52 protein-coding genes, 1 pseudogene and 1 riboswitch (2 of these 54 cut by a window edge) are annotated in these 56,707 nt (G+C 72.0%); of the genes and pseudogenes, 14 read left to right on the top strand and 39 right to left on the bottom strand.

Annotated elements, in window-relative coordinates; all coding sequences use genetic code 11:
- The 3 genes in view from AB0927_RS07265 to AB0927_RS07255 are tightly spaced (at most 38 nt apart) and all read left to right on the top strand, a layout consistent with a single transcriptional unit that may run on beyond the window.
- A protein-coding gene (locus AB0927_RS07265; protein WP_366666543.1) for an extracellular solute-binding protein crosses the window boundary here: on the top strand, positions 1 to 937 show its 3' portion. 380 nt of this gene lie to the left of the window's left edge; only the last 937 of its 1,317 coding nucleotides appear in the window; the start codon falls outside the window, past its left edge; the stop codon is at positions 935 to 937.
- The gene (locus AB0927_RS07260; RefSeq protein WP_366666542.1) at positions 931 to 1,887 is read left to right on the top strand and encodes a sugar ABC transporter permease; all 957 of its coding nucleotides are present in this window, start codon (positions 931 to 933) and stop codon (positions 1,885 to 1,887) included. Before AB0927_RS07265 ends, AB0927_RS07260 begins: the two co-directional genes overlap by 7 nt.
- Before the next feature lie 38 nt (positions 1,888 to 1,925).
- The gene (locus AB0927_RS07255) at positions 1,926 to 2,753 is read left to right on the top strand and encodes a carbohydrate ABC transporter permease (RefSeq protein WP_366666541.1); all 828 of its coding nucleotides are present in this window, start codon (positions 1,926 to 1,928) and stop codon (positions 2,751 to 2,753) included.
- Between the two features lie 10 nt (positions 2,754 to 2,763).
- Here the strand turns inward: AB0927_RS07255 and AB0927_RS07250 are convergent, their stop codons facing one another.
- On the bottom strand, positions 2,764 to 4,203 hold the full coding sequence (locus AB0927_RS07250) for an MFS transporter (RefSeq protein WP_366666540.1): 1,440 nt from the start codon (positions 4,201 to 4,203) through the stop codon (positions 2,764 to 2,766).
- Positions 4,204 to 4,407: 204 nt separating this feature from the next.
- Here AB0927_RS07250 and AB0927_RS07245 point away from each other — a divergent pair, with 204 nt between their 5' ends.
- Positions 4,408 to 5,310, top strand: a complete 903-nt coding sequence (locus AB0927_RS07245) for a helix-turn-helix transcriptional regulator (protein WP_366666539.1) — start codon at positions 4,408 to 4,410, stop codon at positions 5,308 to 5,310.
- Positions 5,311 to 5,433: 123 nt separating this feature from the next.
- Here the strand turns inward: AB0927_RS07245 and AB0927_RS07240 are convergent, their stop codons facing one another.
- Positions 5,434 to 6,873 carry a gamma-aminobutyraldehyde dehydrogenase gene (locus AB0927_RS07240; RefSeq protein ID WP_366666538.1) on the bottom strand — a complete coding sequence of 480 codons (1,440 nt, stop codon included), beginning with the start codon at positions 6,871 to 6,873 and terminating at the stop codon, positions 5,434 to 5,436.
- 206 nt (positions 6,874 to 7,079) lie between these two features.
- Here AB0927_RS07240 and AB0927_RS07235 point away from each other — a divergent pair, with 206 nt between their 5' ends.
- From AB0927_RS07235 to AB0927_RS07215, 5 genes are all read left to right on the top strand, one after another.
- Positions 7,080 to 7,598 carry an Lrp/AsnC family transcriptional regulator gene (locus AB0927_RS07235; protein WP_366666537.1) on the top strand — a complete coding sequence of 173 codons (519 nt, stop codon included), beginning with the start codon at positions 7,080 to 7,082 and terminating at the stop codon, positions 7,596 to 7,598.
- The gene (locus tag AB0927_RS07230; RefSeq protein ID WP_366666536.1) at positions 7,583 to 8,965 is read left to right on the top strand and encodes an aspartate aminotransferase family protein; all 1,383 of its coding nucleotides are present in this window, start codon (positions 7,583 to 7,585) and stop codon (positions 8,963 to 8,965) included. The genes AB0927_RS07235 and AB0927_RS07230 overlap by 16 nt, the downstream gene beginning before the upstream one ends.
- Before the next feature lie 190 nt (positions 8,966 to 9,155).
- Positions 9,156 to 9,896, top strand: coding sequence for an ATP-binding cassette domain-containing protein (locus AB0927_RS07225; RefSeq protein WP_366666535.1), 741 nt, complete (start codon positions 9,156 to 9,158; stop codon positions 9,894 to 9,896).
- Positions 9,878 to 11,164, top strand: a complete 1,287-nt coding sequence (locus AB0927_RS07220) for a hypothetical protein (protein WP_366666534.1) — start codon at positions 9,878 to 9,880, stop codon at positions 11,162 to 11,164. Before AB0927_RS07225 ends, AB0927_RS07220 begins: the two co-directional genes overlap by 19 nt.
- Before the next feature lie 126 nt (positions 11,165 to 11,290).
- Positions 11,291 to 11,695 (top strand): VOC family protein, encoded by a 405-nt coding sequence (locus tag AB0927_RS07215; protein WP_366666533.1) that lies wholly within the window; start codon positions 11,291 to 11,293, stop codon positions 11,693 to 11,695.
- Positions 11,696 to 11,774: 79 nt separating this feature from the next.
- Here AB0927_RS07215 and AB0927_RS07210 read toward each other — a convergent pair whose 3' ends face one another.
- From AB0927_RS07210 to AB0927_RS07180, 7 genes are all read right to left on the bottom strand, one after another.
- Positions 11,775 to 12,572, bottom strand: a complete 798-nt coding sequence (locus tag AB0927_RS07210) for a maleylpyruvate isomerase family mycothiol-dependent enzyme (RefSeq protein ID WP_366666532.1) — start codon at positions 12,570 to 12,572, stop codon at positions 11,775 to 11,777.
- Positions 12,573 to 12,596: 24 nt separating this feature from the next.
- Positions 12,597 to 13,613, bottom strand: a complete 1,017-nt coding sequence (locus tag AB0927_RS07205; protein WP_366666531.1) for an ABC transporter ATP-binding protein — start codon at positions 13,611 to 13,613, stop codon at positions 12,597 to 12,599.
- Positions 13,613 to 15,214, bottom strand: coding sequence for an iron ABC transporter permease (locus tag AB0927_RS07200; RefSeq protein WP_366666625.1), 1,602 nt, complete (start codon positions 15,212 to 15,214; stop codon positions 13,613 to 13,615). Before AB0927_RS07200 ends, AB0927_RS07205 begins: the two co-directional genes overlap by 1 nt.
- Positions 15,215 to 15,261: 47 nt before the next feature.
- On the bottom strand, positions 15,262 to 16,332 hold the full coding sequence (locus AB0927_RS07195; RefSeq protein WP_366666530.1) for a thiamine ABC transporter substrate-binding protein: 1,071 nt from the start codon (positions 16,330 to 16,332) through the stop codon (positions 15,262 to 15,264).
- 70 nt (positions 16,333 to 16,402) lie between these two features.
- Positions 16,403 to 16,509, bottom strand: a riboswitch (TPP riboswitch).
- 20 nt (positions 16,510 to 16,529) lie between these two features.
- On the bottom strand, positions 16,530 to 17,636 hold the full coding sequence (rlmN, locus tag AB0927_RS07190; protein WP_366666529.1) for a 23S rRNA (adenine(2503)-C(2))-methyltransferase RlmN: 1,107 nt from the start codon (positions 17,634 to 17,636) through the stop codon (positions 16,530 to 16,532).
- 100 nt (positions 17,637 to 17,736) lie between these two features.
- Positions 17,737 to 18,510: a VOC family protein gene (locus AB0927_RS07185; protein WP_366666528.1), complete on the bottom strand. Its 774-nt coding sequence runs from the start codon at positions 18,508 to 18,510 to the stop codon at positions 17,737 to 17,739.
- A gap of 77 nt (positions 18,511 to 18,587) precedes the next feature.
- Positions 18,588 to 19,589: a peptidoglycan-binding domain-containing protein gene (locus AB0927_RS07180; RefSeq protein ID WP_366666527.1), complete on the bottom strand. Its 1,002-nt coding sequence runs from the start codon at positions 19,587 to 19,589 to the stop codon at positions 18,588 to 18,590.
- A 233-nt stretch (positions 19,590 to 19,822) separates the two neighbouring features.
- On the opposite strand from AB0927_RS07180, the gene AB0927_RS07175 reads away from it, so the two are divergent.
- Positions 19,823 to 20,446, top strand: coding sequence for a L,D-transpeptidase family protein (locus AB0927_RS07175; RefSeq protein WP_366666526.1), 624 nt, complete (start codon positions 19,823 to 19,825; stop codon positions 20,444 to 20,446).
- Between the two features lie 105 nt (positions 20,447 to 20,551).
- Here the strand turns inward: AB0927_RS07175 and AB0927_RS07170 are convergent, their stop codons facing one another.
- From AB0927_RS07170 to rpsB, 5 genes are all read right to left on the bottom strand, one after another.
- Positions 20,552 to 21,772, bottom strand: a complete 1,221-nt coding sequence (locus AB0927_RS07170; RefSeq protein ID WP_366666624.1) for a phosphatidate cytidylyltransferase — start codon at positions 21,770 to 21,772, stop codon at positions 20,552 to 20,554.
- Between the two features lie 140 nt (positions 21,773 to 21,912).
- A complete protein-coding gene (frr, locus tag AB0927_RS07165; RefSeq protein ID WP_366666525.1) occupies positions 21,913 to 22,470 on the bottom strand; it encodes a ribosome recycling factor in 558 nt (185 codons plus the stop codon).
- 183 nt (positions 22,471 to 22,653) lie between these two features.
- Entirely contained in the window at positions 22,654 to 23,412 is a 759-nt protein-coding gene (gene pyrH, locus AB0927_RS07160; protein ID WP_366666524.1) for a UMP kinase, read from the bottom strand.
- Between the two features lie 204 nt (positions 23,413 to 23,616).
- Positions 23,617 to 24,453, bottom strand: coding sequence for a translation elongation factor Ts (gene tsf / locus AB0927_RS07155; protein WP_366666523.1), 837 nt, complete (start codon positions 24,451 to 24,453; stop codon positions 23,617 to 23,619).
- A 159-nt stretch (positions 24,454 to 24,612) separates the two neighbouring features.
- Positions 24,613 to 25,533 carry a 30S ribosomal protein S2 gene (gene rpsB / locus AB0927_RS07150; protein WP_366666522.1) on the bottom strand — a complete coding sequence of 307 codons (921 nt, stop codon included), beginning with the start codon at positions 25,531 to 25,533 and terminating at the stop codon, positions 24,613 to 24,615.
- A gap of 347 nt (positions 25,534 to 25,880) precedes the next feature.
- On the opposite strand from rpsB, the pseudogene AB0927_RS07145 reads away from it, so the two are divergent.
- Positions 25,881 to 26,363 (top strand): annotated as a pseudogene (locus tag AB0927_RS07145) (M23 family metallopeptidase); the annotation flags it as partial.
- Between the two features lie 20 nt (positions 26,364 to 26,383).
- Here AB0927_RS07145 and AB0927_RS07140 read toward each other — a convergent pair.
- The 17 genes from AB0927_RS07140 to AB0927_RS07060 form a co-directional block, all read right to left on the bottom strand.
- Positions 26,384 to 26,938, bottom strand: a complete 555-nt coding sequence (locus AB0927_RS07140) for a helix-turn-helix domain-containing protein (protein ID WP_366666623.1) — start codon at positions 26,936 to 26,938, stop codon at positions 26,384 to 26,386.
- Positions 26,939 to 27,003: 65 nt separating this feature from the next.
- The gene (whiG, locus tag AB0927_RS07135) at positions 27,004 to 27,846 is read right to left on the bottom strand and encodes an RNA polymerase sigma factor WhiG (protein ID WP_366666521.1); all 843 of its coding nucleotides are present in this window, start codon (positions 27,844 to 27,846) and stop codon (positions 27,004 to 27,006) included.
- A 326-nt stretch (positions 27,847 to 28,172) separates the two neighbouring features.
- Positions 28,173 to 29,348 (bottom strand): DNA-processing protein DprA, encoded by a 1,176-nt coding sequence (dprA, locus tag AB0927_RS07130; protein ID WP_366666520.1) that lies wholly within the window; start codon positions 29,346 to 29,348, stop codon positions 28,173 to 28,175.
- Positions 29,349 to 29,359: 11 nt separating this feature from the next.
- Positions 29,360 to 30,985 (bottom strand): YifB family Mg chelatase-like AAA ATPase, encoded by a 1,626-nt coding sequence (locus tag AB0927_RS07125; RefSeq protein WP_366666519.1) that lies wholly within the window; start codon positions 30,983 to 30,985, stop codon positions 29,360 to 29,362.
- The gene (locus AB0927_RS07120) at positions 30,986 to 31,348 is read right to left on the bottom strand and encodes a YraN family protein (protein WP_366666518.1); all 363 of its coding nucleotides are present in this window, start codon (positions 31,346 to 31,348) and stop codon (positions 30,986 to 30,988) included.
- A 142-nt stretch (positions 31,349 to 31,490) separates the two neighbouring features.
- A complete protein-coding gene (locus AB0927_RS07115; RefSeq protein ID WP_003965949.1) occupies positions 31,491 to 31,799 on the bottom strand; it encodes a DUF2469 domain-containing protein in 309 nt (102 codons plus the stop codon).
- Positions 31,800 to 31,855: 56 nt separating this feature from the next.
- On the bottom strand, positions 31,856 to 32,347 hold the full coding sequence (locus tag AB0927_RS07110) for an NUDIX hydrolase (RefSeq protein WP_366666622.1): 492 nt from the start codon (positions 32,345 to 32,347) through the stop codon (positions 31,856 to 31,858).
- Positions 32,348 to 32,369: 22 nt separating this feature from the next.
- The gene (gene lepB, locus AB0927_RS07105) at positions 32,370 to 33,155 is read right to left on the bottom strand and encodes a signal peptidase I (RefSeq protein WP_366666517.1); all 786 of its coding nucleotides are present in this window, start codon (positions 33,153 to 33,155) and stop codon (positions 32,370 to 32,372) included.
- A gap of 114 nt (positions 33,156 to 33,269) precedes the next feature.
- Positions 33,270 to 34,271, bottom strand: a complete 1,002-nt coding sequence (gene lepB, locus AB0927_RS07100; protein WP_366666516.1) for a signal peptidase I — start codon at positions 34,269 to 34,271, stop codon at positions 33,270 to 33,272.
- Entirely contained in the window at positions 34,159 to 35,250 is a 1,092-nt protein-coding gene (gene lepB, locus AB0927_RS07095) for a signal peptidase I (RefSeq protein WP_366666514.1), read from the bottom strand. The genes lepB (AB0927_RS07100) and lepB (AB0927_RS07095) overlap by 113 nt, the downstream gene beginning before the upstream one ends.
- Complete coding sequence (gene lepB / locus AB0927_RS07090) at positions 35,243 to 35,941, bottom strand: signal peptidase I (RefSeq protein ID WP_366666513.1); 699 nt, start codon at positions 35,939 to 35,941, stop codon at positions 35,243 to 35,245. Before lepB (AB0927_RS07090) ends, lepB (AB0927_RS07095) begins: the two co-directional genes overlap by 8 nt.
- A gap of 45 nt (positions 35,942 to 35,986) precedes the next feature.
- Entirely contained in the window at positions 35,987 to 36,337 is a 351-nt protein-coding gene (gene rplS, locus AB0927_RS07085) for a 50S ribosomal protein L19 (RefSeq protein ID WP_285560267.1), read from the bottom strand.
- 135 nt (positions 36,338 to 36,472) lie between these two features.
- On the bottom strand, positions 36,473 to 37,306 hold the full coding sequence (trmD, locus tag AB0927_RS07080) for a tRNA (guanosine(37)-N1)-methyltransferase TrmD (RefSeq protein ID WP_366666512.1): 834 nt from the start codon (positions 37,304 to 37,306) through the stop codon (positions 36,473 to 36,475).
- Entirely contained in the window at positions 37,306 to 37,857 is a 552-nt protein-coding gene (gene rimM / locus AB0927_RS07075) for a ribosome maturation factor RimM (protein ID WP_366666511.1), read from the bottom strand. The genes trmD and rimM overlap by 1 nt, the downstream gene beginning before the upstream one ends.
- A 144-nt stretch (positions 37,858 to 38,001) precedes the next feature.
- The gene (locus tag AB0927_RS07070; RefSeq protein ID WP_029385578.1) at positions 38,002 to 38,241 is read right to left on the bottom strand and encodes an RNA-binding protein; all 240 of its coding nucleotides are present in this window, start codon (positions 38,239 to 38,241) and stop codon (positions 38,002 to 38,004) included.
- A gap of 5 nt (positions 38,242 to 38,246) precedes the next feature.
- Positions 38,247 to 38,666: a 30S ribosomal protein S16 gene (gene rpsP / locus AB0927_RS07065; RefSeq protein WP_366666510.1), complete on the bottom strand. Its 420-nt coding sequence runs from the start codon at positions 38,664 to 38,666 to the stop codon at positions 38,247 to 38,249.
- Between the two features lie 283 nt (positions 38,667 to 38,949).
- Positions 38,950 to 39,549, bottom strand: coding sequence for a hypothetical protein (locus AB0927_RS07060; protein WP_366666509.1), 600 nt, complete (start codon positions 39,547 to 39,549; stop codon positions 38,950 to 38,952).
- A gap of 526 nt (positions 39,550 to 40,075) precedes the next feature.
- Here AB0927_RS07060 and AB0927_RS07055 point away from each other — a divergent pair.
- A complete protein-coding gene (locus AB0927_RS07055; protein ID WP_366666508.1) occupies positions 40,076 to 40,918 on the top strand; it encodes an SAM-dependent methyltransferase in 843 nt (280 codons plus the stop codon).
- Between the two features lie 14 nt (positions 40,919 to 40,932).
- Here the strand turns inward: AB0927_RS07055 and ftsH are convergent, their stop codons facing one another.
- From ftsH to AB0927_RS07025, 6 genes are all read right to left on the bottom strand, one after another.
- Positions 40,933 to 42,876, bottom strand: coding sequence for an ATP-dependent zinc metalloprotease FtsH (gene ftsH, locus AB0927_RS07050; RefSeq protein WP_366666507.1), 1,944 nt, complete (start codon positions 42,874 to 42,876; stop codon positions 40,933 to 40,935).
- A 95-nt stretch (positions 42,877 to 42,971) separates the two neighbouring features.
- Positions 42,972 to 44,522, bottom strand: a complete 1,551-nt coding sequence (ffh, locus tag AB0927_RS07045) for a signal recognition particle protein (RefSeq protein ID WP_366666506.1) — start codon at positions 44,520 to 44,522, stop codon at positions 42,972 to 42,974.
- A gap of 97 nt (positions 44,523 to 44,619) precedes the next feature.
- Positions 44,620 to 47,079 carry a [protein-PII] uridylyltransferase gene (locus AB0927_RS07040; RefSeq protein ID WP_366666505.1) on the bottom strand — a complete coding sequence of 820 codons (2,460 nt, stop codon included), beginning with the start codon at positions 47,077 to 47,079 and terminating at the stop codon, positions 44,620 to 44,622.
- Positions 47,080 to 47,119: 40 nt separating this feature from the next.
- Positions 47,120 to 47,458, bottom strand: a complete 339-nt coding sequence (locus AB0927_RS07035) for a P-II family nitrogen regulator (RefSeq protein ID WP_366666504.1) — start codon at positions 47,456 to 47,458, stop codon at positions 47,120 to 47,122.
- Complete coding sequence (locus tag AB0927_RS07030) at positions 47,455 to 48,831, bottom strand: ammonium transporter (protein ID WP_366666503.1); 1,377 nt, start codon at positions 48,829 to 48,831, stop codon at positions 47,455 to 47,457. The genes AB0927_RS07035 and AB0927_RS07030 overlap by 4 nt, the downstream gene beginning before the upstream one ends.
- A gap of 271 nt (positions 48,832 to 49,102) precedes the next feature.
- Complete coding sequence (locus AB0927_RS07025) at positions 49,103 to 50,578, bottom strand: hypothetical protein (protein ID WP_366666502.1); 1,476 nt, start codon at positions 50,576 to 50,578, stop codon at positions 49,103 to 49,105.
- A gap of 493 nt (positions 50,579 to 51,071) precedes the next feature.
- Here AB0927_RS07025 and AB0927_RS07020 point away from each other — a divergent pair, with 493 nt between their 5' ends.
- A complete protein-coding gene (locus tag AB0927_RS07020; RefSeq protein ID WP_366666501.1) occupies positions 51,072 to 51,734 on the top strand; it encodes a bifunctional DNA primase/polymerase in 663 nt (220 codons plus the stop codon).
- 93 nt (positions 51,735 to 51,827) lie between these two features.
- Here AB0927_RS07020 and ftsY read toward each other — a convergent pair whose 3' ends face one another.
- Positions 51,828 to 53,033, bottom strand: coding sequence for a signal recognition particle-docking protein FtsY (gene ftsY, locus AB0927_RS07015; protein ID WP_366666500.1), 1,206 nt, complete (start codon positions 53,031 to 53,033; stop codon positions 51,828 to 51,830).
- A 171-nt stretch (positions 53,034 to 53,204) separates the two neighbouring features.
- Here ftsY and AB0927_RS07010 point away from each other — a divergent pair, with 171 nt between their 5' ends.
- Positions 53,205 to 54,650 carry a cytosine permease gene (locus tag AB0927_RS07010; RefSeq protein ID WP_366666499.1) on the top strand — a complete coding sequence of 482 codons (1,446 nt, stop codon included), beginning with the start codon at positions 53,205 to 53,207 and terminating at the stop codon, positions 54,648 to 54,650.
- A 1,216-nt stretch (positions 54,651 to 55,866) separates the two neighbouring features.
- Here AB0927_RS07010 and AB0927_RS07005 read toward each other — a convergent pair.
- Positions 55,867 to 56,707: the 3' portion of a sugar porter family MFS transporter gene (locus AB0927_RS07005; RefSeq protein WP_366666498.1), read on the bottom strand. The gene runs 578 nt beyond the window's last position; only the last 841 of its 1,419 coding nucleotides appear in the window; its start codon lies beyond the right edge, outside the window; its stop codon occupies positions 55,867 to 55,869.

Here is a 56,707-nt window from a genome sequence, read left to right as displayed (position 1 = left end):
CAGGCGCGGCTACAGCGCGGCCGCGGTCGGCGCGGCGTCCGCCGGGGGCCGGATCTACGGCTATCCCACCGAGGTGCAGACGTACGCCCTCTACTACAACGCACGGCTGCTGCGCGCCGCCGGGGTCGGCCGGCCACCGCGCACCTGGCCCGAGTTGGCGCGGGCGGCCGACCGCACCACACGCCGGGACCGGTACGGCAACACCCTGGTGCAGGGCTTCGGCCTCTCGGTGTACGACGACTCCACCACCGTCGGCCAGACACTGGCCCTGCTGAACGCGGCCGGGGGCACATTCGTCTCCGCGGACGGCGCGCGCACCGCGATCGACTCGCCGGCCGGGCGGGCGGTGTTCGAGCTGGAGCACCGCCTGGTCGCCCGGGGGGCGAGCGCGCCCGGCGTCAACGTCTACCAGGCGTTCCCCGCCGGGCAGGTGGCCATGGTGATCGGCGCCGGCTGGTGGACCGGGAGCCTGAAGCCGCTGATGGGCGCGGACTACCGGGACGTCGGCGTCGCCCCGGTGCCCGTCCCCGAAGCGGGCGACCGGCCCGCGACCCTCTCCACGGGCTTCCTGCTCGGGGTCAACGCGGCCAGCCGGCACCCGCGCGAGGCATGGGAGTTCCTGCGCTGGCTCAACGCGGAGAAGACGGGCGCGAAGGGCGTGACGCGCATGAGCGCCCTCCAGGTGTCGGTCGGCTCGCTCACCGGCCGGGCCGAGGACATGCGGGCGCTGCTCGGCCGGGGCGGGGATCCGAACCTGCGGCCGTTCCTGGACGCGCTGGCGTACGCGGTGCCGGAGCCGAACACGCCGGGCGCGCAGCAGGCGAAGACGCTGCTGCGCGCGAACATCGAGGCGCTGTGGACCGGTCAGCGGTCGGTCGAGGAGGCGCTGCGCACCACGCGCCGGCAGGTCGATCAGGAGGTGTCGCGCCTGTGGTGAACACGCTGGCGCCGGAGCGGACCGAACGTCCCGCGCCCCGCGAGGGTGCCCCGGGCAGCGTCCTCGCCGCGCGCGCCCGGCGCCGCCAGGCGCTCGTCGCCTACCTCTTCCTCGCGCCGGCCCTGCTGTTCTTCGCGGTCTTCCTCGTGCTGCCGCTCGCCTTCGCCCTGCTGCTGTCGATGTCGCGGTGGGCCGGGTTCGACCTCGGGGACATCCGTCCGGTGGGCCTGGACAACTTCACGGGGCTGTTCGCGCGGGGGTCGACGTTCGTGACGCCGGTCCTCACCAACACCGTGCTGTTCGCGCTGGGGACGGTGGTCATCGCGCTGGCGGGCTCGGTGCTCGTCGCCACCTGCGTCGACCGGCTGCGGTTCCAGGGGCTGTGGCGGACCCTGTACTTCCTGCCGATGGTCACGACCGTGGTCGCGGTCGGCAACGTGTGGAAGTACATGTACGAGCCGGGCGGCCTCGTCAACGGCGTCCTCAACGCCCTGGGACTCGGCTCGGTCGCCTTCCTCCAGGACCCGCACACGGCGCTGCCCGCGGTGGTGGTCGTCCAGGCGTGGGCCTCCGCGGGGTCGGCGATCCTCGTCCTCACGGCGGGGCTGAAGTCGATCCCGCGGTCGTACTACGAGGCCGCCGCGCTGGACGGTGCCGGGCCGGTCACGGTCTTCTTGAGGATCACGCTGCCGTTGCTGCGGCCGTCGCTGCTGTTCGTGTGCGTCACCCAGTTCCTCACCGGGCTCCAGTCGTTCGCGCTGATCACGGTGATGACCAAGGGCGGTCCCGGCGACGCCACGTCGGTGGCGGCGCTGGAGATGTACCGGCAGGCCTTCTCCTACGGCGACTGGGGCACGGCGAGCGCGGCGGCGTTCGTGCTGTTCGTGGTGGTGCTGCTGATCACGCTCACGCAACTGTGGGTGTTCCGGCGCCAGGGGGAGGCCGCGTGAGAGGCCGCCGAGGGCCGTGGGGGGCGTATCTCCTCGTCGTGACCGGTGCCGTGCTCATGGTGGTGCCGTTCCTCGACATGGTGGCGACGTCCCTCAAGGGGCCGGGAGAGTCCGGGAGGCTGCCGTACCGCTTCCTGCCGAAGGCGTTCGACTTCGGCAACTACCGTGCGGCGCTGCACCAGTTGGATCTGCCGCTGCTCTTCCGCAACAGCGTCACCGCGACGGCGCTGATCACCGGTTCGGTGCTGCTCACCTCGTCCCTGGCCGGTTACGCGCTCGCCAAACTCCGCTTCCCGGGCCGGGACCTGGTCTTCCGGCTGGTGCTGGCCACGATGATGTTCCCGCCGTTCCTCTTCTTCATCCCGCACTTCCTGATCCTGGTGCACTGGCCGCTGGCGGGCGGCAACGACCTGCTCGGGCGGGGCGGCGCGGGGCTGACCGTCAGCGTCGTGGCGCTCGCGATGCCGTTCCTCGTCAACGGCTTCGGGATCTTCCTCATGCGCCAGTTCATGCTCTCCATCCCGGACGAGGTCCTGGAGGCCGCCCGTCTCGACGGCGCGGGCGAGTTCACCCTCTGGTGGCGCATCGTCCTCCCCCAGACCGGACCGGTCCTCGTCACCCTCGCCGTGCTGACCTTCACGGACGCCTGGAACGAGTACATCTGGGCCCTGCTGATCTCCACCGCCGACCCGGACGTGATGACCCTGCCGGTGGGCATCCAGCTCCTCCAGGACCACGTCGACCCCACCCGCACCATGCCGGTCGTCATGGCCGCGCTGGTCCTGAGCATCCTCCCGGTCCTGCTCCTCTTCCTGCTGCTCCAGAAGCACTACATCCGGGGCGTCATGCTCAGCGGCCTCAAGTGAGGCCGGGGGACTACTCCTTGGCGGGGGCGCGCAGGAACACGGCGGCGACGAGGGCCGTCGCCAGGACCAGCCCGGCGTCGGCCGCGATCGCGGTACGGATGCCGTGCAGAACGCCGGGGACCGTCGTCGTCGCCATGGCGCCCGTCGCGATCGCGCTCATCACCGGTGTGCCCATCGTGATGCCGATCTGCTGGCTCATGGTGGCCAGGCCCGTGGCCATGCCCTGCTCGTGGTCGGGCAGACCGCTGGTGGCGGTGATCATGAAGGCGACGATGAGCAGCATGTTGCCGACGCCGCCGACGAAGGTGGCGGGCAGCAGCAGGGCGAGGCTGCGGGCGGTCGTGCCCAGGGCGAGCAGGCCCGCGGTGGCGGCGGCCTGGACGAGGGCGCCGGTGATCAGGGCGGCGCGGGTGCCGGTGCGGGCGATGACGCGGGGGGCGAGGGTGCCGCCGAGGACGGTGCCGAGGCCCAGGACGCCGAAGGACAGGCCCGCGGCCAGGGGGGAGAAGCCGAGGACCTTCTGGAGGTAGAGGGTCAGCAGGAAGACCAGGGAGGTCTCGGTGACGAAGGCGAGGACACCGGCGACGTTGCCCCAGGCGACGGCGCGCCGGCGCAGGACGGTGACCGGGACCAGCGGGGCCGGGGCCTTGCGTTCGATCAGGTAGAACGCGATCAGGAGCAGCAGGCCGGCGGCCAGCACGAGCAGGGCGGCGGGGTCGCCCCAGCCGTGCTCGCCGGCCCGGGTGAAGCCGAGGACGACGGCGAGCAGGCCGAGGGTGACCGCGAGCGCGCCGGGCAGGTCCAGCCGGGGGCGGACCGGGGGCCGGGACTCGGTCAGGACCATCGGGGCGATCACCAGGACGGCCGCGGCGACGGGCACGTTGACGAGGAACGCCCACCGCCAGGACAGCAGGTCGGTCAGCACTCCGCCGAGGACGGCGCCGGTGGTGAACCCGGCCGACATCAGCGCCCCGTTGAGCCCCAGCGCCCGCTGCCGCAGCGGCCCTTCGGGGAAGGAGGTGGTCAGCAGGGCGAGACCGGCCGGGGTGACCACCGCGGTGGCCAGGCCCTGGAAGACCCGGGCGGCGATGAGCACCTGCGGGCCGGTCGCGAGGCCCCCGGCCAGCGAGGCCAGGCCCAGCACGGCCAGACCGCCCAGGAACAGCCTGCGCCGCCCGAACAGGTCCGCGATCCGCCCGGCCAGCAGGGTGAACCCGGCCGCGCACAGCGCGAACGCGGTCGCGATCCACTGGAGGTTCGCCAGCGAGAACCCGAGCCCCCGCCCGATCACCGGCAGGGCCACGTTCAGGATCGAGAAGTCCACCGCCAGCATGAACTGCGCCACCAGCAGCACCACCAGCGTCAGCCGCGGCCGCGCCGACCGCCGCGGCCCCGGGGCGTCCGGCCCGGCCGGGACCGCCCTTCGCGTCACACCATCGACAACAGACATGGGATTCCCTCCGGGAGGCTTCGACAGCCGAGGCGGCTGCGACCGAGGGAATCCTGCGACCGGCGGCGGCACTTACCCAGGCCCCGGAACCGACACGTCACCCGTTGGGTGGTCACGACATGACCACCCAGTGCGGGAAGCAGCCCCGCGCCCCCGCCGTTGGACGAGGGGCACACGTCACCGGACTCACCGGAAGGGCCCCGCATGCCTGACTTCTCCGAGCTCAGCGACTTCCTGCGCAGCCGCCGGGCCGCCCTCACCCCCGAGGAGATCGGGCTCCCCCGGTTCGCGGAACGGCGCCGGGTGCCCGGTCTGCGGCGCGAGGAGGTGGCGTTCGCGGCCGGCCTCAGCGTCACCCACTACACCCGGCTCGAACAGGGCCGCACCCACCAGGTGTCCGACTCCGTGCTCGACGCGATCGCCCGCACGCTGCGCCTGACCCCGGACGAGCACAGCCACCTCATGGACCTCGCCCGGCCCGTGCGGTCCGGCCCCCGGCGCGACCGGAGCCCGCGGACGCCCGGCGCCGACCCCGGCATCCGTCAGCTCATCGACACCTTCACGGACACCCCGGCCCTGGTCCTGGACCGGCGCAACGACATCCTCGCCTGGAACGCCATGGGCCATCTCCTGCTGGCGACGCACCTGGACTTCGAGGCGCCCGAGCACCCCGCGCGCCGCCCGAACCTGACCCGGATGCTCTTCCTGGACGACCGCACCCGTGCCCTCTACCCGCGCTGGCGCGAGGAGGCCCACCTCGCGGTGGCGTCGCTGCGACTGGTCGCTGGCCGGCACCCGAACGACCAGCGGCTCGCCGAGCTGGTCGGCGAACTGACCATGAACAGCGAGGAGTTCGCCGAACGCTGGGCGCGCCACCCGGTGCGCACCTGCGTCGCCGGCACCAAGGAGCTGGACCATCCCCTCGTCGGCTCCCTGGAACTGTCCTTCCAGAGCCTGCTGGTCCCCGGCGCGGCCGACCAGCGCGTGATCGCCTACTCGGCCCGGGTCGGCACGAGTTCGGAGGCGGGGCTACGGCTCCTCGCCGCCGGCCGGCTCGGGGACCCGCGGCCGGGTGCCACCGCCGCGCGCGCCCCACGCGTTCCGTAGCGGTGAACTCGCGCCGCGCCGGTCGTCCGCCCGGAACGCCGCGGCCCCCTCGGGCCGGGAGCCGATCCCGGTCCGAGGGGGCCGCGCCACGCGTCACCGCCGGGGCCGCACCCCGGCGGAGCGTCAGGCGTCCAGGGACGTCATCACGTGCTTGATCCGCGTGTAGTCCTCGAAGCCGTACGCCGAGAGGTCCTTGCCGTAACCGGACTTCTTGAAGCCGCCGTGCGGCATCTCCGCGACCAGCGGGATGTGCGTGTTGATCCACACGCAGCCGAAGTCCATCTTCTTGGACATGCGCATCGCGCGCGCGTGGTCCTTGGTCCACACCGAGGAGGCCAGGGCGTACTCGACGCCGTTGGCGAACTCGACGGCCTGGTCCTCGTTGGTGAAGGACTGGACGGTGATGACCGGTCCGAAGACCTCCTTCTGGATGATCTCGTCGTCCTGCTTGACGCCGGAGACCACGGTCGGCGCGAAGAAGTAGCCCTTGTCGCCGACCCGCTTGCCGCCGGCCTCCACCCGCGCGTGGGCGGGCAGGCGCTCGATGAAGCCCTCGACCTGCTTGAGCTGGTTGGGGTTGTTCAGCGGGCCGTAGAGCACGTCCTCGTCGTCGGGCTGCCCGGTCTTCGTCTCCTCGGCGGCCTTGGCCAGCGCGGCCACGAACTCGTCGTGGATCGACTCGTGGACGAGGACGCGGCAGGCGGCCGTACAGTCCTGGCCGGCGTTGAAGAAGCCCGCCACCGAGATGTCCTCGACGGCCTTGGCGATGTCGGTGTCCTCGAAGACGACGACCGGCGCCTTGCCGCCCAGCTCCAGGTGGACCCGCTTGAGGTCCTTGGACGCGGACTCGGCGACGGACATGCCGGCCCGCACGGAGCCGGTGATGGAGGCCATCGCCGGGGTCTCGTGCTCGACCATCAGGCGGCCGGTGTCACGGTCGCCGCAGATGACGTTGAAGACGCCCTTGGGCAGCACCGAGCCGATGATCTCCGCGATCAGGACCGAGGAGGCGGGGGTGGTGTCGGAGGGCTTGAGGACGACCGTGTTGCCCGCGGCGAGCGCCGGGGCGAACTTCCACACGGCCATCATCATCGGGTAGTTCCACGGCGCGACCTGGGCGCAGACGCCGATCGGCTCGCGGCGGATGATCGAGGTCATCCCCTCCATGTACTCGCCGGCCGACCGGCCCTCCAGCATCCGCGCCGCACCGGCGAAGAAGCGGATCTGGTCGACCATCGGCGGGATCTCCTCGGAGCGGGTGAGCCCGGTGGGCTTGCCCGTGTTCTCCACCTCGGCCGCGATCAGCTCCTCGGCGCGCTCCTCGAACGCGTCCGCGATCTTCAGCAGGGCCCGCTGGCGCTCGGCCGGCGTGGTGTCGCGCCAGGCCGGGAAGGCGCGGGCGGCGGCCGCCATGGCCGCGTCCACGTCCGCCTGTCCGGACAGCGGCGCGGTCGCGTACGCCTCGCCCGTCGCGGGGTTGACCACGTCGGTGGTCCGTCCGTCGGCGGCGTCCCGGAACTCACCGTCGATGTAGTTGCGCAGACGACGCAGCTCGGTGCTCACTGCCGGCCTCCTGATCTGGTTCGAGGGTTCGAGCGGTTCCAGCCCGGACAGCCCGTACGGCTGTCCGATCACTGAGACAACCCACCCTAGTCGGCGCCCCCACGTTTTCAACACCCCTGGCGGCGCCGCTTCTGCGAAATCCGCAAGCTTTGATCCTCGAAACAACGAATTTCATCGATCGGGGCTTGCGAAACTGTCGATACCTCGTGCACAGTGAGCGCGTGGCCAGTCGAAGCGCAGACCAGAGGGACTCGTCCCGCGAGTCCAGGAACGGCACCCCCCAGTTGGACGCCGTCTCCCTCGCCATCATTCAGCAGCTCCAGGAGGACGGCCGCCGGCCGTACGCCGCGATCGGCAAGGCCGTCGGCCTGTCGGAGGCGGCCGTGCGCCAGCGCGTCCAGAAGCTGCTGGACCAGGGCGTGATGCAGATCGTCGCCGTCACGGACCCGCTCACCGTGGGCTTCCGCCGGCAGGCGATGGTCGGCATACACGTCGAGGGTGATGTCGAGTCGATCGCCGACGTGCTGACGGCCATGTCGGAAGTCGAGTACGTGGTGATGACCGCGGGCTCGTTCGACATCCTCGCCGAGATCGTCTGCGAGGACGACGACCACCTGCTGGACGTCATCAACAAACGCATCCGGGCGCTGCCCGGCGTGCGCTCCACCGAAAGCTTCGTATACATGAAGCTGAAGAAGCAGACCTACATGTGGGGAACCCGATAACCGTGACCCAGAAGGACCTCAGCCGCACCGCGTACGACCACCTGTGGATGCACTTCACCCGCATGTCCTCGTACGAGAACTCCCCCGTCCCGACGATCGTCCGGGGCGAGGGCACCTACGTCTACGACGACAAGGGCAAGCGCTACCTCGACGGTCTCGCGGGCCTGTTCGTGGTCCAGGCCGGGCACGGCCGCACCGAGCTTGCCGAGACCGCGTTCAAGCAGGCCCAGGAGCTGGCCTTCTTCCCGGTGTGGTCCTACGCCCACCCGAAGGCCGTCGAGCTCGCCGAGCGCCTCGCCGACTACGCCCCGGGCGACCTGAACAAGGTCTTCTTCACCACCGGCGGCGGCGAGGCGGTCGAGACCGCCTGGAAGCTGGCCAAGCAGTACTTCAAGCTGACCGGCAAGCCCACCAAGTACAAGGTCATCTCCCGCGCGGTCGCCTACCACGGCACCCCGCAGGGCGCGCTGTCCATCACCGGCCTGCCGGGCCTGAAGGCCCCCTTCGAGCCGCTGGTGCCGGGCGCGCACAAGGTGCCGAACACCAACATCTACCGCGCGCCGCTCTTCGGCGACGACCCGGAGGCCTTCGGTCGCTGGGCCGCCGACCAGATCGAGCAGGAGATCCTCTTCGAGGGCCCGGACACCGTCGCCGCGGTCTTCCTGGAGCCGGTGCAGAACGCCGGCGGCTGCTTCCCGCCGCCGCCCGGCTACTTCCAGCGCGTGCGCGAGATCTGCGACAAGTACGACGTGCTGCTCGTCTCGGACGAGGTCATCTGCGCCTTCGGCCGACTCGGCACGATGTTCGCGTGCGACAAGTTCGGCTACGTCCCGGACATGATCACCTGTGCCAAGGGCATGACCTCGGGCTACTCCCCGATCGGCGCCTGCATCATCTCCGACCGCCTGGCCGAGCCGTTCTACAAGGGCGACAACACCTTCCTGCACGGCTACACCTTCGGCGGCCACCCGGTCTCCGCGGCCGTGGGCCTCGCCAACCTCGACCTGTTCGAGCGCGAGAACCTCAACCAGCACGTGCTGGACAACGAGGGCAACTTCCTCCAGACGCTGCAGAAGCTGCACGACCTGCCGATCGTCGGCGACGTCCGCGGCAACGGCTTCTTCTACGGCATCGAGCTGGTGAAGGACAAGGCCACCAAGGAGTCCTTCAACGACGAGGAGACCGAGCGCGTCCTGTACGGCTTCCTCTCCAAGGCGCTGTTCGACAACGGCCTGTACTGCCGGGCCGACGACCGCGGCGACCCGGTCATCCAGCTCGCCCCGCCGCTGATCTCCAACCAGGAGACGTTCGACGAGATCGAGCAGATCCTGCGCGCCACCCTCACGGAGGCGTGGACCAAGCTGTAATCAGCTGACGGTGTGACCGCGACCGGCCCCGGAGCCGTCCGTTCGAGTGAGAACGGCGGCCCGGGGCCGTGTGCTGTCCGGCCACCGCGCGGCGGCTGCCTAGCGTGCCAGTGACCGATCGGCCCTGCCTTCGTTCCCCCGTATGGAGGAACGGGTACGGGAAAAACGGATCAGAACCGAGGTGTACGCCATGGAGGCTCCGCCGGACAACGACGTGCTCTGGGCACGGTCCCTGCACTTCACGCACCCCGACGGCTCCCCCGGACTCGCCGGGATCTCGCTCGCCGTACGGGAGGGCGAGATCCTCGCCGTCAGCGGCCCGCGCGGCAGTGGCAAAACGACCCTGCTGCGCTGCCTGTCCGGACTGGTGCCGGTGCGCGAGGGCGAGGTCTGGTTCAACAGCACCCCCCTGCACACCCTCGGCCCGGCGCACCGCGAGCGGCTGCGCCGCGACCGCTTCTGCTGGATCGGCCCCGAACCGGGCCTGGTGCCCGAGCTGAACGCCTGGGAGAACGCCGCGCTGCCGCTGATGCTGCGCGGCACCAGCCGCCGCCGGGCCAAGACCACCGCGCTGGAGTGGCTGGAGCGCCTGGACGTCGGGGAAGCGGCCCGCAAGCGCCCGCACCGGCTGCGCCGGTCCGAGTGCCAGCGCGTCTCGATCGCCCGCGCGCTGGCACCGGCGCCCACGGTGCTGTTCGCCGACGAGCCGACGGCCCCGCTGCACCGCGCCGACCGCGGCCAGGTGCTGCGCACCCTGACCAGCGCCGCCCGCTCGCACGGCATCACCGTGGTCCTCGCCACCTACGACCCGGAGACCGCCGCCCTCGCCGACCGCACGGTGAACCTGCTGGACGGCAGGCCGGTGCGGACCGTACACCTGCCGGAGATCCCCGACCCGGAAGGCCGGGCCGCGTGCTCGATCTCCGTCTGACCCGCGCCGCCCGGCCCGGTGTCCAGCTCCGCCGTCTGCTGGTGGCGGCGGCCTCGGCGGGCACCGGGTTCCTGCTGCTGTCCTGCCTCGGCTACGCCCTGAACCACCCGGAGACCGCGGGCGCGGGCGCGCTGCGGCTGGCCTGGTGCCTGGTGCCGGTCGCCGCGACGGCCTACTTCGCGGTCGCCGTCGCCCGCACCGACCCCGGTACCCGCCCCCGCCCCGGCCTCTCCGCGCTCGGCCTCGGCCCGGCCCGGATGATGGCCATCTCGGCCCTGGGCACGCTCCTGTCGACCGCGTTGGGCTCCCTCGTCGCCCTGTTCCTCTTCCTGCACCTGCGCGGCGATCCCCGGGGGATGCCGTTCGACGGCGCGGCGGCGCCCTTCCTGGCCGCCGGCGAGCCCCTTCCGCCGGCGGCGGCGCTGACCCTGCTGGCAGTCGTGCCCGGAGTGGCCACGGCCGCGGTGGCCCTGGTGCTGCGGCCGAGGGAGCCGCGGCCGACGGCACGGGCGCGGCGCGGGTACCCGCCGTTCGTTCGCCGGCCCGCGGGCGCTCCCGCCGGCGGGGCGCCGGGGGAAGGCGATCCGCGAGCGCCGGACGGCACGACCGGCCCGGACCCCACGGCACCGGCCGCGGACCCGTTCGGCGGCGGCAAGGGGCCCGGCGACGCCCCCGCCGGCCTGCCCTGGGCCGTGGCCCTCGTCGCCGCCGGTCTCACCGCCCAGACCTACGCGGGCCGCACGCCCCCGACGCCCGCCCCCACCTTCACCACCCTGCCCGCCGACGCCGGCCTCTTCCTGCTCGGCTGGCTCCTCACCGCCGTCGGCCTCGTCCTCGCCGCCCCCGGCCTGACCCACCTGTGCGGCCGCCTGCTCCAGTGCGCCCGCCCCGGCGCGCTGCGCCTCCTCGCGGGCCGGGGCCTGATGGCGGAGGCCACCAGGATCGGCCGCCCGCTCGGCGTCCTGTGCGCGGTCACCGCCGCCGGCTACGCCCTGACCACCCTGTACGACGCCCCCGCCCGCGCCTTCGGCCCGCTGAGCACCCTCGGCGCGCTGGTCGTCGCCGGCTGCGCCTTCGCCACTTTGCTGACCGTGGCCGTCGAGACCCGCCAGTGCCGCGCCGAGACCACCGCCGCGCTGCTCCGCCTGGGCGCCCCCTCGGCGGTGCTGCGCGGCGCCGCCGCCCTGCGCGCGCTCGCCCTGCTGGCCTTCTTCACGCCGCTCACCCTGGCGATCGCCGCCCTGGCGGCCTTTCCGCTGGCCCGCTGAGGGCCCGCGCCGAGGATCCGCGCTGAAGGTCCGCGGAAGAAATCCCCGGCCCACCGATGAGTTCCGCCGGGCACGGGTGTCCACCCCCGTGAAACGAGCAACAGTACGAACCGGGAGACGCACACCGTGTACCAGCAGATGATCTTCGTGAACCTGCCCGTGACCGACCTCGACGCCTCGAAGAAGTTCTTCACGGCGCTGGGCTACCCGATCAACCCCCAGTTCTCGAACGACGACGCCGCCTCCGTGGTGATCAGCGACACCATCGTCGCGATGCTGCTCACCAGGCCGTTCTACGCGGCCTTCACCAAGAAGGAGATCGCCGACGCGACGACGACCAGCGAGGTGCTGGTGTGTCTCAGCGCGGAGAGCCGCGAGAAGGTCGACGAGCTGGTCGGCAAGGCGCTCGCCGCGGGCGGCACGGAGGGCCCCGTCCAGGACCACGGCCACATGTACGGCCGCTCCTTCGACGACCTCGACGGCCACACCTGGGAGATCATGTGGATGGACCCGGCCGCGATCGAGGGCTGAACGCGGGCGGTCGCGTGACGGACGGGCAGGCCCCGCCCCTGGCCGGAACCAGGAGGCGGGCCCGTCGACGTACGTGCCGTCAGCCGAAGTCCGAGTGCTCCAGCCAGAACTCCAGCGCCTCGCGCTCGCCCAGCACTTCGAGGCCCGGAGTGGCCGGCGGGATCCGGCCGTAGAAGGCGAGCAGCACCGAGGTGAGCGGGCCGCGCAGGGCGACCATGGCCTTCTCGTGGCCGCGCCGCCAGGTGACACCGTCCTCGCCGATCTCCACCAGCCACTCGGCGTTCAGCGCCGGGTCGGCGTCGGTGGCGTGCAGATGGATGCTGCGGTGGGACCCGCGCAGATTCGCGGCCCAGTCCCGGGCGCCGGTGCGCTGCACCCACCGCACCAGGTCCAGCCACTCGTCCAGGGCGTCGGCGGCGATGTCGGGCGCGACGTCGAACGGCGCCCCGACGGTGAGCGCCGCGTCGGCGCGGTGGATGGTGATCTCGTGGGCCATCCGGCGGGCCCAGAAGCCGCTGGAGCCCTCGTCGGTCCAGGTCCACACCTTGAGTTCCGGACCCGCCTCGCGCAGCGCCCCGACGGCCAGCTCGCCGGTCTCCGCCAGCCAGGCGTCCAGCGCCGCCGGGTCACCCTGTTCCTCCGGGCCGCCGACGAGCGGGACCTGGTCCCGCGGCAGCATCTCCTGGACCTGCTCCCGCACCATCGTGCCGACCCAGCGCAGGACGCCGCCCATGTGCCGCACGAGTTGTTCCAGCGACCACTCCGGGCAGGTCGGCACGTTGGCCGACAGATCGGCACCGGAGGTGGCCAGTTCCCTCAACTGCCCTACTTGCAGGGCGATTTCGTCACAGTACCGCTCATGATCGAGGTAGGTCATGGCCTCACCCTAGGCGCCGGACGGTCAGTCCAGCACGACGATTTCCGCCGCGTCGAACTCCGCGCCCACCGTGTCCCCGGTCTCCGGTGCGTCGCGCAGCGCGCAGGCCGCTTCGAGGCGGGGCCCGTTCGGGGGCTGGAGGTGGACGGCGACATGGGTGCCCTTGAAGGTGCGGGCGGTGACCGTGCACCTCAGCCCGGTGCCGGCCGGCACGAGCCGTACCCCGGCGGGCCGGACCAGCAGCGTCCGGTCCCCCTGCCGGGCGCCCTCCGGTACCGGCAGCCTGCCCCAGGGGCTGTCGGCGACCGCACCCGTCACCGTCGCCGGGACCACGTTCTCGAAGCCGAGGAAACGGGCCACGAACGCGTCGGCGGGCCGCTGCCAGACCTCCAGCGGCGTACCGGACTGCGCGATCCGCCCGTCCCGCATCACCACCACCCGGTCGGCCAGCGCGAACGCCTCGCCCTGGTCATGGGTGACGGCGAGCACGGTCGTACCCAACCGGCCGAAGAGTTCACGCAGTTCGACCACGAGGCGTTCGCGCAGGGAGCGGTCGAGCTGGCCGAGGGGCTCGTCAAGCATCAGCAGCCGGGGCCGGGGGGCGAGCGCGCGGGCGAGGGCGACGCGCTGCTGCTCGCCACCGGACAGCCCGGCCACCGCCCGGCGGCCCGCCCCCGGCAGCCCGACCAGTCGCAGCAACTCCCCCACGCGGGCGTCCCGTTCGCCCTTCGCCACGCCGTGCATACGCAGCCCGAACGCCACGTTGGCGCCCACGTCGCGCTGCGGGAAGAGCTGGTGGTCCTGGAACATCAGGCCGACGCCCCGCTGGTGCGCGGGCACCCCGTCCTGGTCCCGCCCGGCGAGCGACACCCGCCCGGCGTCGAGGGGCTGGAGCCCGGCGACCGCCCGCAGCAGGGTCGACTTGCCGCTTCCGCTGGGCCCGAGCACGCACACCACCTCGTGCTCGGCGACCTCCAGGTCCACCGTGTCCAGCACGGCCCGGCCGCCGAAGCGCACGGTCGCGCCCTTGAGGCTCAGCATCAGAACTCCCCGGTCCGGTCCGTGCGCAGCCGTTCCAGGAGGAGCAGGGCGGCGGCGCACACCACCATCAGAATGGTCGAAAGGGCCATCGCCTGGCCGTAGTTGAGGTCACCGGGGCGGCTGAGCAGCCGGGCCACGGCGACCGGCAGGGTCGGGTTGTCGGGCCGGGCGATGAACACCGTCGCACCGAACTCGCCGAGCGAGACGGCGAACGCGAACCCGGCCGCGACCAGCAACGCCCGCCGCACCAGCGGCAGGTCGATCTCCCGCCACACCCGCCAGGGCGAGGCCCCGAGCACGGCCGCCGCCTCCCGCAGCCGCACGTCGACCGCGCGCAGCACCGGCAGCATGGTGCGCACGACGAAGGGGGCGCCGACCAGGGCCTGGGCCAGCGGCACCAGGATCCAGGACTGGCGCAGATCCAGCGGCGGTCTGTCGAGGGCGATCAGGAAGCCGAAGCCGACGGTCACGGCGGACACGCCGAGCGGCAGCATCAGCAGCGCGTCGAAGCCCCGTACCAGCCGCCCCGCGTCCCGGCGGGCCAGCGCGGCGGCGGCGAGACCGCCGACCACCACGGCGATCGCGGTGGCGGCGACGGCGTACTGGAGCGAGGTCCACACCGCGTGCACCGGTGCCACCAGGAACGTGCCGCCGTCGGTGCGGGTCAGCGCCCGGTAGTAGCCGAAGCCGGGGGCGTCCAGGGAGCGGCGGACGAGGACGGCGAGCGGCAGCACCACGAGCAGCGCGACGGTGCCGAGGACACCGGCGAGCAGCGCCCGCTGTCCGGCGCCGCGCGGCCGCCGCGCGGTGACCTTGGGGTCGACCAGGCGCAGGGCGCTCTCGCGCCGCCGTACCGTCCAGGCGTGCACGGCGAGGACCGCGCCGACGGCGGCGAACTGGACGAGGGTGAGGACGGCGGCCGTGGACAGGTCGAAGACCTCGGAGGTCTGCCGGTAGATCTCCACTTCGAGGGTGGAGAAGGCGGGGCCGCCGAGGATCTGGACCACGCCGAAGGAGGTGAAGGTGAACAGGAACACCATCAGCGCGGCGGCGGCCACGGCGGGCGCGAGGGCGGGCAGCGTCACCTTCCGCCAGGCGTGGAACGGCGAGGCGCCGAGCATCCGCGCGGCCTCCTCCTGGCGCGGGTCGAGTTGGGACCACAGCCCGCCCACGGTCCGTACGACGACCGCGTAGTTGAAGAAGACGTGCGCGAGCAGGATCGCCCACACCGTGGTGTCGAGGCGTACACCCCACAGTTGGTCGAGCAGTCCGCCGTGGCCGACGAGCGCGAGGAAGGCGCTGCCGGCGACGACGGTGGGGAGCACGAACGGGACCGTGACGACGGCCCGCAGCACCTGTTTGCCGGGGAAGTCGAGACGGGCGAAGACGAACGCGGCGGGCAGCGCGAGCAGCAGGGTGAGCGCGGTGGAGGCGAGCGCCTGCCAGGTGGTGAACCACAGCACGTGCCGGATGTCCGGCTGGGCGACCACGTCCGCGATCCGCCCGAACCGCCAGGCGCCGCCGGTCTTCAGGCCGCGCGCCACGATCGCGGCGACGGGCCAGGCGAAGAACACGGCGAAGAACGCGACGGGCAGGGCCATCAGCCCCAGCCGCGCCGCGCTCCCGCGCGACTCCCGCCCGCGGGCGGTCACTTCAGTACGAGTGACGTCCACGACTTGACCCACTGGTCACGGTCGGCGGCGATCTTCTCGGGGGCCATGGTCTCGGGGTTCGGCGCCGCGGGGCCGTACTTGGTGAAGTCGGCGGGCACCTTGGCGCCCGCGACGACCGGATAGACGTACATGTTCAGCGGCATGTCCTCCTGGAACTCCTTGGAGACCAGGAAGTCGAGGAACGCCTTGGCGCCCTTGGGGTTCTTGGCGTTGCTCAGCAGCCCGGCGAACTCGATCTGCCGGAAGCAGGTGCCGGTCGCCACGCCGGTCGGGGCGGTGGCGGGACGCTTCTTGGCGTAGATGACCTCGGCGGGCGGGGAGGAGGCGTACGACACGACGAGCGGCCGGTCGCCGCCGGCCTTCTTGCCCTCCGAGGAGCCGGAGAACTCCTGGTAGTAGGCCTGCTCCCAGCCGTCGACGACCTTGACGCCGTTGGCCTTGAGCTTCTTCCAGTAGCCCTGCCAGCCCGTGTCCCCGAACTGCGCGGCGCTGCCGAGCAGGAAGCCGAGGCCGGGCGAGGCGGTGGCCGCGTTCTCGGTGACGAGCAGGTTCTTGTACTGCGGCTTGGCGAGGTCGGCGTAGGACTGCGGCGGCGTCAGGTGGTGACTGTCGAAGTACGCCTTGTCGTAGTTGACGCAGATGTCGCCGTAGTCGACGGGCGTGACGCGGTTCTTGTCGTCGAGCCGGAACTGGGCGCCGGTCTTGTCCAGGCCCTTGGCCGTGTACGGCTGGAACAGCCCGTTGTCGAGGGCGCGGGACAGCAGGGTGTTGTCGACGCCGAAGAGGACGTCGCCCTGCGGGTTGTCCTTGGTCAGGATGGCCTTGTTGACGGCCTGTCCGGCGTCGCCGTCCTTGAGGACGCGGACCTTGTACCCGGACCGCTTCTCGAAGTCCGCGAGCACGCTCTTGGAGACGGCCCACGAGTCGTGGCTGACGAGGGTGACGGTCTTGCTGTCCGCCTTGCTGTGGCCCTGTGACGAGCCGCACGCGGACAACGTGACCAGGCCGAGCCCGACCGCCGCGGCCACGAAGGTCTTCTTGTGCACTTGGTTTTCCTCCTGGGGTTGACCAGGAAGAACGCGGCCCTGTCCGGATAATCCGGACAGGGCGCAACAGCTTGAGTAGTGACCGAACTTCCTACCCAGAATGACCTGGGCGAGGTTCAGAGGGTCTGCGGCCCGATGCCGCACTCTCAGCGCTGTGGCGCTCCCCTGTCGGAATATGAAGATGTGATGGGCTCAGATTACCGCTCGGTGGCCGCGAGCTGACCACAGGCTCCGTCGATCTCCTGCCCACGGGTGTCCCGGATCGTCACCGGCACACCGTGCGCGGCGATCGCCTCCACGAAGACCTTCTCGTCCTCGGGCCGCGAGGCCGTCCACTTCGAGCCCGGAGTCGGGTTCAGCGGAATGAGGTTGACGTGCACGGGCCTGCCCTTGAGCATCCGGCCGAGCCGGTCGCCACGCCACGCCTGGTCGTTGATGTCGCGGATGAGCGCGTACTCGATGGACAGCCGGCGCCCGCTCTTCTCGGCGTACTCGAACCCCGCGTCCAGCACCTCGCGCACCTTCCACCGCGTGTTCACGGGGACGAGGGTGTCGCGCAGTTCGTCGTCGGGAGCGTGCAGGGAGATCGCGAGACGGCACTTGAAGCCCTCGTCGGCGAACCGGTGGATGGCCGGCACCAGCCCGACGGTGGAGACGGTGATGCCGCGCTGGGACAGCCCGAGCCCGTCCGGCGCCGGGTCGGTGAGCGCGCGGATGGCGCCGACGACCCGCTTGTAGTTGGCGAGCGGCTCGCCCATGCCCATGAACACGATGTTGGACAACCGCGCGGGCCCGCCCGGCACCTCGCCGTCGCGCAGCGCCCGCATGCCGTCCACGATCTGGTGGACGATCTCCGCGGTGGACAGGTTGCGGTCCAGGCCCGCCTGCCCGGTCGCGCAGAACGGGCAGTTCATCCCGCACCCCGCCTGCGAGCTGATGCACATGGTCACCCGGTCCGGGTACCGCATCAGCACGGACTCCACGAGGGTGCCGTCGAACAGCCGCCACAGCGTCTTGCGGGTGGTGCCCTCGTCGGTCGACAGATGCCGGACGACCGTCATCAGCTCCGGGAACAGCGCCTCGCGCAGCTTCTCCCGGGAGCCGGCCGGGATGTCGGTCCACTGCTGCGGGTCGTGCGCGTACCGCGCGAAGTAGTGCTGCGAAAGCTGCTTGGCACGGAACGGCTTCTCACCGATCCCGGCCACCGCTTCCTTGCGCTCGGCGGGCGAGAGATCGGCGAGATGCCGCGGCGGCTTCTTGGCTCCGCGCGGCGCGACAAAGGTGAGTTCTCCGGGAATGGGCATGGTGCTACCAGTGTCGCAGATCCAAACGGGTGACCCATGGCAGCCGGTGGTGGTGCGCGGTGCGGCCGGGCCGGGGCTCGCGGACCGGCCGGAGCGCGGCTCACATCGGGGTCGGTTTGATCATCGCGAAGGGGGCGCCCTGGGGGTCGGTGACGACCGTCATCCGGCCGGCCATCATGTCGAACGGCGGGGCGAGGACCGTGCCGCCGCGCTTGGCCAGGGCGTCCACGGTGGAGTCCACGTCGTCGACCGCGTAGTAGGCCAGCCAGTGCGCCGGGGTGCCCGGCGGGTCGTCGGCGAGCCGGGCGACGCCGCCGACCGCCCGGCCGCCGACCATCAGCGCCCAGTAGTTCTCCGCGCCCTCCATCGGCTCGATCTCGATGCCGAACGCCTCGCCGTAGAAGCCGGTGGCCGCGGGTACGTCGCTGGTGTGCAGCTCGTTCCAGGTCAGCGCGCCGGCCTCGTTGACCACCTGGGCGCCGTGGAAGTCGCCGGGCTGCCAGACGCCGAAGACGGCGCCCTGCGGGTCGGCGGCGATCAGCATGCGGCCGAGGCTGCCGACGTCCGTCACCGGGACGAGCAGGGTGCCGCCCGCGCCGACGATCGCGTCCTGGGTGGCCTGGGCGTCGGTGCTGGCCAGGTAGCTGGTCCAGACGGTCGGCGCCTCCGGCATCCCGTCGGGCTTCGGGCCGATGCCGGCCACGGCCCTGCCGTGCAGCTCGCAGACCGCGTACCCGCCGAACTCGGCCGGGCCGGCCTGCCCCTGCCAGCCCAGCAGGTCGCGGTAGAAGTCCAGCGCGGCCTGCTGGTCCGACGCCATCAGATCGACCCAGCACGGGGTGCCGGTCGCGTACGGAGTGGTGACTTCGGGCATCTCTCGCTCCCTGTCAGGGGCCACATCAAGGGCCACGCTTCGTCACCATCCTGTCGCCGAACGCCACAAACCGCTCGTCAGGGGCGGGGGTGTGCCGCCGTCAGAGCCAGCCAGGTGGGGCGGTCGGCGATGCCGGTCGGCGGCAGGCCGTGCGCGCGCTGGAAGCCGAGGAGCGACTGGTGGGTGGCCATGGTGAAGCGGCCGGTGATGTCGGCCGGCCAGCCCGCGCGGGCCAGCAGGTCCTGCACCGCCTCCACCTGCGGCCCGACGTCCCCGGGCGCGGTCTCCCTGACCAGCATCGACCAGGTCCGCATCCCGACCAGGGCGTCCGGCTGGAGCCCGCTGTCGCGCTGGAAGCCCCTGACCCGGTCCCTGGTGGCGTCGTCGAAGACGCCGTTGACCGTGATCGGTACCCGGTGCGCCTTCAGCAGCCGCTGCACGGTCCACACCAGGGTGCCGCGGTCACCGGGCCGTACCGTCGGCCAGGCCGCGCGCCGGGCCGTCGTCGCCGGGGCGCCCGCCGCGGGCGCGGCCCGGGGCCGGCCGTCGTCCGGGGGAAACAGCCGGGCGGACGCGCGGCCCAGCCAGAGCAGGACGAGCGCGACGGCGAGGTACACCGCGGGACGCCGGGCGCGCCGGAGCCGCCGTCCGGTGCGCGACGGCCGGATCTCCCGGGCGGCGGTCCGCGGGTCCGGGGCGCCGGCGCGAACGTCCGGGCCGGTACGAGGGTCCGGGCCGGCGGTGCGGGAGTGCGCGGTCTCGCGGCCGTCGCCCGCCGGTGCGCCCCCGGGGTCCGCCGTGCCCCGTGCCAGTTCCAGTGCCCGCTCCAGCTCCTCCTCGGGAGCCTCCAGTGCCGCGTGCAGCATGCGCACCACCTCCACGGGTGCCGTGGAGCGGTGCCCGGGGTTGAGATAGCGCGACAGCGTCGTCTGCGCCACACCGACCCGGCGGGCCAGGGACTCCTGCGCCGGTGGCTTGCCGTCCCGCTCCCGGCCCGCCGCCTCCCACCAGCGCCGCAGCAGTGCCGACAACTGCGCCCCACGGTCCGCGGCCGACTGCTGCCGACGTTGCTCCGCCACCGTTCCTCCACGATTCACTGCCTGCATATGTGCAGGTCAAAGCCGTGCATAGGTGGGTGCATGATGCCGCATCAGGCTGCCTGGGCATGGCCGCCGCAGCCGCCGGAAGCGGTGCCATTCTCTGGTCGTGGCAGCCGCCGCAGCCCGCGTCACCGCCCCGGAACCAGGGTGCGAGCCGCTCGTGAGCGCTCTGCCGCGTCCCCCCGTGAATCCCCCCGAAGGAGTGATCAGCCATGTCCGTCGCATCGTTCGGCCGGGTCCGCAGCGCCCTCGTCGGCGCGGGTGCCCTCACCGTCCTCGCCGCCGGTCTCACCGCCGCCCCCGCCACCGCCGCCGCACCGGCACCGCCCGCGCCGGGCCGCCACGGCAGCGGCGCGGCGCACCACAAGGCCCCGCACGTCGCCCCGAACACCTCGCTGAGGTTCATCCGCAACGCCTCCAACCCGCTGGACTCCCGGCTCCAGGTGCTCCGCGTCGGCAAGGTGCTGGCGTCGTACCGGGCCGGTTCGGGAATGGGACTGGGCCGGCCGGACGACCGGGGCCGGAAGGACTGCGCGGTGGGGGTGGGCTGGCTGCCGAAGGGGACGTACACCGTCGGCCCCCGCACCACCAGGTACCCGGGGGCCAAGGTCCACGGGTACGCCATCCCGCTGAGCGACAAGAAGTGCCCCGACAACCGGACCTGGCGCACCCAGCTCCTCGTCCACAGCAAGATGACGACGAGCGGTGCCAGTCAGTGGAAGGGGCCGGACTCCTACCGGAGCAACGGCTGCGTCAAGCTCAGCCCGGCCGACATCCGCAAGCTCTTCCACGTCCTCGACCGCTACCCGCGCCCGACCCGGCTCACCGTCGTCTGACCGCCGCGGCACCGGCCGGGCGGCAGGCCGTACGACGACGGGCCCCCGCCCTGTTCCCAGGACGGGGGCCCGTGCGGCCGTACGACGGGAGGGCGCCCGGTTTCGTCAGGTGGAGCCGACGAAGAGCACCAGCAGGAGCCAGACCACCGGCGCCGTGGGCAGCAGGGAGTCCAGGCGGTCCATGATGCCGCCGTGCCCCGGGAGCAGCGTGCCCATGTCCTTGATGCCCAGATCACGCTTGATCATGGACTCGCCGAGGTCGCCCAGGGTGGCGCTGGCCGCGACCGCGAGGCCCAGCAGCAGGCCCTGCCACCAGACGCCCCGGTCGATCATGAACTGCATGCACAGCGCGCCCACGACCATCGAGAACAGCACGGCGCCGAACAGGCCCTCACGGGTCTTGCCGGGGCTGATCCGCGGGGCGAGCTTGTGCTTGCCGAAGCGCCAGCCGACGGCATAGGCGCCGGTGTCGCTGACGACGGTGAGCAACAGGAAGGTCAGGACCCGCCAGGGACCGTCGTCCGCGGTGAGCAGCAGGGCGACGAAGGTGGCCAGGAAGGGCACGTAGAACGCCGCGAAGACGCCGGCCGTGACGTCCTTGAGGTAGCCCTCCGGTGGTTCCGTCATCCGCCAGACCAGCACCGCGAGCGCGGTCAGGGCCATGGCGACCCAGGCACCCTCGGCGCCGCGCACGTAGCCGGCGACCACCATCGCCGCACCGCCGACCGCGAGCGGCACGAGCGGCGCCTTGATCTGCCTGCGCTCCTGGAGCCTGCTGGTCAGCTCCCACAGGCCGACGACGACGGCGACCGCGATCACGCCGACGAACACGGCCTTGACGATGAACAGCGACGCGATGATCACCACGCCGAGTCCGACGCCGACGCCTATGGCCGCGCTGAGGTCACGGCCCGCGCTCTTCTTCTGCGGCGCCGGCGGCGGCTGCGGGGCGTCGGGCATGGGCTCCGGATTCTGGCTCTGGCTCGGGCTCGGCTGGGGCGTCCCGTACGGGGGCTGCGGCTGCGCCCCGTAGGGCTGCTGCCCGTACTGCGGCTGCGGCTGCTCGTACGACGGCTGCGCCCCGGCCGGGGACCGCGTCCCGTACGGGTCGTACGGCGCCGGTTCCCCGGGCGGGTGCGGGGCGCCGTAGCCGGGCTGCTGCTCGTACGGCGGCTGCGCCCCGTAGGGGGGCTCCGTGCCGTACTGCGGTGGTATCCCGTGCTGCGGCTGGGGCTCGTCCCGGAACAAGGGTCCGCTCAGCCGAGCGGCCCGCCGGGTGTCGTCCTGGTCTCCGCCATACGCGGGTACGTCGGGCACGATGGGCATGGGGCGCGTGTGCTGCGCCTCGGGCGCATCGTAGGCGGGACCCGCCGGGGCGACCCCGCCCTGGACGGGCCCACCCTCGGTGGGCCCCCAGTAGCCGGTCTGCCCCGCCGGTGGCGGCGCCCCCCAGGAAGAGTCGCTCATCAGACTTCGAGCAGCTCCGCTTCCTTGTGCTTGAGGAGCTCGTCCACCTGGGCGACGTACTTCGCCGTCAGGTCGTCCAGCTCCTTCTCCGCACGGCGGACCTCGTCCTCGCCGGTCTCCTTGTCCTTGACCAGCTTGTCGAGGGCGTCCTTGGCCTTGCGGCGCACGGCGCGGATCGACACCTTCGAGTCCTCGCCCTTGCCCCGGGCCACCTTGATGTACTCGCGGCGGCGCTCCTCGGTCAGCTCGGGGAACGTCACCCGGATGATATTGCCGTCGTTGCTGGGGTTGACGCCCAGGTCGGAGTCGCGGATCGCCTGCTCGATGTTGCGCAGCGCGGTCTTGTCGAACGGCGTGACGACCGCCATCCGCGGCTCCGGCACGGAGAACGAGGCCAGCTGGTTGATCGGCGTCGGGGCACCGTAGTAGTCGGCCACGATCTTGTTGAACATCGCCGGGTGCGCACGGCCGGTGCGGATCGCGGCGAAGTCCTCCTTGGCGACCACGACGGCCTTCTCCATCTTCTCCTCGGCTTCGAGGAGGGTCTCTTCGATCACCACTTGCTCCTGCGTGTCTTGAGTGAGGCCCGGCTGCGGTTCCTCGGTGGTCCGGCGGCCGGCTGCGTCGCGTCTTCTTCCTGCACGGTTCCCGACCGGCAGGACATTGTCCATCCCCCGGCCAAGGTGCGTCCCGTCCGTCCCTCGGACAGGTGTCTTACCCGGGTGACGGGGGTGTGCCGGTCAGTCCCGGCTGCCCTGGTCACCCACCAGCGTGCCGATCTTCTCACCCTTGACCGCACGGGCGATATTGCCCTCCGCGAGAAGCTCGAAGACGAGGATCGGGAGCTTGTTGTCGCGGCACAGCGTGACGGCGGTGGCGTCGGCGACCTTCAGGTCCCGGGTGATGACCTCGCCGTAGCCGAGGGCGTCGAACTTGACGGCGTCGGGGTTGGTCTTGGGGTCGGAGTCGTAGACCCCGTCCACGCCGTTCTTGCCCATGAGCAGCGCCTCGGCGTCGATCTCCAGGGCGCGCTGGGCGGCGGTGGTGTCGGTGGAGAAGTAGGGCATGCCCATACCGGCGCCGAAGATGACCACGCGCCCCTTCTCCAGGTGGCGCACGGCGCGCAGCGGGATGTACGGCTCGGCGACCTGGCCCATGGTGATGGCGGTCTGGACCCGGGACTGGATGCCCTCCTTCTCCAGGAAGTCCTGGAGGGCGAGGCAGTTCATCACCGTGCCGAGCATGCCCATGTAGTCGGAGCGGGCGCGGTCCATGCCGCGCTGCTGGAGTTCGGCGCCGCGGAAGAAGTTCCCGCCGCCGATGACGACCGCGATCTGCGCCCCGTCCCGCACGACGGCCGCGATCTCACGGGCGATCTTGTGCACCACGTCCGGGTCCACGCCCAAGCCCCCGCCGCCGGAGAAGGCCTCTCCGGACAGCTTCAACAGAAACCGGCCGCGTACTTTGCCGTCGTCGCTCTTGTGGGCTTTGTCGGTCATGGGAGATCCCGCCTCTTTCACGTGTTGCACATACGAAGAAGGCCATTGCCGGCGGGGTCGCTTTTCGCTCCCATACTCGGCAATGGCCTCCTCGTCAGATCTGCTGCCGTCCGCCCCACACCCGGGTGTTGCGGTGGTCGCGGACGACTGCTGTCGACCCTATCGGGATTTCTCCGCGGGTCGCGCGTCGATCGCGGTACGGACTCAGATGCCGACCTTGATGCGCGTGAAGCGCTTCAGGGTGACACCGGCCTCGTCCAGCACCTTCTGGACCGACTTCTTGTTGTCCAGCGCGTACGGCTGGCCGAGCAGCGTGGCGTCCTTGAAGAAGCCGTTGACGCGACCCTCGACGATCTTGGCGATCGCGGCCTCGGGCTTGCCCTCGGCGCGGGTGGTCTCCTCGGCGATGCGACGCTCGGACTCGACGACCTCGGCCGGGACGTCGTCCTTGGAGAGGTACTTCGGCGCGAACGCGGCGATGTGCTGGGCGACGCCCTTGGCGACCTCGGCGTTCGGCTTGTCGAGCTCGACCAGGACACCGATCTGCGGGGGCAGGTCGGGCATGGTGCGGTGCATGTAGGCGATGACGTAGCCGTCGGAGAACTGCGCGAAGCGGTCCAGGACGATCTTCTCGCCGAGGTTGGCGTTGGCCTCGTCCACGAACGCCTGGACGGTCTTGCCGGCCTCGATCTCGGAGGCGAGCAGGGCCTCCAGGTCGGCCGGGGAGGTCTTGGCGACGTGCTCGGCGATGGCCTTGGCCACGGCCTGGAACTTGTCACCCTTGGCGACGAAGTCCGTCTCGCACTTCAGCTCGACCAGGACGCCGGAGGAGTTGTCGTCGGCGATGATGGAGACCACGGCGCCGTTCTCGGCGGAGCGGCCCTCGCGCTTGGCGACGCCCTTCTGGCCCTTGATGCGCAGCGCCTCGACGGCCTTGTCGACGTTGCCCTCGGCCTCGTCCAGCGCCTTCTTGCAGTCCATCATGCCGGCGCCGGTGAGCTCACGAAGCTTCTTGACGTCGGCGGCGGTGTAGTTCGCCATGAGTCTGTGAGTCTTTCTCGAAGTCTGGAAGATCTTCAGATCCGTACGGCGCGCGTTCCACATGTAGCCGCGGACCGCGTGTGTCGTACCGACCTACGGGTGAACAGCGGGGGCGGACTGGATGGCACCGCCCCCGCTGTCGAACGCTGACGCGGCGGGTCAGGCCTGCTCGCCCTCGGCGGCCTGCTCGCCCTCGGCCGGAGCGGCCTCGGCGGCGGGGGCCTCGGCGGCAGGGGCCTCGGCGGCCGGAGCCTCGGCGGCCGGAGCCTCGGCGGCGGGGGCCTCGGCAGCCGGAGCCTCGTCCTTCTTCTCACCCTCGAGCAGGTCGCGCTCCCACTCGGCGAGCGGCTCGCCCGCGGCCTTCTCGCCCTTGTTGCCGGCGGCCACGCCGGAACGGGAGATGAGGCCCTCGGCGACGGCGTCGGCGATCACACGGGTGAGCAGGGTGACGGAGCGGATCGCGTCGTCGTTGCCCGGGATCTTGTAGTCGACCTCGTCGGGGTCGCAGTTGGTGTCGAGGATCGCGACGACCGGGATGTTCAGCTTCCGGGCCTCACCAACGGCGATGTGCTCCTTCTTGGTGTCCACGATCCAGACGGCGCTGGGCACCTTCTGCATCTCGCGGATACCGCCGAGGGTCTTCTCCAGCTTGGCCTTCTCGCGGGAGAGGACCAGCAGCTCCTTCTTGGTCAGACCGGAGGCCGCGACGTCCTCGAAGTCGATCTGCTCAAGCTCCTTGAGGCGCTGCAGACGCTTGTAGACGGTCGAGAAGTTGGTGAGCATGCCGCCCAGCCAGCGCTGGTTGACGAAGGGCATGCCGACGCGGGTCGCCTGCTCGGCGATGGCCTCCTGCGCCTGCTTCTTCGTGCCGACGAACATGACCGTGCCGCCGTGGGCGACGGTCTCCTTGACGAACTCGTAGGCGCGGTCGATGTACGACAGCGACTGGAGCAGGTCGATGATGTAGATGCCGTTGCGCTCGGTGAAGATGAAGCGCTTCATCTTCGGGTTCCAGCGACGGGTCTGGTGACCGAAGTGGACGCCGCTCTCCAGCAGCTCCCGCATCGTGACGACGGCCATGGCCGTATCTCCTCGAGTTTCTCGGTTGTGCCGCGTCCGCCGGACGGCGGTCGCGCCTGACGCCCGCTGCGCCGTGCCGCGATGGACCGAGAGGCGCTTGGTACGAACCGTTTCCGGATGCCGTACCGGGGCGTGCGAAGTCGACCCGGTGACCCGGATCGCCAGAAGAAGTGTACGGGACCGCCGGGCCACCGGGTGACGCGGCTGTCCACAACCGGGGAGTAGCACACAGACGAAGGAGCCCGGGCGCCGCGGTGCGGGACGGTGAGGGCATGCGACGACGTGTGTGGTGCGGGACGGGGTGGGCGGTCGTGGTGACGGCCGTGGCGCTGATCGCCTTCGGGCGTCTGGCCTGGGCGGATCCCCCGTCACCGCCCCGCACGCCCCCGGCCGGGGTGCCGGCCGTCGCCCGGGGCTGGCCGGTGGGCGCACGGCCCCTGGTCCTGCGCGGCTGGCGGCCCCCGGCGACGCCGTACGGCCCCGGCCACCGGGGCGTGGACCTGGCGGCCGCGCCCGGGACCCCGGTGCGGGCGGTGGCGGCGGGCAGGGTGTCCTTCGCGGGCCGGGTGGCCGGGCGGGGCGTGGTGGCGGTGGAACTGAGGGGGACGGGGCTGCGTACGACGTACGAACCGGTGCGCCCCTCGGTGCGGGAGGGGGCCGAGGTGGCGGCGGGTGAGGTGGTCGGGGTGGTGGAGGCGACGGGTTCGCACTGCGGTGCGCCGGCGTGCGTGCACTGGGGTCTGCTGCGGGGCGGGACCTACCTGAATCCCCTGTCCCTGCTCCCGCCGTGGCTGCTGGGCAGGGGGCCGTCGAGGCTGCTGCCCGTCGTCATCGCCCGGCCCTGCGGCGCTCAGCCCCGCACGCCTCGCAGTCCCATCCCGACCGCCGCCTCCGTCACCGCCGCCGGGTCCTCCGCGCCGGTCTCGATCCGCCGTACCGCCGCGTCCACGACTCCCTGGAGCAGCATCGCCGCCAGTCGCGGCTGCTCGTGCCCCAGCTCCCCCAGCGCCTCGACGATCATCGCGACCAGCTCGCCGTGCGCCGCCCTGATCTTCTCCCGCGCCCCGGCGTCCAGCTCGCTCGCGGAAATCGCCACCACCGCCCGGTGCCGCCGGTCCCCGACGAGGGCCAACTGGCGGCGCACGTACGCCTCGACCTTCTCCTCCGGCGAGTGAGCGCACTCCATCGCCGCGGCCACCTCCGCCGCCCACAGCGGGAAGTCGACCTCGCACAGCTCCTCGACCACGGCCGCCCGTGACCGGAAGTACTCGTACACGGAGGACCGCGCGAGACCCGTCCGCTCGGCCAGCGCGGGGAAGGTCAGCGCCTCCGTCCCGCCCTCGGACAACAGGGAACGAGCCGCGTCCAGCAGGGCGGCTCGCTGCATCGACCGGTGCTCGGCCACGGAGGCCGCTCGAATCCTTGGCACGCCGACCACTTTAGGACGCGCCCGCGCGGACCGGCGCCGGCTCAGCGCCCGAAGCTCGCCAGCTTGGCCCGAAGCTGGAGCACCGACTTGGTGTGGATCTGGCTGACCCGGCTCTCGGTGACCCCGAGCACATTGCCGATCTCGGCGAGGGTGAGGCCCTCGTAGTAGTAGAGCGTGACGACCGTCTTCTCCCGCTCGGGCAGCGTGTTGATGGCCCGCGCGAGGAACCTCCTCAGCTCCCGGTCCTCGGCCACCTCCACGGGGTTGTCCGCGGCGGTGTCCTCCAGCGTGTCCATGAGGCTGAGCCGGTCCCCGCCCTCCCCGCCGACGTGCAGCAGTTCCTCCAGGGCGACCACGTTGGCGAGCGAAAGCTGGCTGAAGACGGCGTGCAGTTCCTCCACCTCCATGCCCAGCTCCCCGGCCACCTCGCTCTCGCTCGGGGTGCGCCGCAGCCGGGCCTCCAGGGTGGCGTAGGCGCGCTCGACATTGCGTGCCTTCTGCCGCACCGAACGCGGGATCCAGTCCAGCGCCCGCAGCTCGTCGATCATGGCGCCGCGGATCCGGGTGATCGCGTACGTCTCGAACTTGATCTCCCGGTCGATGTCGAACTTCTCGATCGCGTCGATCAGCCCGAACACGCCGGAGGAGACGAAGTCGGCCTGCTCGACGTTGGGCGGCAGGCCGACGCTCACCCGGCCCGCCACGTATTTCACGAGCGGCGAGTAGTGCAGGATCAGCTGCTCCCGCAGCCGTTCGTCCCCCGTCGCCTTGTACGACCGCCACAGCTCGTCGAGCGTCGAGGGAGCGGGCGGCCGCACGCTGCCACCGTCGCGGGCGGCTGGGGGGATCGCCGCCCGGTCGGACCCGGAGGTGTGCTGGGGCATTCGTCGCCTCGTGCCGTTCTGCCGTGAAGTGCCGTCAAGTGCCGTGACCGTGAGTGGGGGTGCGCGGGGGTCGTGGGTCGAAGGGGCCGCCTGGGTGAGGTGTCTGTCTGATGTCGAGTTGGCGTGGTCTGTGGAGACGTCTTCGTGAGCGTAGCGTGACTGGGGAGTCGCGGTGTGCGAACGACGAGGCACCACCCCCGCGCGAGGTCCTGGGGGCCGCCTCGCCAGCGCCTTCCGCAGGTCGCTCTGTGTGATGGCCGATGGGTGCCAACTCCGGGAAACCCCAAGGGCGTCGGGCGTTCCCCCGGACGGCCGAACACGCTCGGTCAGCGTGGGGGGCGACCCGTCCGGGCCGAGATCACCGCCTGGCGTGTCAACTTCCAGCCAACGCCATGTCGTTCGACGTATCCAAGTGCTCGGAGTTCGTACAGTCTCGCGATCGCCTCGTCCGGGGTGGTGCGGGCGGCCGGCGCGATCTCCCCGGCGGGGGCCGCGCGGTCGCCGGGCAGCGCGTCCAGGACGCTCCGGGCGGCCGGTGTCAGCAGGTCACGGGGCAGCACCGGGCCGGTGCGCGGCGGGGCCAGGTCGCCCATGTCGCCGACGAGCTCGGCCACCTCGGCGGCGTCGGTGACGAGGGTGGCCTCGCCGCGCAGCAGTTCGTGCACCCCGGCGGAGAGCGCGCTGGTGACCGGGCCCGGCACGCCCATGGTGTGCCTCCCCAGGCGCTGGGCGGCCCGCGCGGTGGCCAGCGAACCGCTGCGGCAGGCGGCCTCCACGACGACGGTGCCTCTGGTCAGGGCGGCGATGACGCGGTTGCGGAGGATGAAGCGGCTCGGGGTCGGGTGGTCGCCCGGGGGCAGCTCGCCGATCACCAGTCCCTGGTGCGCGATCCGCTCGATCAGGTTGGTGTGGCCGCGGGGGTAGGGCCGGTCGACCCCGCCGGCCAGGACGACGACGGTGGCTCCGCCGGCGGCGAGGGCGCCGCGGTGGGCGGCGGCGTCGATGCCGTAGGCGCCGCCGGAGACGATGACCCAGCCGCGCTCGGTGAGTCCGGCGGCGAGGGTGGCGGCGGCGTGGGTGCCGTACGCGGTGCAGGCGCGGGCGCCGACCACGGCGACGGATCTCAGCGCCCACATGCGCAGGCTGGGCCGACCGCGGACCCAGAGCCCGAGGGGCCGGGCGTCCGCGAGGTCGTCCAGCTGCCCCGGCCACTCGGGGTCCCCCGGCGCCACGAACCGCGCGCCCGCCGCCCGCGCCAGCGCGAGGTCCCGCTCCGGGTCGGCCCGCGCGGCACGCGCCACGAGTCCGGCCCACCGCACCTGGCCGACCCCCGGCAACGCCGGGCCACCGCCCTTGACCCGCCGCACCACCTCTCCGACGCCGAACTCCCTCACCCACCTCCCGCCGACCTCGTCCCCCGGCTCGATGACCCGCCCCAGGAAGACCCGTCCGAGCACCTCCTCGTCCGGCTCGCGGGGCGGGCTCTGGCCTGCTTCGCCCATGCCGGCGCTGTTCACGTCAGCGCGCCGATGGCCATCGGGACCCCGCGCGGGACGCCGGTGCGCAGGTGCAGGGCGAGGGCGACGTCGGTGACGTCCGGGCGGTCGCGCCCGACGAGGTCGGCGACCGTCCAGGCGACGCGCAGCACCCGGTCGATGCCGCGGGCGGTGAGCACGCCCCGCTCCAGGTTGCGTTCCGCCTCGTCCATCGCGCCGGTGACGGCGTGGAAGCGGCTGCGCAGCTCCCTGCCGGGTACCTCGCTGTTGGTGCGCCAGGGGGTTCCGGCGAGGCGGGCGGCCGCCCGCTCCCTGGCCTGCCGGACCCGGGCGGCGACGGTCGCCGTGGACTCTCCGCGGGCGCCCGGTGCGGTGAGCTGGGCCCGGGTGACCGGATCGACCTCGACGCGGAGGTCCACCCGGTCCAGGAGCGGACCGGAGAGCCGGGCCTGGTAGCGGCGGATCGCCGACGGCGGACAGTCGCACAGGGCGTCCCGCTGCGAGAAGCGGCCGCACGGGCACGGGTTGGCCGCCAGCACCATCAGGAAGCGCGCCGGAAAGCGCACCACTCCGGCGCTGCGGGCGATCACGACGTGTCCCGATTCCAGCGGCTGCCGCAGGGCGTCCAGGGTCTGGCTGTGGAACTCGGGTGCCTCGTCCAGGAACAGCACACCGCGATGGGCGAGGGGCACCGCCCCCGGGCGGGCGATGCCCGGGCCGCCGCCCACGAGTGACTGCATCGTCGCCGAATGGTGCGGGGCGCAGTACGGCGCGACGTCGATGAGCGGCTTGCCCGGCGGCAGCAGCCCGGCCACCGAATGCACCGCCGTGACCTCCAGGGACTCCTCCCTGGTGAGCGTCGGCAGGACGGCGGGCAGCCGCTCGGCCAGCATCGTCTTGCCCGCGCCCGGCGGCCCTTCGAGGAAGAGGTGGTGTCCGCCGGCGGCGGCCACCTCCACCGCCGTACGGGCCGAGGTCTGGCCGACGACGTCGGCCAGGTCGTGATCCGATTCGTGCTGGGCGGCGCCGAGGCTGTGCATGCCGGTGGCGGCGCCGGTGCCCGGCACCCGCAGGCCGGCCAGGAGCGGGTCCGGGCGGCCCTGCTCGTCCGGCACCTCCTCGGGCACGGGTTCCTCGGCCAGCACGGCGATGAGCTGGCGCAGGCTGCGGACGCCGAGCACCGACACCCCGGGGACCAGTGCGGCCTCCGCGGCGGCGCACTCGGGCACCACCACCTGCTCGTATCCCGCGTCGGCGGCGGCCAGTACGGCGGGCAGGATGCCCCGCACCGGGCGCACCCGGCCGTCCAGGCCCAGCTCGCCGATCATGACGATGTCGGCGAGGACCCGGGGGTCGATCCGTTCCGCGGCGCCGAGCACCGCGCAGGCCACGGCGAGGTCGAACCCTGAGCCGGCCTTCGGCACCGAGGCGGGGCTGAGGCCGACCGTGAGCTTCTTTTGCGGCCACTCGGCGCCCGAGTTCACCACCGCCGCACGCACCCGGTCCCGGCTCTCCGTCAGGCTCTTGTCCGGGAGACCGACCAGGGTGAAGGCGGCGACGCCGGGTTCGAGGTCGGCCTGGACCTCCACGACCACGCCCTCGACGCCGACGAGGGCGACGGAGCAGGTACGGGCGAACGCCATTCAGACCACCCCCCGGGCGTGCTCGACCTGGGGTGCGCCGCGGCCGGGGACGAGCACGCCGATCAGGTCGATGCGGACGCCTCCCGGTGGGGCGCCGCCGTGGGCGTGGATCCAGTGTTCGGCGAGGTCTCGCAGCCTGGCGGCCTTCTCGGGGGTCACCGCGGCCATGGGGTGTTCGTAGCGGCCGCCCGCGCGGGTCTTGACCTCGCAGACGACCAGCATCTCGCCGTCCCTGGCCACGATGTCGATCTCGCCGCCGCGCCCGGCGCGCCAGTTGCGCGCCAGGATGGTCATCCCGGCCTCGGCCAGCCGCCGGGCGGCCAGATCCTCTCCGTACCTGCCGATCGCTTCTCGTGCGTTCATGTCGGCACCACCTCCGGCACCAACCGTCGCGCGACCCGCCCCAACAAGTGGATCTTGGTGGGCTACCGGGCGGTTGTGGAAAACCTCCGCACCCGAAAGCGTGAAGCAGCGGAAACGTGAAGCGGCGAAGGCGTGCGGGGCATCAGCCGCCCGGCAGCTCCAGATCGCTCTTGTTCAGCTCCTCGATGTTCACGTCCTTGAACGTGAGCACCCGGACCTGCTTCACGAACCGAGCCGGCCGGTACATGTCCCAGACCCAGGCGTCGGCCATCGACACCTCGAAGAACACCTCGCCCTGGACCGAGTGCACCTGCATCTCGTAGTCGTTGGTGAGGTAGAAGCGCCGTTCCGTCTCGATCACGTATTTGAACAGACCGACGACATCTCGGTACTCCCGGTAGAGCTTCAGCTCCATCTCGGTCTCGTACTTCTCGAGGTCCTCGGCGCTCATGGCATGTTCCCCTTCAGCCGTGCGATCCCCCCATTGTGCGCCAGTTCTCCTGGCCCTCAGACGATTTCCGTGTCGAGGGTCACGGGGCCGGCCGGGGGACCCTCGTCGAGCAGCGTGCGCAGCAGCCCGGCGAGCTTGGTCGGATACACCGTCTCATGTGCCCGGGCCAGTTCCCGGCACGTCCACCAGCGCGCTCCGGCGACACTGCGCCGCTCCAGCTCCGTCAGGCCCGTCGCCGCGGTCGCGGTCTGGGTCGTACGGGCCAGGTAGTACCACTCGTCCTGGTCCCAGCGGCGCCCCGCGAACGGGAAGGAGCAGCGGCGCCGCCACAGCACCGGGCCGAGGTCGACCTCGGTGATGCCGGTCTCCTCGGCGAGTTCCCGCAGCGCGGCCTCTGCGCGGGTCTCGGCGCCCTCCACTCCGCCGCCGGGGGTGAACCACCAGTCGTCGGCGGGGTCGTCGGGCTCGTGGCCGTGCAGCAGGAGGATGCGGTCGTGCGGGTCCAGGAGGACCACCCGGGCCACCTTGCGCAGCCCACCCTCGTACATCTGTTCGTGCGAGGGTGCGGGTTCAGCGGACACCGGCCGCCTCCGAGCGGGCGGCACGGGCCCGGGAGCGGCCCGCGCGCTTGGCGATCGGGCCGTAGGCGCCGCCGCCGAGGACCAGGACGGCGCCGACGACGATCAGCAACTCGATGGTGGACAGCGGTCCCGGCTGCGAGAGGGTGCCCAGCGCCTCGAATCCGGTGGGGCGCTTCAGCGTGCCCTTCCAGGGGAAGACGACGGCGTCCACCCGGGCGATCACGGCGGTGCGGGCGACGGTGCCCTTGGCGGCGTCCGTGAGGTGGGCGGTGGAGTCCAGGGAGCCCTGGCGTTCGTCGCCGAGCAGGAAGAGCCGGCCCTTGGGGACGGTCACGGTCGCGAAGTTCTGGTTCTCGGCCAGGCTGCCCTTGGGCAGGTACGGCTCCTCGATCTGCTTGCCGTTGACGGTCAGTTTGCCGTCCGTGCAGCAGGAGACGGTGTCGCCGCCGACCGCGACCACGCGCTTGACCACGTTCGAGCCGGTGACCCAGGTGTTGTCGCGGAAGACGACCACGTCGCCGCGGCGCACCTCGCCGCCGTCCACGCGCTGGGCGACCACACGGTTTCCGGCGTCGATGGTGGGGGTCATGGAGCTGGTGGGCACGGTGTAGGGCCGGTAGATCACGGCCGCCCAGGCGAAGCCGCCGAGGAACAGCACCAGACCCAGGGCCACGGCCACTCCGGACAGCCGCTGCCCGAGCCGGCTGCCGCCGGCCGCCGCCGTCCCGGTGCCGCCGCTGCGCGGGGCCGTACGCGTCGTACTCTCACCACCCATGGACCCGCACCCTACCTGTCGGTACCGAGCGAGGTCAGCCCCTCTTTCACGACCTGGGGCACAGCTTTCCCGGAGCTTCACACACGGCCCGGGAAAGCGGCGGCGGAAGAGGGCTCAGCGCTGTCCGGCGGTGGACGTGGGGCGGGCGTCGGAGCGCAGCCGGTCCGCGCGCCTGCGCCGCCACACCACGACCGGCGCGACGGCCGCGACGGCGAGACCCTCGGGGGCGACCGTCAGGGAGGCGGCGGAGGATGCCTGCTGGTCGCCGAGGCCGGGCTGGTCGAAGGTGTCCGGGACGGGCAGGGTGCCCCAGTGGCTGATGGGCCAGGCCTTGACGATGGCACGGCCGACGACCTTGCCGACGGGGACGAAGCCGTGGTTCTTGTCGGTCTGGTTGTAGCGCGAGTCCCGGGAGTTCTGCCGGTGGTCGCCCATCACCCAGATGAAGCCCTTGGGCACCTTCACCTTGAACTGGCCGCCCTGGTCGTCCACGCTGCACGGCGTGTTGCCGGGGTAGACGTACGGCTCGTTCAGCGCCTTGCCGTTGACCAGCAGCGGGCCCGAGCCCTTGCACTCGATCGTGTCACCGCCGACGCCGATCACTCGCTTGATCAGGTCCTTCTCATTGGCGGAGGGCATCAGCCCGACCCAGCTGAGGACCCTCTGCACCGCGTTCGGGTTCGGCGCGGGCTCGCCCGCCAGCCAGTCGTCCGGGTCGTGGAAGACGACGACCTCGCCACGCTCGGGCTCGGAACCGAACCACGGGGTGAGCTTGTCGACCAGGACGCGGTCGCCGATCTGGAGGGTGTTCTCCATCGAGGCCGAGGGGATCGAGAACGCCTGGACCAGGAAGGTCTTGATCAGCAGCGCCAGGACCAGCGCGATGACGACCAGGATCGGCAGCTCCTTCCAGAAGGAGCGCGGTGCCCTGGGCGGCGGCGTGCTGTCGCCCGCGCTCCCGGAGCCCTGTCCGTCGCGCGGGGCGCCGTCGCCGCCCGTCGTGTCATTGCCGGTGGTCATGGCGCCGTCCGAGCCTGATTCGTCCGCCTCCGCGGGGTTCCCGCGGTGCTCCTCGCCGTCGTGTCCCGACCGTGCGCCAACCGCCACATCCCCCACGCCAACTCCTCACTCCGTGCCGCCGCCCGCGCCACAGACGGCGCAGGCCCACCACTCCCATAACGAGCGGGAGTTCCGCAGGGGTCGGGAGCCGGGTCATTCCGTTCGGATTCTCATGGTCAACACTATGCGACAGGGGCTCGGCCGCGGCCGTCCGCCACCCGGCGCGAGCAACGCTTGCAAAGGTTTTAGGTTCCTCCAGCCGCCTCCAGTGGCCGAACGGCCAGCCGATCCACATGGCCCGGCCCACCACCGAATGCACCGAGACCGTGCCGCCGTACCGGGAGTCCCGGTGGTAGCGGGAGTCCGCGGAGTCGGCCCGGTGGTCGCCCATCACCCACAGCCGGCCCTTGGGGACGATGACGTCGAAGCGCATCTCGGAGGGCGAGTTGCCCGGATAGAGGTAGTCCTTCTCGGACAGCGGCACGCCGTTGACGGTGATGCGGCCCTGCGCGTCGCAGCACTTGACGTGGTCGCCGCCGACGCCGATGACCCGTTTGATCAGGTCCTTCTCGTTGTCGGACGGCAGCAGCCCGATGAAGGTCAGGCCTTCCTTGAGCTGTTTGACGACGACCGGGTCGGGCTTCTGCGCCGCCTGTTCGCCCGCCAGCCAGCCGCCGGGGTCGTGGAAGACGACGACGTCGCCGCGCTGCGGCTCGGCGCCGAACCACGGGGTCAGCTTGTCGACCAGGACGCGGTCGCCGATGCGGATCGTCTGCTCCATGGAGCCGGACGGGATCACGAACGCCTGGACGAGGAAGGTCTTCAGGACCAGCGCGATCAGCACCGCGACCCCCACCAGCAGAGGGATCTCCCGAACGGCGGAATGTCTGCGCTTGCGCTTGACCTTGCGCTGGAGCTTCCGCCGTTCCGCGCGGGTGCGGCCGCCGCCGGGCGCGGAGCTGCGCCGGGCCGGGGCGGTGGCCGGCTGGGGGGCGGCGGGGCCGGAGCCCGCGCGCGGCTTGCCGCGGCTACCCATGGGCGCCACCCGTCGCGACGGGCACGCGCGCGTAGGCGGGCGGCCGGGTCAGGTGGGTCCAGTGGGAGTACGGCCAGACGATCCAGTCGGCCCGCCCGATGACGTCGCCGACCGGGATCATGCCGCCGCCCGGCGAGCCGAGGTGGTCGCGGGAGTCGCTGGAGTCGCTGCGGTGGTCGCCGAGGAGGAAGAGGGTGCCCGGCGGCACCACGACGTCGAAGGGCACGCTGGAGGGGCTGTCACCGGGGTAGAGGAACGCCGACTCGTCGACCGTGCGGCCGTTCACCTCGGTCCTCCCCCGCTTGTCGCAGCAGACCACGTGGTCCCCGCCCACCCCGACGACGCGCTTGATGTAGTCGCCGTCCCCGAAATACCCGGTTCCGTCGAACACAACCACGTCCCCGCGGGCGGGCCGGGCGCCGAAACGGTAGGCCAGCTTGTTCACCAGGACACGGTCGCCGATCCGCAGGCCCTGCTCCATGGATCCGCTCGGGATCTGGAAGGGCTGCGCCACGAAGGTGCTCAGCAGGAGCAGGAAGACCAGGCAGACGAAGAGGGTGAGGGTGACGCTGCCGCCCGGCAGCCACTCGGCGATCCGCGCCGGCAACGCGAAACGCGACCGCTCCTCCGGGCCCGGGGAATCCGGGCGGGAGGTGCGGTCGCGTTCCGTCGGCTGTGCTTCGGTGTCCATCGGGGCGAGATGTTATCCGGCCCCGCTGTGACGCCGGGGAGGCGCTCAGCTCTCGCGCTTCTCCTTGATCTTCGCGGCCTTGCCGCGCAGCTCACGGAGGTAGTACAGCTTGGCGCGGCGCACGTCACCACGAGTGACCAGCTCGATCTTCTCGACGATCGGGGTGTGCACCGGGAAGGTGCGCTCGACGCCGACGGAGAACGAGACCTTGCGGACCGTGAAGGTCTCGCGGACGCCGGAGCCCTGGCGACGGATGACAACGCCCTTGAACTGCTGCACACGGGAGCGGTTGCCCTCGATGACGCGGACGTGGACGTTGACGGTGTCACCCGGGCGGAAGGCCGGGAGGTCGCTGCGCAGCGACGCGGCGTCGACGGTGTCGAGCAGGTGAGACATGAGGTCTGCTTTCTTCGCTGATGCCACAGGTCATCAACGGGAGTGAAGATGTACAGGAAGCCGCCGTGCGAGTCGGGACGGGCGTCGTCTCCCCCTGTGGCAGGGGCGCACACCGGACGGGCGCACAGCAGCGGTCTATTGTTCCATGCCCGTGGCCCGGCGCCAAAATCGGCCGTACGCGTGACCGTCCGGGTCAGGTTCCCAGCCCAGGATGGACAGCATCTCGCGGTCCTTCTTGTCGAAGGCGCCGGGGTCGCAGTGCTCGATCAGATCGGGCCGGTTGAGGGTGGTGCGGCGCAGGGCCTCGTCGCGGCGCCAGCGGGCGATCCTGCCGTGGTGGCCGCTGAGCAGCACGTCCGGGATGTCCCGGCCGCGCCAGGCGGGCGGCTTGGTGTAGACGGGGCCTTCCAGGAGGTTCGCCATGGCGCCGGGCGCGAAGGAGTCGTCGCGGTGGGACTCGGCGTTGCCGAGGACGCCGGGCAGCAGCCGGGCGACGGCCTCGGTGATGACGAGGACGGCGGCCTCGCCGCCGGCGAGCACGTAGTCGCCGATGGAGACCTCGTAGACGGGCATCCGGGTGGCGTACTCGTCGAAGACACGCCGGTCGATTCCCTCGTAGCGGGCCGGTGTGAAGATCAGCCAGGGCCGCTCGGAAAGCTCCACGGCGAGTTCCTGGGTGAAGGGGCGGCCGCTCGGGGTGGGGACGAGCAGCGCGGGGGCGTGGGCGCCGCTCTCGTAGCCGTCGGCGAGGACGCTGTCCAGGGCGTCGCCCCAGGGCTCGGTCTTCATGACCATGCCGGGGCCGCCGCCGTACGGCGTGTCGTCGACCGTGTTGTGCCGGTCGTACGTCCATTCACGCAGGTCGTGGACGTGGACGGCGAGCTGTCCGCGGTGGCGGGCCTTGCCGACCAGCGAGACGTTCAGGGGGTCCAGGTACTCGGGGAAGATGGTGACGACGTCCAGGCGCATTACGCCTCTTCCCCCGGTTCGCGGTTCGAGGCGATCTCGGCGCGGTCGTCGATCAGGCCGGGCGGGGGCGTGATCACGGCCTTCTGCTCTTCGAGGTCGATGTCGGCGACGATCTCCTCCACGAAGGGGATCATGACCTCGGTGCCGTCCGGGCGCTCCACGATGAACAGGTCCTGCGAGGGCAGGTGCGAGATCTCGGTGATCCGGCCGACCTCCACGCCGTCCTCGGTGACCACGTCCAGGTCGATGAGCTGATGGTCGTAGTACTCGTCCTCGCCCTCCGGCATCTCCTCCGGGTCCACCTCGGCGATCAGCAGGGTGTTGCGCAGGGCCTCGGCACCGGTCCGGTCGGTGACGCCCGCGAAGCGCAGGAGCAGACGACCGCTGTGGACGCGGCCCGTCTCGATGGTCAGCGGCCCCGCGGCGGCGGGATCCGTGGCGAGTACGGCGCCGGGCGCGAGCCTCAGCTCCGGCTCGTCGGTACGTACCTCGACGGTGACCTCGCCCTTGATGCCATGGGCACGGCCGACCCGTGCGACTACCAGCTGCACCTGTCCAATTCTCCTGTCATCTCCTGCGCGTGTCCTGCTCGCGTGCCGCGCTCACGTGTCGTGCTCACGTGTTCCTGCCGATACGACTACGGGCCGGGGACGGCCAAGTGGCCCTCCCCGGCCCGAGCCGGTTGCTTTGAAGCGTCAGCGGACGTTGTCCACGTCGACCAGGTCGACGCGGACACCGCGACCGCCGATGGCGCCCACGACGGTACGCAGAGCGCGCGCGGTACGACCGTTACGGCCGATCACCTTGCCGAGGTCGTCGGGGTGCACCCGGACCTCCAGCACGCGCCCGCGGCGCAGGTTGCGCGAGGCGACCTGCACATCGTCAGGGTTGTCGACGATGCCCTTCACGAGGTGCTCAAGCGCCTCTTCGAGCATGCTGCTCAGGCCTCGGTCGACTCGGACTCAGCCGCGGCCTCGTCCTTCTTCTCAGCCTTCTTCTTCTGGGTGATGGCCTCACCCTTGGCGTCGTCGGCGCCACCGAGGGCCTCGAACGACGGACGGGCCGGCTTCGGCTCGGCGACGAGCAGCGGCGCGGGAGCCGGCTCGCCCTTGAACTTCTGCCAGTCGCCGGTCTTCTTCAGGATGGCGAGGACCGGCTCGGTCGGCTGGGCGCCGACACCGAGCCAGTACGCCACGCGATCGGCGTCCACCTCGATGACCGACGGGTTGTAGGTCGGCTGGTACTTGCCGATCTCCTCGATGGCCCGGCCGTCACGGCGGGTACGGGAGTCGGCGACGACGATGCGGTAGTGAGGCGAACGGATCTTGCCCAGACGCTTCAGCTTGATCTTGACTGCCACGGGAGTGGGTTCTCCTGGTTTTGACGTGGTAGGGCACGGCGAGCTGCCGCGTGGGGTTGCGGTACCCGAGTGCCCGACGGACGCGTCAGCCGGAGGAGAGAGGGGTCCTATGCGGCTGTCGAGTACAGCCATCCATTCTGCCATACCCCGCGGACCGCTCTCGGCCGGGGCCGGGGCGGGCCCGCGGGGGTCACGGCCCCGCGCCCGCCGGCCTGGGGTGCCGACGGGCGCGGTGTGGTCGTGGTGTGGGGGTCCGGCACCCACGAGATGCCGGGGCGAGCGGTCAGGCGGCGCCTGACATTTCCGGGATGCGGAAGGGTTTGCCGCAGCCGCCGCAGACGATGGGGGCCTGGGCGAGGACGGAGGGGACCACGCGTACGTTGCGACCGCAGTCGCACACGGCCTTGACGCGGACACCCCCGCCGGAGGAGCCGTGCCGGGCGGCCGGGCCCCGGAAGGTGCGGGAGGTGTTGTCCTCCGTCGTGGCCGCCGAGTGCGCCTTGAGGGCGCGCTGGAGGCGCTCGATGGTCGGCCGGTAGCGCCGCTTCGCCTCGGGGTTGAGCGTGACCAGCGAGAAGCCGCTGCTGGGATGCGGCTCCTCGGAGTGGTCCAGGCCCAGCTCCTCGGCGATCGAGAGGAACCGTCGGTTGTGGTAGCGGCCGGCGCGGGAGGTGTCGCGGACCCCGCGCGCGGCGGCGATGCCGTGGACTGCCTCATGGAGCAGTCGTTCGAAGGAGAGTTCGTGTCCGCACGCGGACGACGACTCTCCGATCAGGGACTCTGGCGCGGCAAGATCCGGCAGATCGGGGTGGTACCGCTGAATATCGGCCCACGCCTGTGCCAGCTCTGCGGCGAGAACAGGTGGTGTCTGTGTCGTGCTCACGTAATGACAACGAGCGGAGGGCACGCTGTGTTCCTATTCCGGGGCATCCCAAATAATTTGCACGTACCCGTCAGTTGGCACTGATGCGTCGCGACGAGGGCGCGTGCGCTGATCTGCGGAGGAAGGCCTACAGCTCGTACCAAGCCGGTGCGTAGGCGGCACTACGATCCGCCCAGTACGCCCTGTCACGACGACGGCCCGCGGATCCGCAAGGGGTGATTCGGCCGCTCTCGGCAGCAGGCCTCACTCGGGTCAGCGCCCGTGACGGTCGCGACGTTACCGTGCGCGACCGCACCCCTCGGCACCGGCCCGTCCTCCGGCGTGGACACGCTAAGGGCGGGTTGATGTCCGGGACGTGAATTCTCGCCACACCGGCACACCGCGCCCAAGCGGGCCTCCTCGACCCCTGGACGGCGCCGCGAGGCGGGAGTTACCTGGCATACGTGGCACGTGCGCGAGGACGCGCACGCAGGCCGCACACGGCCGGGCACAGCGGCGAACCGTCGGCGGATGGGGGCGCTTATCCATGACAGCTTCGCTCGTACGGCGGCACCCGCCGCAGCCGGATTCCACGGCTCACGAGAACTCCCCGGCCCGCGCGCGGGACTGGGCCGAGATCCAGGAACGCATGCTCGTCCCGCTCCACGAGGCCGTGTACGAACGGCTCGGCGTGGGCCCGGGAACCCGCCTCCTCGGCCTGTGCTGCGGCTCCGGCCTCGCCCTGCTCCTCGCGGCCGCCCGCGGCGCCGCCGTCACCGGCGTCGACCCCGGCACCGACCCCGGCCTCCTGGCCCTCGCCCGCGAACGGCTGCTCCCGGCCGGCGCGGACGGCGGCCCGGGCCCCGTCCGGGCCTCCCTCGCCGACCCGATGGGCGAGGCGGCCCCGTTCACCCTGATCACCGCCCTCGAACCGGTCCGCCGCGGGGGCACTCCCCAGGAGCTGGGCACCCTGCTCGCGGAGGCGCTCCCCCACGCCGTCCCCGGCGCCGCCGTGGTGCTCGCCGGCTGGGGTCCGCAGGAACGTTGCGCCACCTCCACCGTGCTGCGGGTCGTCACGAAACTGGCTGATCCTTTGCGCCGTACGGGCGGTTGGCGCCCGGCCCGGCGGGACGATCTGGAGGAGGCCGCCCGGCGGGCGGGGCTGCGACCGGACGACTCGGGACGGGTCTCCTGCCCGTTCGGATACGCCGACCCGGACAGCGCGGTCCGCGGACTGCTGGCCACGGGGCTCTTCGACGCGGCGATCGAGGCGACCGACGCCAGGCAGGTCGACAAGGAACTGACGGAGGCACTGCACCCCTACCGCCGCCCGGACGGCACCGTCTGGATGCCCAACGTCTTCCGGTACCTGATCGCCCGCGTCCCCTGACCCGGCGCCGGCGCTCACCTCGGCTCCTCGGGGTCCTTCCCCAGCCGCGTGATCCCGGCGATCCGGTACGCGTCCGCCTCCTCCAGCGTCTCTTGCTCCAGCAGCGCCTGCGCCAGCGCGTCCAACTGCCCGCGGTGGTCCCGGAGCTTGCGCCGCGCCTCGTCGTAGCACTCGTCCACGATCCGCCGCATCTCGGTGTCGATCACATCGAGCGTCCCCGGCGCGGCGGCGAGCCCGTACGCCTGCTGGGCGTCGCTCGGCAGGGCGGACAGCCGGCCGACCCGCTCGCTCATGCCCCAGCGGGCCACCATCCCGCGCGCGATGTTCGTCACCTGTTCGAGGTCGCTCTCCGCACCCGTGGTGACCACGCCGTAGACGACCTCCTCCGCGGCCATGCCGCCCAGCGCACCGATGATCCGACCGCGCAGGTACTCCTCCGAGTGGGCGTACCGCTCCACCTCGGGCGTGGACATCGTCACCCCGAGCGCCCGCCCGCGCGGCACGATGGTGATCTTGCGAACCGGATCCGCGCCGGGCTGGAGCATGCCGAGCAGCGCGTGGCCGCTCTCGTGATACGCCGTACGCCGCCGGTCCTCCTCCGGCATCACCAGGGTCCGCTCGGCACCCAGCTGGACCTTCTCCAGCGCCTCGGAGAGATTCGCGCCGGTGACCCGCCGCTGCTTGCGCTTGACCGCGAGCAGCGCGGCCTCGTTGGCGAGGTTGGCCAGGTCCGCGCCCGTCATGCCGGGCGTCGCGCGCGCCAGCCGGGCCAGGTCCACGTCCGGCTCCAGCGGCACGTCCCTGGTGTGGATCCGCAGGATCGCCTCACGGCCCGCGCGGTCCGGCGGGGCCACGGTGACCACCCGGTCGAAGCGGCCGGGGCGGGTCAGCGCCGGGTCCAGGATGTCGGCGCGGTTGGTCGCCGCGATCACGATCACGCCCTCCGAGCCCGAGAAGCCATCCATCTCGGTGAGGATCTGGTTGAGCGTCTGCTCGCGCTCGTCGTGACCGCTCATGGCCGAACTGCCACTGCGCGCCCGGCCGATGGTGTCGATCTCGTCGATGAAGATGATCGACGGCGCCACCTTGCGGGCCTCGGCGAACAGCTCGCGCACCCGGGACGCGCCGACTCCGACGATCATCTCGATGAACTCCGACGCCGAGGCCGAGAAGAACGGCACCCCGGCCTCGCCCGCCACCGCCCGCGCGAGCAGCGTCTTACCGGTGCCCGGCGGCCCCGCGAGCAGCACGCCCCGGGGCAGCTTCGCGCCCATCCGGCGGTAGGCGTCGGGGTGCTCCAGGAAGTCGACCACGTCGTCCAGCTCGCCCTTGACCTCGTCGATCCCGGCCACGTCCGCGAACGTCGTGCGCCTGGTCTCCGGCTCGGGCCCCACCGGCTTGGGCGGCGCCCGGCGGCCGAACAGACCGCCCGCGCCGGGCAGCGCGCCGCCGAGCCGGCGGGCGAAGAAGACCCACACCAGGACCAGGACGAGGATCGGGATCAGGGAGAGGAGCAGATTGGACAGGAAACTGCGTTCCTGCACCACGGGCCGGGCGGTCACCGTGACGCCGTGACTGCTCAGGTTCTGCCACAGCCGGTCGTCCGCGAAGGCCGGGCGCTGCGTCTTGAACCGGGTGTACCGCCCGCCGCCCTCGGGGTTGTTCCGCGCGCTCTTCAGCTTCCCCTGGATCGCGTCGCCCTTGGAGTAGATCGTGGCGACGTTGCCCCCGGAGACCTGCCGGCTGAACTCGGTGTAGGAGATCGTCGGCTGGTTGCCCTGGCCGAGGTAGTTCAGGCCGACGTAGGCCAGCAGGAACACGATCACGGCGGTGACGAGCAGCCCCCACCACTTCCCGCCGCGGAGCCCTCCGCCACCGGACCGCCGGGGCCCGTCGGGGGTGCCCTCGGCACGCCACGGCTGCTCCGGGTCCTTGCGCGGGGGCGCCGCATTGCTCATACAGGGACGTTACGGCAGATATCGGCGCACGGCACATGGTGAAGGGCGCCCCCTCGGCAGAGGAGGCGCCCTTCGGGGCCGGGGCCGTACGGCCGTCAGCCCATGAACTTCTTGAACTCGTCCGGCAGCTCGAACTCCTCGCCGGCCTGCTGGGGCAGCCCGAACGCGTTGCCGCCCTGGGCCGCGGCCTCGCGGCGCTGGGCCTCCTCCAGCTCCTGCTGCTTGCGCTTCATCGGGTTGCCGGAGCGCTGCTTGCCCTTGGCCTTCTTCTGCTGCTTCTTCTGCCGGCCGGGGCCGCCGCCCATGCCCGGGATCCCCGGCATGCCCGGCATGCCGCCGCCCTGGGCCATGCGGGACATCATCTTGCGGGCCTCGAAGAACCGCTCGACCAGCCCCTTCACGGCGCTGACCTCGACGCCGGAACCCTTGGCGATACGGGCGCGGCGCGAGCCGTTGATGATCGTGGGGTCCTGGCGCTCGCCCGGCGTCATCGACTTGATGATCGCGGCGGTGCGGTCGACGTCGCGCTCGTCGATGTTCTGGATCTGGTCCTTGATCTGGCCCATGCCCGGGAGCATGCCGAGCAGCTTGGAGATCGAGCCCATCTTCCTGACCTGTTCCATCTGGGACAGGAAGTCGTCCAGGGTGAAGTCCTGGCCCTTCTTGGACGCCAGCTTCGAGGCCATCTTGGCGGCCTCTTCCTGGCTGAAGGTCTTCTCCGCCTGCTCGATCAGGGTGAGCAGGTCACCCATGTCGAGGATGCGGGAGGCCATCCGGTCGGGGTGGAACGCGTCGAAGTCGTCCAGCTTCTCGCCGTTCGACGCGAACATGATCGGCTTGCCGGTGATCTGCCGGATGGACAGCGCGGCACCACCGCGGGCGTCACCGTCGAGCTTGGAGAGGACGACGCCGTCGAAGCCGACGCCGTCGCGGAAGGCCTCGGCGGTGTTGACGGCGTCCTGGCCGATCATCGCGTCGACGACGAACAGGATCTCGTCCGGGGAGACGGCGTCGCGGATGTCCGCGGCCTGCTGCATCATCTCCTGGTCGATGCCGAGGCGGCCGGCGGTGTCCACGATCACGATGTCGTGGACCTTGGCCTTCGCGAACTCGATGGAGTCCTTGGCGACCTTGACCGGGTCGCCGACGCCGTTGCCCGGCTCGGGCGCGTACACGGCGACGCCCGCGCGCTCGGCGACGACGCTGAGCTGGTTGACCGCGTTGGGGCGCTGGAGGTCACAGGCGACCAGCAGCGGGGAGTGGCCCTGTTCCTTGAGCCAGCGGCCGAGCTTGCCCGCGAGGGTGGTCTTACCGGCACCCTGGAGACCCGCGAGCATGATCACGGTGGGCGGGTTCTTGGCGAAGCGGAGCCGCCGGGTCTCGCCACCGAGGATGGTGACGAGCTCGTCGTTGACGACTTTCAGAACCTGCTGGGCCGGGTTCAGCGCCTTGGAGACCTCGGCGCCGAGGGCACGCTCCTTGACGTTCTTGATGAACGTACGGACGACAGGAAGGGCCACGTCCGCTTCGAGGAGCGCGATGCGGATCTCGCGCGCCGTGGCGTCGATGTCCGCCTCGGACAACCTGCCCTTGCCGCGGAGGTTTTTGAAAGTCGCGCTGAGGCGGTCGGAGAGGGTATCGAACACGGTGGCGTCGGTCCTCGGGGTCGGAGGGGTCTGGGCTGCCCTCCAGGGTATCCGGCCCGGCAGGGCATCAGTCCCCGCCCGTCGCATTCGGCAGGCCTCACGGCGCCCGCAGCGCCTCCTCCAGCGCCCTCGCCACCGACCCCGCGTCCTGCGGCGGCAGTGGCTCTCCCGCTCCGGTGGTGACGTAGAAGGCGTCGACCGCGTTGGCGCCCGGGGTCGAGACGTGCATGCTCCGCACCCGCACGCCCGCCTTCTCCAGGGCCATGCCGATGCGGTGCAGCAGGCCGGGGGCGTCCTGGGCGCGGACCTCGATCACGGTGGCGTGGTGGGAGGCGGCGGGGGCCACGGTCACCCGGGGCGGCGGGGCGAGCAGGCCGCGGCGCCGCGGATAGGCGGCGTCCCGCTCGGCGAGGCGGCCGGCGATGTCGAGGGAGCCGTCCAGGGCGCGGACGAGGTCGGCGCGCAGCCGGGCGGCCTCGGGCAGGGAGCCGTACTCGGCGGCGACCCGCCAGTCGAGCAGCAGCACCGAGCCGTCGCCGTCGTGCACGTCCTCCGGCAGCCGCAGGGTGCGCAGTCCGGCGGTGCGGACGGTGAGCCGGTGCACGGCGAGGACGCCGGCGACCGCGGGCAGCACGGCGCCCTGGTCGGGCACCGCGATGAGCAGCTCGACACCGAGGGGTTCGGGCGCGCCGGGCGGCTCCTCGGCGGGGACCGGCTCGCTGCGGGCGCGCAGGACGAGGGCCGGCCCGCCGGTGCGGAAGGCCTCGATGGCCAGGCGTTCCTGTTCGGCGGTGGGCGCGGTGGGGGCGGGTTCGTCCGGCGCGTCGCCGGCCAGGAGGGCGGCGACGCGGCGGACCAGGTCGGCGACGAGGGAGCCGCGCCAGGAGGACCAGGCGGCGGGCCCGGTGGCGCGGGCGTCGGCCTCGGTGAGGGCGTGCAGGAGTTCCAGGGTGCCCTGGCTGCCGACGGCCTCGGCGACCGAGCGGACGGTGGCGGGATCGTCCAGGTCACGGCGGGTGGCCGTGTCGATCAGGAGCAGGTGGTGGCGGACCAGCGTGGACAGGACGGCGGCGTCCTCGGGGTCGAAGCCGATGCGCGTGGCCACGTCCTTGGCGATGATCTCGCCGGCCGTCGAGTGGTCGCCCGGCCAGCCCTTGCCGAGGTCGTGCAGCAGGGCGGCGACGAGCAGCAGGTCGGGGCGGTGGACGTGGCGGGTGAGGGCGGAGGCGCGGACGGCGGTCTCGATCAGATGGCGGTCGACGGTCCACACGTGGACGGCGTTGCGCTGGGGGCGGCAGCGGACCCGTTCCCAGTCCGGGAGCAGGCGGCTGATCAGCCCCTCGGCCTCCAGGGCTTCCCAGACCTCGACGGTGGGGCGGCCGGAGCCCAGCAGGGTCACCAGTTGCTCGCGGGCCTCGGCGGGCCAGGGCGTGGGCAGCGGGCGGGCGGCCGCGGCCATGCGTCGTACGGCGTAGGGGGAGAGCGGGAGGCCGGCCTGGGCGGCGGCGGCCGCGGCGCGCAGCGGGAGCACGGGGTCGCGTTCGGGGCGTGCGGCGCGGGCGAGCACCACCTCGCCGTCCTGTTCGACCACGCCCTCGGCCAGCGGGGACCGCTCGGCGGCCGGTTTTCCGCCGCCCAGTATGGCGCGCAGGCGCGGACGGACGGCGCGCGAGCGCAGCACGCGCCCCACTTCGCGCCAGGTGGCGTCACCGGCGTACGAGATGACGCGCGCCGCCTCGTAGACCTGCCGGAGCAGGGTGTCGGCGTCGAGGAGCCCCAGCTCCCCCGCGACCTGGTCCTGTTCCTGGAGGGCGAGCCGGTCGGTGGCGCGGCCGGTGCTCAGATGGAGCGCGTCGCGGACGTCGAGGAGGCGCCGGCGGGCGTCGGCCAGGCCCTCCCGGGGGGCGTCGGCAAGCCAGGAGGCGGCCACGGCACGGAGCGCGGTGGCGTCCCGCAGACCGCCGCGGGCCTCCTTGAGGTCGGGCTCCAGGAGGAAGCGCAGCTCGCCCTGCCGCTCGGCGCGTTCGTCGCACAGTTCCCTCAGTTCGGGCAGGCGCCGGGGGGCCTGGTTGCGCCAGTCGGTGAGGACGGCGGTGCGCAGTGCGGCGGTCAGACCGGGGTCGCCGGCGAGGTGGCGGGCGTCCAGCAGGCCGAGCTGGACCTTGAGGTCCTCGCCGGCCGTCCTGCGGGCCTCGGCGAGGGTGCGCACGGAGTGGTCGAGGGCGAGGCCGAGGTCCCAGACGGGGTACCAGAGGCGGTCGGCGAGGGCGGTGACCGCGGCGGGGTCGGAGCCGTCGTGCAGCAGCAGAAGGTCGAGGTCGCTGCGCGGGGACAGCTCGCCGCGGCCGTAGCCGCCGACGGCGACGAGGGAGATGCCCCGCGGCCGGCCGACCGCGGCGGTGAAGAGTCCGGCGAGCCAGCCGTCGGTCAGTTCGGCGAGGGCGGCGCGGCGCGGCGGCCCGGTCCGCCCCTCCTCGGTGAGGAGGCGCAGCCGGGCCGCCGCGTAGCCGCCGGGTTCCGGGCCTTCGGCCATGGTCCGTACATCCGTTCCCGTCACCCAGCGACTCCCGTTCCGATCCGGTGTTCCAGGGCTGATGTCAGAGCGCGTCCGGGCCGCGCTCGCCGGTGCGGACCCGTACGGCCGTCTCGACCGGGACCGACCAGACCTTGCCGTCGCCGATCTTGCCGGTGCGGGCCGCCTTGACGATGACCTCGATCAGTTCCTCGGCGTCGTCGTCCTCGGTCAGGACCTCGATGCGGATCTTGGGCACCAGGTCGACGGTGTACTCCGCGCCGCGGTAGACCTCGGTGTGGCCCCGCTGCCGACCGTAACCGCTGGCCTCGGTGACCGTCAGTCCGTGGACGCCGAAGGACTGGAGGGCCTCCTTGATCTCGTCGAGCCGGTACGGCTTGACGACGGCCGTGATGAGCCTCATGCGTCCACCTTCCTGGTCTGCTTCCCGCTCTTGCTGTCGCCCCGATTCTCCGGTGTGCCGCTGCCCGCGGCGAAGGCGGCGGACCCGAGGACACCGCCACCGGCGCCGCTGAAGTCGTAGGCGGTCTCGGCGTGCTGGGCGCGGTCGATGCCCGCGACCTCCTCGTCCTCGGTGACCCGCATCCCGATTGTCTTGTCGAGGAGGAAGGCGAGGACGGCGGAGACGATCAGGGAGTAGGCGAGGACACCGCCGACGCCGGCGCACTGCTTCCACAGCTGGGTGAAGGAGTGGTCCCCGTAGAAGACGCCGGTGGCGGTGGACTGGCCCTTGCCGCTGGCGAAGAAGCCGATCAGCAGGGAGCCGATGATGCCGCCGACCATGTGGACGCCGACGACGTCGAGGGAGTCGTCGTAGCCGAAGCGGAACTTCAGTCCGACGGCCGCGGCGCAGGCGACACCGGCGATGACGCCGACGGCGATCGCGCCGAGCGGGGTGACCGCGCCGCCGGAGGGGGTGATGGCGACGAGGCCCGCGACCGCGCCGGAGGCGGCGCCGAGGCTGGTGCAGGCGCCGTGGCGGATCTTCTCGTAGCCGAGCCAGGCGAGCATGGCGGCGGCGGTGGCGATCTGGGTGTTGACGAACATCAGGGGGCCGACGCCGTCGTCGTTGCCGAGCCAGGAGCCGGCGTTGAAGCCGAACCAGCCGAACCACAGCAGGCCGGCGCCGAGCATGACCAGGGGCAGGCTGTGCGGGCGCATCGGGTCCTTCTTGAATCCGACGCGCTTGCCGATGACGAGGATGACGCCGAGGGCGGCGGCACCGGCGTTGATGTGCACCGCCGTACCACCCGCGAAGTCGATCACGCCCAGGTCGTAGGCCCAGCCGCCGGTGCCCCAGACCCAGTGGGCGACCGGGAAGTAGACGATCGTGACCCACAGCACGACGAAGAGGCTCCAGGCGCTGAACTTCACCCGGTCGGCGAGGGCGCCGCTGATCAGGGCCGGTGTGATGATCGCGAACATCATCTGGAAGACGGCGAAGACGAAGACCGGGATGGTGTAGCCGGGCCACAGGTCGGTCTTGCCGATGCCGGTCCAGCCGACGTAGTCGGAGGTCCAGCCGATCAGCGAGCCGTGGTCCGTGCCGAAGCTCACCGAGAAGCCGTAGAGCACCCACAGGATGGTGACGATGCCCATGCTGACGAAGCTCATCATCAGCATGTTCAGGGCGCTCTTGACGCGGACCATGCCTCCGTAGAAGAAGGCCAGGCCCGGGGTCATGAGCAGCACCAGGGCGGAAGCGATGAGCATGAATCCGGTGTTGGCGGACGACAGCCTGGGTGCGTCCGCCGCAAGCATGATGGCTGGGGCCATCGGCGTCTCCTCGTCGATCGGTACGGCCCGTGCGGGCGGTGCCTCAGGGGTCCGGTGGAATGGGGTGGGCCGGGTATGCGCCAGAGACTGACGCAGCACCGTTTCCACGGAAGCCACTCGTTGTTTCACCGGGGTGACGAAGACGTCCCGTGTGTTACGCGTCCATGAACCGGCCGCGGCGCGGGCCTCTCGATGACCTGGCGTTGGGGGAGCCGAGTCGGGCGGTTCGGGAGGTCCGGCCGCGGCCGGGGTTCTGGGGGTGGGGGCCGGGTCAGACGGCCTCGGACTCGGGGAGGTCGACGGCGAGCTGTTCGGCGAGGCCGACCACGGCGCCGAGATCACCGTGGTCGCGCACGGCGACGCCGACCGTCTTTCGGATACGGGTGTTCACCCGCTCGGAGCGGACCTTCTTGGCCACGGTCAGCGCCCGCGCGGCGAACTCGGTGCCGGCCTCGGGCTCGCCCTGGAGCAGATGCACGGTGGCCATGCCGATCAGGTTGAGCGCGTACGACCGCTGGTGCTCGCTGTCCTTGGCGAACAGGTCCACGGCCCGCCCCATCAGCGGCTCGGCCAGGGAGGCGTAGGCGGGACTGCGGCCCGCGCTGTAGGCGAGGTCGCGGAAGGAGTGGGAGTTCTCCGCGTACAGCTCGGCCTCGGAGAAGAAGCGGATCCAGTCGGGGTCCGGCTCGTCCCACTCGTCGGCCTCGGCGAAGGTGTCCTCGGCCATGCGCACCGCGCGCTTGGTCCGGCCGGGCTGGCCCATGTTGGCGTAGGCGCGGGCCTCCATCGCATACAGCATGGCCTGGGTGCGCGGCCCCGCGCAGTCGCGGCTGCCGTACTGGGCGAGGTGGATCAGCTCCAGGGCGTCGTCGGGCCGGCCGAGGTGGATCATCTGGCGGCTCATGCTGGAGAGGATGTACGACCCGAGGGGCCGGTCCCCGGCCTCCTTCGCGGCGTGCAGCGCGAGGACGAAGTACTTCTGCGCGGTGGGCTGGAGCCCGACGTCGTACGACATCCAGCCGGCCAGTTCGGCCAGCTCGGCGGCGACCTTGAAGAGGGTGCGGGTGGTGGCCTCGGGCTGGGGCTCCTGGAGCAGGTCGGTGACCTCGTGCAGCTGGCCGACGACGGCCTTGCGGCGCAGGCCGCCGCCGCACTGGGCGTCCCACTGGCGGAACATGCGGGTGGTGGACTCCAGCAGCTCCAGCTCCGGCCTGGACAGCCGGCCGGGTCGGCGGGGGTCGAGGGCGGACTCGGGGGCGGCCGCGGAGGCGGCGCCGGGGGTGGGCACGAGCCAGCGCTGCATGGGCTCGATCAGGGAGGGGCCCGCGGACAGCGCGAGGGAGGTGCCGAGGAAGCCGCGCCGGGCGAGCATCAGGTCGCTGCGGGAGAACTCGCCGAGCTGGGCGACGGTCTGGGGGCCGGTCCAGGGCAGGTCGACGCCGGACGCGGCGGGCGGCTGGCGGGCGGCGCGCAGGCCCAGGTCCTCGATGGAGACCACGCAGCCGAAGCGCTCGGAGAACAGCTCCGAGAGGATGCGCGGGATCGGTTCGCGCGGGTTCTCCCCGTCCAGCCAGCGGCGCACCCGGGAGGTGTCGGTGGAGATGTGGTTGGCGCCGAGCTGACGGGCTCTGCGGTTCACCTGGCGGGCCAGCTCGCCCTTGGACCAGCCGCTGCGCACGAACCACGAGCCGAGCAGCTCGTTGGGGCGCTTGTCAGCGTTCGTCCCGCTCCCGCCATTGCCGCCCACTGGAACGCCCCCATCCCTGAGACCTCTTGCCGCCGGAGTGCGCCAAGCCCTATCAGAATGCCGGTAAATACGGCCCCGCGTCTGCCGGTTACCGGCCTTCGAACGCGCTGCCGAGCCGTTCTCGGACCGCTCCGGGAGTTACTCCCGAGTTGCCTCCGGCATACCCACAGGCGCATGTGCCCGAGGATTCCCGCACACTCACAGTAACCTCGTGATCACTGACTCAGCCACGTGGATCACAGAAACGCCACCATTCGCCACCCCTTCGAATGAACCCCAGGTCCGTCGCACGCGATTCACTTGACACAGGGCGAACAGGAGTGGGCGGACGGATGCACAAAGGGGCGCGCGGATCCCGGTGCGCCACCCGACACGCTTCAAAGCGCCGCCCTGATCCCGTCACGGCGGCGGCGGCCGGAGCCGTAGCGTTACGTTCCGCTTCCGTCTCGTTCCGTGTCGTAACCACCGGCGCGCTGGACCCGTTGGAGGGGGCATGGGCTTCACGATCGGCGGCATTCGCGAGATCCGTACCGGCGCGCGTCGGCGCGGCCGGGCCGCGGAGTGCACCACCGTCGCCGAGTTCACCGGACTGTGGGGCTGGGACGTGGTGCCGGGCGCACGGGCCGCGGCGGGCGTCTGCTCCTGCGGGTACGCGGACTGTCCGGAACCGGGCGCGCACCCGCTGGACTTCGCGCCCGAGGTGCCGGCCGGGGCCACGCTGGACGACGCGGCCAAGGCATGGGCGGAGTACCCGGGGGCCTCGATGATGCTGCCGGTGGGCCGCGCCTTCGACGTCGTGGAGGTCTCCGAGCCGGCCGGGCGCCGCGCCCTGGTCCGGCTGGAGCGGATGGGCCTGCCGCTGGGTCCGGTGACCGTGACCCCCGAGGGCCGGGCGCACTTCTTCGTGGCCCCCGGCGCCGCGGCCGAGCTGCCCCGGCTGCTGTACCGCATGGGCTGGGACGACCCGCGCACGCTGGACCTGCGCGGACTCGGCCCCGGCACGTACATCACCGCGCCGCCCTCCGACCGCGGCGGCCTGGGCCCGGTGCGCTGGCTGCGCCCGCCCGCCCTCGACTCCGCGACCCGCCCCCCGGCGGCCCGGCTGCTGCTGGGCACGCTGGCCTACGTGGCGCACCGGTCACGGGCGCGGACGTGACGGCGGGGTACCACCTGGGAAAGCGAAGTGCCCGTCCTCGACTGCACCTTGAGGGCGGGCACTTCTTCGCGTCAGGTAAGGGATCGACTACGGTCAGTCTCCGATCAGCGCGTCCACGAACGCCTCCGGCTCGAACGGCGCCAGGTCGTCCGCGCCCTCGCCGAGCCCGATCAGCTTGACCGGCACGCCCAGCTCGCGCTGGACCGCGATCACGATGCCGCCCTTGGCGGTGCCGTCCAGCTTGGTCAGCACGATGCCGGTGATGTCCACGACCTCGGCGAACACGCGGGCCTGCACCAGACCGTTCTGCCCGGTGGTGGCGTCCAGGACGAGCAGCACCTCGTCCAGCGGCGCGTGCTTCTCGACCACGCGCTTGACCTTGCCCAGCTCGTCCATGAGGCCGGTCTTGGTGTGCAGCCGGCCCGCGGTGTCGATGAGGACGACGTCGACCCCCATCTCCTTGCCCTCCTTCACCGCGTCGAAGGCCACGGAGGCGGGGTCGCCCGCCTCCGGACCGCGCACGGTGTAGGCGCCGACCCGCTCGCCCCAGGTCTGCAGCTGGTCGGCGGCGGCGGCGCGGAAGGTGTCGGCGGCGCCGAGCACAACACTGCGGCCGTCGGCGACCAGGACGCGGGCGAGCTTGCCGGTGGTGGTGGTCTTGCCGGTGCCGTTGACACCGACGACCATCACGATGCCGGGCTTGCGGTCGGCGGGCTCGGTCTTCACGATGCGGTCGACATCGGTGCCGACCAGCTTGAGCAGCTCCTCGCGCAGCAGGCCGCGCAGCTCCTCGGGGGTGCGGGTGCCGAGCACCTTGACGCGCTCGCGCAGGCCCTCGACCAGTTCCTGGGTGGGCTGCACACCGACGTCGGCGGTGAGCAGGGTGTCCTCGATCTCCTCCCAGGTGTCGTCGTCCAGGTGCTCGCGCGAAAGCAGCGTGAGCAGGCCCTTGCCGAGGGCGTTCTGGGAGCGGGACAGGCGGGCGCGAAGGCGGACCAGGCGGCCTGCGGTGGGCTCCGGGATCTCGATCTCGGGAGCCTCGACGGTGGGTGCGGGAGGCTCCTCTACGACGACCGGCGGGCCGCCCGGGAGATCCACCTCCTCGATCGTCCGGCGCGGTTCGTCGCGCGGCGTCTCGGCCTCTTCGCCGACGTGCGGCTCGGCCGGGGGCGCGGTGATGTCGGGCGCCTTCGGGGGCGGCGGGGGCAGCGACTTCCGGCGTCGGGTGCCCACGATCAGCCCGCCGAGCGCGCCGAGCACGACCACGGCGATGACTACAGCAAGGATGACGGTTTCCATAACGCGTCCAGTATCGGCCATGGGCTCCGCCATGAGCGGGCTTGTGCCTTCCACTGAGAGACAAACGCCACGTTTGGCCAGTAGTCGGAGCAAAGTACGATGGGCCGGGCCGCAATGACGCGCGTAGAGCCGACTTTCTTCCTTCCCCCCACCTCAAGGGCACCCTCCCGCATGAGCAAAACCGTCGAGGCCGAAGGCACTCTCGAGACCCGTGGCATCGAGCAGGTCCCGGATCACGAGCGGACCGGCCGGACCCGTGAGCTGTTCCCGACCTGGGTCGGCGCCAACATCAGCGTGCTGCTGCTGACGATGGGCGCGAGCCTCGTCGTGGCGTACCACCTGGACATCTGGCAGGCGCTGGTCGTCGCGGTGGCGGCGCCCGTGGTGTCGTACGGCCTCGTCGGTCTGATCGGCATCGCCGGCAAGCGGGGCGGGGCGCCGGGCATGGCGCTGTCGCGGGCGGTGTTCGGGCAGCGGGGCAATCTGCTGCCGGGGTCGCTGATCTGGGTGGCCCGCTGGGGCTGGGAGACGATCAACGCGGTGACCGGCGCCTACGCCATGCTGTCCATCCTGGACATCCTGTTCGGCATCAGGACGAACAGCGTCCTGGACATGGTGACGCTGCTGGCGTTCGTCGTGGCGACCTTCGCGATCTCCGGGCTCGGCATCAACGCCGTGCAGAAGTGCAACAAGTACGCCACCTACTTCTTCGGCGCCTTCTCGGTGCTGGTGCTGGTGTACCTGGCGGTGCGGACGGACTGGGCGAGGGTGCTGGACCACGGCGCCGGTTCCACGGCCGCCGTGATCACCGGCATCGGCATGATCGCGGCCGGTGGCGTGAGCTGGATCCCGACGGCCCCGGACTTCACCCGCTATCTGCCGCGCACGGCCTCCTCGAAGGCGATCGTGGGCACGGCGGTCGGCGGCGCCGGTGTGGTCGTGCTGCCGATGGTCCTGATGGGCGCGGTGATGGCGGTCGCCACCCCGGACCTGGCGTCGGCCGCCGACCCGGTGTCCTTCCTGGGCAAGATCCTGCCGACGTGGATCGCGGTGCCGTACCTGTTCATCTCGCTGGTCGGCATGCTGCTGATCAACTCGATGTCGATGTACTCCGCGGGCTTCACCGCGCAGACCCTCGGCTTCCGGGTGCCGCGGCACTGGGCGGTGTCGGTCAACGCCGTGATCTCGCTGGTGTTCGGCGGGGTGCTGATGCTGGTGGCGGCGAGCTTCATGGGCTCCTTCATCGCCTTCCTCTCCCTGCTCGCGGTCGCCTTCTCCGCGTGGGTCGGGGTGTTCGGCGCGGACATGCTGCGCCGCACGGAGTACGACGGCCGCGCCATGGCCGACACCACGCGCACCAGCGCCTACTGGTACCGGGGCGGCTTCTCCCCCGCCGCCGTGGCCGCGTGGGCGATCGGCCTGGTCTCGGGCCTGCTGTTCACCACCTCGGACTGGTTCACCGGCCCGCTGGCCTCGAACAACGTCATCGGCGAGTACGGCCTGGGATGGGTGGCGACGATCGTGATCTCGGGCGTGCTGTACGTGGTGCTGCCGAAGCCCGCGGCGGGAACCGGGGCGTCCTCCGGCTCCGCTGAATCCGCCGCCGCCACCGTCTGATCCTCGGGGCACCGGCTCAGCAGCCGCTCCCGCGCGACGCGAGCGGCGCGGTCGTCGGCCGCGTCAGGGCGGCACCGGTACCCGGCAATCCGGCGCAGGCTCCCCGACCGGCCTCGGCCATCCCTTGAGTCCCACTGGCATCCCCGGTCCCGCGCCTGCCTGGCGACACGCCAGCCACCAGCCCCTCCGACGCCGCACGCCGGAGGGGGCCGACTGGTCTACCCGGGCACCGGCGCGCCCGAGTCGGCCACTCGTGGGTACGGGCGGGACCTGCCCTTCTCGGCACCCCGGCCGACCCGATGCCCGCACGCGCCTGCCGCTGGACGCCGGGCAACCCGGCCGGGCTGCCTTGCGCTCGTGCACCGGGGACAGGCAGGACCCGGCCCCCTCGACAACTCCGGCTGCGCTTTTCCCCGCAGCTCGCCTTGCCCCCGGCAGGCGATGCCCGCGCCCGCCCGCCGCCACACCCGCCGGAAACCCGGCAGGGCTGCCCCGCGCTCGTGCGCCGGGTAGAGGCACGACCCGACCCTCTCGGCAATCCCGGCTGCGCTTTTCCCCGCAGCTTGCCCTGCCCTGGCAGGTGATGCCCACGCGCCCGCCGCCACACGCCGGAAACCCGGCAGGGCCGCCCCACGCTCATGCGCCGGGCACACACAGGACCCGGCCCTCTCGGCAACGCCGGCTGCGCCTCTTCTCGCAGCTCGCCCTGCCCCGGCAGGCGATGCCCGCGCCCGCCCGCCGCCACACCCGCCGGAAACCGATCGAGTTGCCCCCGTTCATGCACCGAGTACAGGCAGGGCCCGGCCCTCTCGCCCCCCGGCTGCGCCCCTTCCCGCAGCTCACCGTGGCCCCCAGGAGCCGATGCCCGCGCGCCCCCGCGGCACGCCGCAAACCCGACCGGGCCGCCCCGCGCTCGTGGTGGGGTGGGTCGACGGCCCGGTGGCCGGCCGCCCTCGCCGTGGCGCCGAGTGCCTCCACGCTCGCGGCCGGGGCCGTCGTGCGACTCACCGAGTGCCCCGGCGCCCGGCACGCCTTCCGCCGGCTCCGGTTCCGGATCCGGGCGGGTTCCTCACCCGGCCACGCGACGGCAGGCGAAAAGCCCTCGCCCCCGGTCCGGGCAGTGGCCGGGCCGGGGGCGAGGGGAGGTGCGAGGAGAGGGGCAGCGGGGTCTGGAAGGCCCTTCTCCTCGGGATCGGGGTGCCTCGGGGTGCGAGGCTCAGCCCATCTCCTCCAGTGCCTTGCCCTTCGTCTCCTTGACGAACTTCAGGACGAACGGGATGGAGAGGGCGGCGAACACCGTGTAGATGATGTACGTGGCCGAGAGGTTCCAGTCGGCCAGCGACGGGAAGCTCGCGGTGATCGCCCAGTTGGCGATCCACTGCGCGGCGGCGGCCACACCCAGCGCGGCGGCGCGGATCTTGTTCGGGAACATCTCGCCGAGCATGACCCAGACGACCACACCCCACGAGAGGGCGAAGAAGAGGACGAAGATGTGCGCCGCGATCAGGGCGACCCAGCCCTGGGTGGCGGGCAGCTTGCCGTCGACCAGGTGGTACGAGAACGCCCATGCCTCCAGCGCCAGGCCGACGACCATACCGACCGAGCCGATGAGCGCGAGCGGCTTGCGGCCGATCCGGTCCACGAAGAGCATCGCGATCACGGTGCCGACGATGTTGATGATGGACGTGGTGAAGGAGTAGAAGAACGAGTCCGTCGGGTCCACGCCGACCGACTGCCACAGCGTCGAGGAGTAGTAGAACGCGACGTTGATGCCGACGAACTGCTGGAAGACCGACAGGCCGATGCCGACCCAGACGATCGGCTTGAAGAAGAAGCCGCCGCCCAGCAGGTCCTTGAAGGTGGACCGGTGCTCGCGCTTCATCGCGTGCTCGATCTCGGCGACGCGCTTGTCCAGGTCGGTGCCCTTGCCCTCGACCTCGGCCAGGATCTCCTTGGCGCGCTCACGCTTGCCGACGGACAGCAGGAAGCGCGGCGACTCGGGGATGGCGAAGGACAGCATGCCGTAGAGGACGGCCGGGATCACCATGACGCCCAGC

Origin of the sequence: Streptomyces sp. NPDC048106 (assembly GCF_040706415.1) — a bacterium.
GTDB lineage: Bacteria > Actinomycetota > Actinomycetes > Streptomycetales > Streptomycetaceae > Streptomyces.
Note: the sequence above shows the minus strand (reverse complement) of the source record. Positions and strands in the feature narration are given on the sequence as shown.

Coding starts and splice junctions, on each gene's coding strand:
- AB0927_RS07250 (WP_366666540.1), bottom strand. CDS start 4,203: ATGTCTGTTGTCGATGGTGTGACGCGAAGGGCGGTCCCGGCCGGGCCG.
- AB0927_RS07245 (WP_366666539.1), top strand. CDS start 4,408: ATGCCTGACTTCTCCGAGCTCAGCGACTTCCTGCGCAGCCGCCGGGCC.
- AB0927_RS07225 (WP_366666535.1), top strand. CDS start 9,156: ATGGAGGCTCCGCCGGACAACGACGTGCTCTGGGCACGGTCCCTGCAC.
- AB0927_RS07210 (WP_366666532.1), bottom strand. CDS start 12,572: ATGACCTACCTCGATCATGAGCGGTACTGTGACGAAATCGCCCTGCAA.
- AB0927_RS07205 (WP_366666531.1), bottom strand. CDS start 13,613: ATGCTGAGCCTCAAGGGCGCGACCGTGCGCTTCGGCGGCCGGGCCGTG.
- AB0927_RS07200 (WP_366666625.1), bottom strand. CDS start 15,214: ATGGCCCTGCCCGTCGCGTTCTTCGCCGTGTTCTTCGCCTGGCCCGTC.
- rlmN (WP_366666529.1), bottom strand. CDS start 17,636: ATGCCCATTCCCGGAGAACTCACCTTTGTCGCGCCGCGCGGAGCCAAG.
- AB0927_RS07185 (WP_366666528.1), bottom strand. CDS start 18,510: ATGCCCGAAGTCACCACTCCGTACGCGACCGGCACCCCGTGCTGGGTC.
- AB0927_RS07175 (WP_366666526.1), top strand. CDS start 19,823: ATGTCCGTCGCATCGTTCGGCCGGGTCCGCAGCGCCCTCGTCGGCGCG.
- AB0927_RS07170 (WP_366666624.1), bottom strand. CDS start 21,772: ATGCCCATCGTGCCCGACGTACCCGCGTATGGCGGAGACCAGGACGAC.
- pyrH (WP_366666524.1), bottom strand. CDS start 23,412: ATGACCGACAAAGCCCACAAGAGCGACGACGGCAAAGTACGCGGCCGG.
- tsf (WP_366666523.1), bottom strand. CDS start 24,453: ATGGCGAACTACACCGCCGCCGACGTCAAGAAGCTTCGTGAGCTCACC.
- rpsB (WP_366666522.1), bottom strand. CDS start 25,533: ATGGCCGTCGTCACGATGCGGGAGCTGCTGGAGAGCGGCGTCCACTTC.
- whiG (WP_366666521.1), bottom strand. CDS start 27,846: ATGCCCCAGCACACCTCCGGGTCCGACCGGGCGGCGATCCCCCCAGCC.
- dprA (WP_366666520.1), bottom strand. CDS start 29,348: ATGGGCGAAGCAGGCCAGAGCCCGCCCCGCGAGCCGGACGAGGAGGTG.
- AB0927_RS07125 (WP_366666519.1), bottom strand. CDS start 30,985: ATGGCGTTCGCCCGTACCTGCTCCGTCGCCCTCGTCGGCGTCGAGGGC.
- AB0927_RS07120 (WP_366666518.1), bottom strand. CDS start 31,348: ATGAACGCACGAGAAGCGATCGGCAGGTACGGAGAGGATCTGGCCGCC.
- AB0927_RS07115 (WP_003965949.1), bottom strand. CDS start 31,799: ATGAGCGCCGAGGACCTCGAGAAGTACGAGACCGAGATGGAGCTGAAG.
- AB0927_RS07110 (WP_366666622.1), bottom strand. CDS start 32,347: ATGTACGAGGGTGGGCTGCGCAAGGTGGCCCGGGTGGTCCTCCTGGAC.
- lepB (WP_366666517.1), bottom strand. CDS start 33,155: ATGGGTGGTGAGAGTACGACGCGTACGGCCCCGCGCAGCGGCGGCACC.
- lepB (WP_366666514.1), bottom strand. CDS start 35,250: ATGGGTAGCCGCGGCAAGCCGCGCGCGGGCTCCGGCCCCGCCGCCCCC.
- lepB (WP_366666513.1), bottom strand. CDS start 35,941: ATGGACACCGAAGCACAGCCGACGGAACGCGACCGCACCTCCCGCCCG.
- rplS (WP_285560267.1), bottom strand. CDS start 36,337: ATGTCTCACCTGCTCGACACCGTCGACGCCGCGTCGCTGCGCAGCGAC.
- trmD (WP_366666512.1), bottom strand. CDS start 37,306: ATGCGCCTGGACGTCGTCACCATCTTCCCCGAGTACCTGGACCCCCTG.
- AB0927_RS07070 (WP_029385578.1), bottom strand. CDS start 38,241: ATGCTCGAAGAGGCGCTTGAGCACCTCGTGAAGGGCATCGTCGACAAC.
- AB0927_RS07055 (WP_366666508.1), top strand. CDS start 40,076: ATGACAGCTTCGCTCGTACGGCGGCACCCGCCGCAGCCGGATTCCACG.
- ftsH (WP_366666507.1), bottom strand. CDS start 42,876: ATGAGCAATGCGGCGCCCCCGCGCAAGGACCCGGAGCAGCCGTGGCGT.
- AB0927_RS07035 (WP_366666504.1), bottom strand. CDS start 47,458: ATGAGGCTCATCACGGCCGTCGTCAAGCCGTACCGGCTCGACGAGATC.
- AB0927_RS07030 (WP_366666503.1), bottom strand. CDS start 48,831: ATGGCCCCAGCCATCATGCTTGCGGCGGACGCACCCAGGCTGTCGTCC.
- AB0927_RS07020 (WP_366666501.1), top strand. CDS start 51,072: ATGGGCTTCACGATCGGCGGCATTCGCGAGATCCGTACCGGCGCGCGT.
- ftsY (WP_366666500.1), bottom strand. CDS start 53,033: ATGGAAACCGTCATCCTTGCTGTAGTCATCGCCGTGGTCGTGCTCGGC.
- AB0927_RS07010 (WP_366666499.1), top strand. CDS start 53,205: ATGAGCAAAACCGTCGAGGCCGAAGGCACTCTCGAGACCCGTGGCATC.